We start from the raw sequence: 48,440 nt of genomic DNA on the forward strand, positions 1-48,440 counted from the left end.
CTTCAATATTCCAACCTCTTGATTTTCTGTAAGAAAATTCGGGGATCCCTCAGGGACAGACCACGTTTTCTGTGATGTATTTTTAGGGGCTGAAACAGTAGGAAATATAACGAGGTGATGTCTTTTCTTGGGGGGGCTAAGCTTTTGACTCGACTTGTATGAAAAGGACTCTCCCTATATGCCACGCAGAGCGCGCGTCTTGATACCGGGTGTACCCTTGCATCTAATTCAGCGAGGGAATAATCGATCGGTTTGTTTTTTTTCGGATGATGATTATCTTTTTTATATGGAGCTGCTCGCTGAGCAAGCCAGTAAAAGCGGATGTGATATTCATGCGTGGTGTTTAATGAGTAATCATGTCCATTTGTTGGTCAGTCCTCAAGAGCAAAGTAGTGCGGGCTCGCTTATGAAGGGCATAGGGCAGAGATATGTGCAGTACGTGAATCGTACATATGGACGCAGTGGGACCCTATGGGAGGGGCGCTTTCGCTCATGTCTTGTTCAAAGTGATAGCTATGTTTTGGCTTGTTATCGTTATATAGAAATGAATCCTGTCCGGGCAAAGATGGTAACGCATCCGGCGGAATATCGTTGGTCGAGTTATCGTGCTAACGCACAATCAGAATCTTCGTATTTTATTACCCCGCATGCTCAGTACCTGTCGCTTGGGGGGGCGAATATATCGACTGCAGAAGCTTACAGGGAGCTTTTTAGAAACGATTTGGGTGTAGGGCTGGTTGACCAAATTCGGGCCGCGACCAATGGTAACTATGTGCTTGGTGGCTCGCGATTTGCTACTGAAATTGAAGCGATGATCGGACGGCGAGCTCAGCGGGGCCGCCCGGGGCGTCCGGGAAGGCGCTCATTGCCTTAGTTAGAAAACGTGGTCTGTCCCCGTATTCCCTTCTTTAGCAGTGCCACCTATCCCGGCGATGTGAATCCGCTTCGCGATTACGGGACAGAGGCCGCTAAGGCTGCGTTGGAAATTGCGTTGCTGAAGGGGGCAGGGAAGTATCTGGATGGGACTGGGGCTTCGGTGCTAGTCTCGGGGGGGGGCAAAAGGTGTAGGAGCCGCAGGCCAAAAGCTGCCATCTGCTTTACCAGATAACTTGACTGGTTATGCGAACCCGAAAGATATCCGGTTCACGCAAGATAGTGTTTCGAATACCTTCAAGGATGGCCAAGCTCTCCAGTCAACAATTGACGGGCTGAAGTCAGGGAGAATTTCTCCAGATGACTTGCCTCCTATCCGGGTATTTGAGAAGGACGGAGCGGTTTACAGTTTGGATAATAGACGATTGCTTGCTGCGTCTGAGGCGGGCGTTCCAATTAAAGTTGTTCCGGCTACGCCAGCAGAGGTTGCCAAGGAAGGATGGAAAATGACTACGCCCAATAATGGTTCGATTATCTGTGTTCGAGGCGTTTGTAAGTGAGGGTCGTATGAGTTTTGAACGAGTTAGAGATATACAGACAAAAGAAGATCTTGCGGATTTTGTTGGAGAGTTCAGAGAAGGATTGGTACTTAATCCCAATGACTGGGAAAATCCGGACTTAGAGAGATTTTTAGCTGCAATGGAAGCCTGGATTAGGTCAATAGATATGTATGCAAAAAACTCTGGCGATAGTGATGTTGCTAGCCCTAGCTGGAGTACTTTTGCAAAGATATTGTGTGCATCGAAAGTTTATGAGTAGTTGTTCTGCATAGACTTCACTCAACACCGGCCCTGTGCCGGTGTTGTTTTATCTGCTTACTGCAGATAACGGGGGCAGACCACGTTTTCTGTGATGTAGAAACGTGGTCTGTCCCCGTATTACTAAAGAAGATCTTGCGGATTTTGTTGGAGAGTTCAGAGAAGGATTGGTACTTAATCCCAATGACTGGGAAAATCCGGACTTAGAGAGATTTTTAGCTGCAATGGAAGCCTGGATTAGGTCAATAGATATGTATGCAAAAAACTCTGGCGATAGTGATGTTGCTAGCCCTAGCTGGAGTACTTTTGCAAAGATATTGTGTGCATCGAAAGTTTATGAGTAGTTGTTCTGCATAGACTTCACTCAACACCGGCCCTGTGCCGGTGTTGTTTTATCTGCTTACTGCAGATAACGGGGACAGACCACGTTTTCTGTGATGTAGAAGCGTGGTCTGTCCCCGTATTACTATCAGTCGATTGATCCGTGAGGTGATACGAGCTCTGCCGGTGCCATCCTTGAGCTTTTTCAGCCAGGATCGGAATTTGCTAGATTCGATCTTCTTCATGAAATGTAGTCTGTAAAATACAGAAAAAGCAAGGCTGCATATTTAGGGTCAAGCGTGTGCCTTGTTATTCCATTAATTAGAAAGTGAAACGGGCGACCCAGAGGTCGCCCGTTTTCGTTACTCAGCAGCTTGCGCCCGCAACCGTCTCCCAATCACATCCAGCACATCACACCCATCACGCAACGCTATCGTCAGCATCTTGCAGAAGTCCGTAAGCACCACCGTATCGGAGCTGATATCCGACCGGAACGCGATGTTTTCAAGTAACTGGGTCACGGTGCGGATGCGGTAGTCGGCGGTTTCGAAGAGGACGTCCAGCGGGGCTTCGGTGTCGATGAGCAGGGTGGCCGGGGTGCAGTCGATTCCGGTGATGGGCATGTATCTGGTCATAATCAGAGTCTCGAAAGTTGATGAGTCTCTCTGTAGATCGGGTCGCCAAACCCGGTCGCCTTTTTGGGGGACGAGGGACTATAGGGCGACCCGCTCTTGAGCTACAAGACACCGCTTTCCGAGCTTCATGTAGGACCTTTGGCCTGGCAGTTGTCGGCTTTGGCTGAGGCAACGCAGGCGACTGCTGCGCAGTCGAGCGGGAGCAAGCTCCCTCGCCACAGGGTTCGCGCTCGACTTGCGCGGGTTGGCGTATCAGCCATGGCAGCAGCTATGAGGCTTCGCTTCCTCGTATTTATCGTGATGTCGCACCCAATCCATGATTTCGTCTTCGTTGCGGCCCTTGGGCGTGAGGTCGAGGTAGTTGTAGGTGCCGACCAGGATGTCGAGGCCGCGGGCATAGGTGGAGTAGGTGTGGAAGATGTCGCCGGCTTCGTTGCGATAGAAGACGCTCAGGCCGGGGAGTTCGCCTTCGGTGGTGTCGGTTTTTTCGTAGTTGTAGGTGGCTTTTTTGGCTGAGACGTCTTCGGGTTTGAAGCTGACGCCGAAGTCGTAGTTGAAGTCGCAGCCTTCTGACGAGACCCAGTCGAAGGTCCAGCCCATGCGACGTTTGAACGGCTGGAACTCGGCGAACGGCGCGCGGGAGACGGCGACCACGGCGACGTCGTGGTGGGCCAGGTGTTGGTTGGCGCCGTCGATGTGGTCGGACAGGAACGAGCAGCCCTGGCAGCCTTCTGTCCAGCCGGGGCCGAACATGAAGTGGTAGATGATCAGTTGGCTGCGGCCGCCGAACAGGTCGGCCAGGCTCAGTTCGCCGTGGGGGCCCTGGAAGCGGTAGGGTTTGTCGATTTTTACCCAGGGCAGGGCGCGGCGTTCGGCGCTGAGTTTGTCGCGTTCGCGGGTGAAGGCTTTTTCGTGGATCAGGTGCTGGCGACGGGCGGCGAGCCATTCTTCCCGCGAGACGACGGCATGATTTTCTACGTTCATGGTGAATTCTCCTGCGTGGCAGAGCCGCTGAGTCGGCACTTTCTGTAAGTGGTCGTCTGGCCCTGGATGAATTCGACAAGCCGTTGGTCGGCTTGTGAAATAGCCCATCGGTAAGCCCGGCTGAACGGCGGCGTAGCGCCTCGGTCACACCTTAAGTAGGCATCTCACTCTTTGGAGGATGGACCAGGATGACGACTTATAACTGGGACTTGATCGAACGGTTGTTGCACGAAGTGCAGAACGGCGCCGGCCACAGCTTTACCCCTCGGCCTTATGCGGAGCAGTACGCGGCCGAGAAAGCGGCTGCAGGCGAGGAGATCGAGAACCTCGATCATCTGAAAACGGTCGCCGGGGAGTACGAAAAGTTGCTGCTGGAGCGCGGCTATATCGAGCCTCGGCCAGAGGAAGACGGCGGTAACGGCGAGAACTTTGTGCTGACGGTGCGCGGCTCGCGGTTGTTGAGCCTGATCGACAGCAGCATCCCGGGCAATGATCATCCGCGCCAGGTGCTGGATGAGCAGGACGATGCGCTGGATGAATTTACCTTTGATGAGGTGGCTTCGAAGGCGCAAATTGCCTAGAGCCGGGCGCAGATATTGTGGGAGCGGGCTTGCTCGCGAAAGCGGTGTGTCAGTTAACAATTATGTCGACTGATACACCGCTTTCGCGAGCAAGCCCGCTCCCACATTGGATCTCAGTGGTTTTATGAACGGGTTGCTTTCAGGCACTTCAAGTCGCTGAAATCCTTTTTCACCCGGTCGATCTTCCTTAACAAGTGTTCGCGCTGCTGCGGGGTGCTGTCGGCCATCACGTCCACCAGCAGGCTGCGGGCCTGGGCTTCGGTTTTGTCGAAGGCCTGGCGGTAGGCGGGGGTCCATAGGCTTTCGCGGTTGACCAGCAGTTGCTCGATGCGTTTGGGGAAATCGGGGCGGTGGCGCTGGGCCACGGCTTCGCTGAACTGGTTCTGCCAGTGAGCGCGATTGGCGATCCATTGCTGGTTTTGATCGCCCAAGGCGCGGGACCAGGCTTGCACGCGTTGGCGCTGGGTTTCGCTGAGCGGGCCGAGCCAGTCGTTCAGGCGTTTCTCCATGCGTTCGCTGCGCTCCTGGATCTGCTGTTGCAACGTCGGCTTGAGGTATTGCTGCTGGCGTTTGCGTTGGTCTTTGACGAACGCGGCGTCCATGTCGGCGACCTGATCGTCGTTCAACCCCTGCAATAACTCGATGGCCGACGGCGTGATTTCCCGGGCGGTTTCGGCGATGGCGGCCCTGGCCTCCCTAGTACGCTGTTGCAGGGCCTGGTCGGTCACCTGGTGGGTTTGCACCATGTTCTTCAAGCGGTCCAGCCAGTCAAGGTAGCCGGGCAGTTGTGTGGTGCAATGCCAGTTCAGGTGTTCATTGAGACGGTCGTTGAACCAGTCCTTTTGCTCGCCATTGATGTCCAGATAGTCGTTGAGCGTCCAGGGGATGATCAGGTCGAGGTTGCGGTAGGCCAGACCCACGCGGCTGCAGGCGGTGACGGTGAGCAGCAGGGCCATGAGCAGGGCGATGCGAGTGAACCAGCGCGACATAGCGAGTCCTTGCGAAGGCATGGGTTGCGAAGGTGTAACTGTCTTGTTTGAGCATGGCAGGTGCGCGGCAGTTCAGCCGATCGAATAAGTAACGCTTGGTAAAAAGGGTCAGTAAAAAGGGTGTGCCATCTTGAGGGTCAGCAGGCCGTCGCATTCGCTGTTGTGGCCGGAGTACGCCGAGCAACTGCTGCCGCTCAGGCTTGAGTCGCTGTAGATCAGGTCCAGGTCGATGCCTCTCCAGGGGCGGGAAATTTTCAACGACCAGTCGCTGAAACTGCCTACGTAACCGTCCTCCACCGACACCGGTGAGTTGTACTGGTGGGTGGTGTACTTGGCGCTGATGCCAATGCCAAACGGCACGTTGCCGCCCAGGTCGGCAAACAGGGTGCTGTTCTGTTTGTCCGGGTCGTTGCTGAAGGCTGCGCCGAAACGGCTGCCCAGCATGGTCAGGCCACCGAAGAATTCCTGGCTGTCGAGCGTGTCAAGAGTGGGATAGCTGTAGTGGATCAGGCCGATTTCGTAACCCAGGGTCTGGTCGAAGGGCTGTTTAAAGCCCATGTAGGAATCGACTTCAAGATTGCTCGAGGGGCTCAGGCCAACGCTGGGCGACCACTGGCCTACGTACCAGCCGCTGTCGTGGCTCAGGTCCAGGCCGCCATGAAACGAGCCGGTGCTCGACGGCGTGACCAGGCCCTGGGCCATGCTGCGGCTGGGCGTGGTGCCGAGTTTGAGGTCGAAGTCGCCGAGCTCGTGCTGAAACACCTGCCCATGGGCGAAGGGGCACGCCAGCAGGCTGAGCGTCAGGGAGACAATGGGAAAGCGCACGCTTCACTCCATGGATAGCGAGGAGCAGGAACGGACATCAAGCTGAAACACTTGAGCTAGAGAGGTGCAAGCATACCGGCGAATGCTCGGCAGCGAAGGCCGTTCGTCGTTTTTTGCAGGATGAGGGTAAGCGGGGAGGTTCCAGTCCAAGCGCTTCGAAGCTCAAAGCGCTTTGGGACTAGGTGACGCGCGGGTTACTTCTTGCCCAGGCTGATCTGCTTGGACGGACCGAATGTCTGGCCGCTGACGCCCTTGGCAATTTGCTGGATTTCACCGCCGGACTTGAGGAATGCAGCGATCTGGTCGTTGATAGACTCGCTGGTTTCAACGGCTGGAGCGGGCTTTGCTTTGCTGTTGGATGCTTTTACGCGCATGACGGCCATTAACCTGTAAATAATTAATTGGGCCAGGCATCGTACAGGAAATACTTGACAATTGCTTGGCAAATATACCCCTCAATTATCACGCCGGGCGCTGGAATAAGGGGCGATTAATGCCGTCATTATTGCCCTAAGCCACTGTTTTAAATAGCAACCCTCTGGACTGTATAACTTAAAATCGGCTGGCCGAAACGGCCTAGTGGGCCATTGTCTGCCTGACGAATGGCTGCATACGCGAGGAAAACCCACGGAAATCAACGGCTGCACAAGGCCCTTCTGGCCGCCCGCGCCAGAGGCCACGAAACACGCCGCAAAACCGGGTAGAATGCCGCCCACGCAATGAGGGTATTGGAAATGGCTTTAGTCGGGCGCTACAACAGTTTGCAAGTGGTTAAGCACACTCACTTCGGTTTATATCTGGACGGCGGGGCGGACGGCGAAATTCTGCTGCCCAATCGTTATATTCCCAAGGATATTCCCAGCGAAGATGAAGACTGGCTCAATGTTTTTATTTATCTGGACAGCGACGACAAACTGATCGCTACCACGGAAAAACCCAAGGTTCAGGTCGGTGAGTTTGCCAGCCTGAAAGTGGTTGAAGTCAACAGCATCGGCGTGTTCCTGGACTGGGGTCTGCCCAAGGACTTGCTGCTGCCGTATTCCGAAGAAAAGCGCCAGATGACCGCCGGCGAATATTGCGTGGTGCACGTCTACCTCGACAAACACACCCGCCGCATCACCGCCACGGCGCGCCTGGACCGTTATCTGGACAAGACCCCGGCCAACTACACGCCGGGGCAGGAAGTCGATTTGCTGGTCGCCGAAGCCACCGACATGGGCTTCAAGGCGATCATCAATAACAAGCACTGGGGCCTGATTCACAAGAACGAAATCTTCAAGTTCATGCGCGCCGGCAAGCAGGAAAAAGGTTTCATCAAGGAAATTCGCCCGGACGGCAAGATCAGCTTGAGTTTGCAACCGGTGGGCCAGGAAGCGGCGACCAGCCTCAACGCCAAGATCCTCGCCAAGTTGCGCGAAAACAACGGCACGCTGCCGGTCAGCGACAAGAGCGACCCGGTGCTGATCAGCAGTTTGTTCGGCGTGAGTAAGGGCAACTTCAAGAAAGCCATTGGTGCGCTGTACAAGAATGGGCAAATTGTCATCCATGCTGATCGGATTGAGTTGAGTTGAGTTGAGTTGAGTTGAGTTGAGCTGACTGAACACAGAACCCTGTGGCGAGGGAGCTTGCTCCCGCTGGGCCGCGAAGCGGTCCTAAGAAGCTGTGTTCAATTCACCCTGACACTGCGCGTTCTCAGGTTTGGGATTGCTGCGCAATCCAGCGGGAGCAAGCTACCTCGCCACAGGGTGTGTATACAAAACCCTGCACCTTTAGCATGCACCTGCGCCCTGTTCGTGGGCGCACTCCTGCTCTTGACCGGCTTATCCCCCCGCCACACACCGCAGTTTGTCTCACATTCCCCACCTATGGCACGCATTCTGCGTAGCAACCCGTATACAAACCATGCCGGCTCCCGTGCGCAGTATGGTGAGCAGGGCGACGCGGGGGCACGGCGGTACTCAAAAGGAGCCCCGCAATGTCCGAGCAATTGCCCAACGGCTACAGCCCTCGTCTCTATAACGAAGACCTGGGTCCGCTGCCGCAGAAATGGAACTGGTACAACATTTTCGCCTTTTGGATGAGTGATGTGCACAGCGTCGGCGGTTATGTGTTCGCTGCCAGCCTGTTCGCGTTGGGGCTGGCGAGTTGGCAGGTGTTGATTGCGTTGCTCTGCGGCATCTGCATCGTGCAGTTGATCGCCAACCTGGTTGCCAAACCGAGCCAGCAAGCGGCGGTGCCGTATCCGGTGATCTGTCGGCTGGCGTTTGGGGTATTCGGCGCGAATATTCCTGCGGTGATCCGCGGTTTGATCGCTGTGGCGTGGTACGGCATTCAGACGTACCTGGCTTCCAGCGCGCTGATCATCGTGGTGCTGCGGTTTTTTCCTTCCATGGAAGTCTATGCCACGTCGCAATTTGCCGGTTTGTCCTACTTGGGCTGGTTCGGTTTCCTCAGCTTATGGTTCGTCCAGGCGCTGGTGTTCTGGGCCGGTATGGAGTCGATTCGCCGCTTTATCGATTGGGCCGGTCCGGTGGTGTATGCCGTGATGTTCCTGTTGGCTGGCTGGATCGTATGGAAAGCCGGCTGGAGCAATATCAATTTCACCCTGGCGGAGAAGTCCTTGTCCGGCTGGCAAGCGTTCGGTCAGGTGATTGTGGCGACGGCGTTGGTGGTGTCGTATTTCTCCGGCCCGACCCTCAATTTTGGCGATTTCAGTCGCTACTGCCGGAGCATGTCTGACGTGCGCCGGGGCAATTTCTGGGGGTTGCCGGTGAATTTCCTGGCGTTCTCCCTGGTGACCGTGGTGATTGTTTCCGGGACCTTGCCGGTGTTCGGTGAAATGCTCCATGACCCGATCGCCACTGTGGCGCGCATCGACAACAATGTGGCCGTCTTGCTGGGCGCCTTTGCTTTCGTGACCGCCACCATCGGCATCAACATTGTTGCCAACTTCGTCTCCCCGGCGTTCGACTTCGCCAACGTCGCCCCTAGCAAGATCAGCTGGCGTGCCGGCGGCATGATTGCAGCGGTGGCGTCGATTTTCATCACGCCGTGGAACCTGTTCAACAACCCTGAAGTGATCCACTACACCCTGGACGTGCTGGCAGCGTTCATTGGTCCGCTGTTCGGGATTCTGCTGGTGGATTACTACTTGATCAAAAAGCAGCAGATCGATGTGGACGCGTTGTTCAACGACGGGCCAAGCGGACGCTATTACTACAGTGGCGGCATCAACTGGACGGCGGTCAAGGCGCTGGTGCCGGCGACGTTGATGGGCGTGGCGATTACCTTCACACCGATGTTGCAACCGATGGCCAATTTCGCCTGGTTCACCGGTTGCTTCCTGGGTGGAGTGTTGTATTTCGCTCTGGCGCGACGCGAGCCGGCCGTGCAGTTGAACAAATCGCTCAGCCCGGCCGGCCAGGCCTGATCAACGCAGGGCGGTCTGGGTGCAGGGGGTTACTGCGCTGCGACTGGCGGGGCGTAGCAACAGTCCGCCGGCCAGCAGCAGACCGCTGCCGGCGACGATCAGCGCCGGTTGCAACCCGCCGCTGAAATGGCTGCTCAGCGCCGCCAGCAGCGGCCCGCTGAGTTGGCCCACGGCAAAACAGGCGGTCAACAGGCCGGCGTTGCGCTGGGTAGCGTGGGGCGCCAGTTCCCGCGAGCGCAACATCACCAGCTGCATGCAGGCCAGGAACGGCGTGCCACACAGGATCACCCCCAACGCCAGCCCCGGCCCGCTACCCAGCAGGCAGGCAAATACGCCGGCGGCTTGCAGCCAGAGCGTACCGATCAGCCAGCGGCCGGTGGTGTTCGGATTCGGCCGCCGCAGGCTGACCAGCAGCACGCCGGTGGCGGCGGCCAGGCCGAAGCAGGGCCAGAACAGATCGGCCTGCCATTGCCCATGGAACTGCGCCGAAGCCATCTGCGACAGGAACGTTGCCGGGATGATGTAGCCCAAGCCGTACAGGGCGTACACCACGCCAAGTCGTGCGATGCCACGGTTCGGCGAGGAAGTGACCGGCGCGGCGACGGTCGTGGTTGTGGCGGGTTGCGGCAGGATCGGCAGGATCACCAGCAGCATCGCCAACGCCACGCCGGCATACACCAGCCACAGGGTCGCGGAGGTCTGGCCCAACAGGTTCGAGCCCAGGGCGAGCAAACCTGTGAGGAAAATCCCCAACCCCGGGCCGGCAAACACCAGGGCGCCGAGCCGTGGTCGTCCCGCCGCCGCTGCCAAGGGTTGGCTCAGGGCGGTGATCATCACCACCACCCAAGCACTCGCCACGCCGGTACCAAAGCGCAATGCCAGGTGTGGCCAGAAACCCCAGGCCCAGAACGAGGCCAAGGTCAGCAACACGCATAGCCACAAGCCGCCGAGCAAACGCCGCCGCACCTGTTCCGGGCGGCGGGCGAACATGGCGTCCAGCGCACCGAGGAAATAACCCAGGTAGTTGGCCGCGGCAATCAGACCGGCGGAGGTCAAGTCGAGCTGGCCCTCGCCGATTAAGTGAGGTAACTGGGGCGTAAGAGCGAAGCGGCCAATGCCCATGGCCATCATCAGGGCGATCAAACTGCCGAGCAGACGAATAAGAGGTGACATGGTCGTTCTCCAGGGTGAGGCGAATGACCGTCAGGCTAGGACTGATTGACTTTCATTAAAAATGAATAATAGTGAGTAACTTGTTCATTTTTGGAGAATGTCGTGGAGTTCAGCCAATTGCGGATTTTCCAGGCCGTAGCCGAGGAAGGCTCCATTACCCGCGCTGCCGAGCGGCTGCATCGGGTGCCGTCGAACCTCTCGACCCGGCTCAAGCAGCTTGAGGAGCAACTGGGCGTGGATCTTTTCCTGCGCGAGCGTCAGCGTTTGCAGCTATCGCCGGCGGGAAAAGTCCTGCTGGACTATGCGATCAAGCTTTTTGCCTTGCACGACGAAGCCCATGCTGCCGTGCGGGGCGGGCAACCGGCCGGGGATTTTGTGTTGGGTACGATGTACAGCACGGCGGCGATTCATTTGCCGGACCTGCTGGCCGGTTATCACCGCACCTACCCGGCGGTGAACCTGCAGGTGCAGTCGGCGCCCAGTGGTGAGTTGCTCGAAGGCTTGCTCACCGGGCGCCTTGACGCGGCGCTGGTGGACGGCCCGCTGGAGCTGGCGGGGTTGGACGGGGTGCCGTTGTGCGACGAGCGGTTGGTGCTGATCACCGAAGCCGATCACCCGCCAGTGCGCAGTGCGCTGGATGTTCAGGGCCGGTCGGTATTCACCTTTCGTCAGGGCTGTTCCTACCGCATGCGCCTGGAAGCCTGGTTTGCCCATGACCATGCGGCCATGGGCCGGGCGATGGAGATTGAGTCTTATCAGGGGATGCTGGCCTGTGTGATTGCCGGCTCCGGGGTGGCGCTGATGTCCGAGTCGATGCTCGCCAGCCTGCCGGGCCGCGAGCGTGTGAGGATGCATCAGTTGGCCGAACCGTTTGCCCGTGCAACGACCTGGCTGATGTGGCGCAAAGGGATGGTTGGGGCCAACCTCAACGCTTGGATCGAACTGCAGCAACAGGCCTGGCCGCGCGTGCCTCTGATGGTGGAACGATCAGCTTGAGCGCCCGGCGTTGGATTTTGATGGATTCAGTAACAGATCATTGCAATGTGTGACGAGCATTGCTTAGCACTTCGGACTATTATCAGTGCGAAGGGGCCACAGAATTCTGCCGCTAGTACTACCCTGAAGGGGGCACCACGATGAAAGAGAAAATCCAGAACTGGCTTCATGACTTGGGTGTCGCGCTCGGCCTGATCGAGCCGCCTATGCAACCGATCCCTATCCGCACCGATGACGAGCAACGCCGCCGCCAGCCGCGCCGCCGGTAAAGACACCGCAGAATATCGGAGAGATCGCAGTCTCAGGCTGTTTCAGTTGAAACAGCCTGAGACTGCGATCTTTTTTTTTGTTTTGTAGCTAAACCTGTGGCGAGGGAGCTTGCTCCCGCTGGGCTCTGTAGGAGCTGGCGAAGCCTGCGATCTTTTGATCTTTCGCTTGAGATTCAAGTGTCAGGGGAAAGATCGCAGCCTCGTTGAGCTCGACAGCTCCTACACAACACAGCTACTACGGCGCAGTCGAGCGGGAGCAAGCTCCCTTGCCCCGGGGACAGTGTTTGGACTCGCGCTTCGGTAAAAAAGCAAAAAAAAGGTGTGGCCACCGACGCCACACCCTTCGAAGAAAACTGCTTTCAGACCGCCTTGGCCACCACCTTCGACCGGGGCGACAACAGGCTTACCACCACAAAACTCACCAGTGCCACGCTCAGGCTGTAGTAGATCGGCGTGTTGGCGTCCAGGCCGTCCTTGATCATGAAGAACAGCGCGGTCAGAAAGCCCAGCGACATGCTGGTGATCGCGCCGGCCGTGGTTGCGCGTTTCCAGTAGATGGCGCCGATCAGCGGAATCAGCATGCCGCCCACCAACAGGTTGTAGGCCAGGGTCAGGGCACTGATCACATCGCTCACCACCAGGGCGATGCCCAACACCACCACACCCAGCAGCAGGGTCGCGATGCGGTTCTCGTGAACGTCGCCATTGCCGCTTTCACGGCCCTGGCGCAGACGCGGCAGCAGGTCCTGGACCACGGTGGTGGAGGCTGCCAGCAGGCCGGCCGCGGCGGTGGACATCAAGGCTGCCAGGGCCGCGGCGATCACCAACCCGCGAATGCCGTTGGGCAGGGTGGTCTGGACGACGCTGGCAAAGGCGTTGTTGACGTTTTCCAGGTCCGGCAGCAATACCTTCGCCGCCATGCCGATCAATGCCCCGGCCAGGCCGTACAACACGCAGTACAGGCCAGCGGCGGTACCGGCCACTTTCGCCACGCCTTCGCTACGGGCGGTGAACACCCGCTGCCAGATGTCCTGGCCAATGAAGATGCCAAAGAAGTAGATCAGGAAGTAGGTGAGGATGGTGTCCCAGCCAATCGCGGTGAAGTCGAAGTAACTGGCCGGCAGGGCTGCCACCATCGCGTCCCAGCCACCCGCATCGCTGATGGACATCGGCATCAGCAGGAACACCAGGCCGACGGTCATGATCAAAAATTGCACGATGTCGGTGAGGGTCAGCGACCACATGCCGCCAATGGTGGAATACAGCACGACGACACCGCCGCCCACCAGGATCGACACCCAAAACGGCAGGCCGAACAACACCTGCATCACGGTGCCGATGGCGATGGTCGAGGTGGCGCCGATCATCAACGCATAAACCAGCATGATCAGCGCACTGGCGTGGCGCGCAGCCGGGTTGTAGCGGCGCTCCAGCACTTGGGTCACGGTGTAGATCTTGAGTTTGAGCAACGGTTTGGCGAGGAACAGGCTCAGGCCGACGATGCCCAGGCCGATGGCGCCGCACAGCCAGAAACCGGAAATACCATGGACGTAGCCCAGGCGCACGGTGCCGATGGTGGAGGCGCCGCCCAGGACGGTAGCCGCCATGGTACCCAGGTAAAAGCCCGGGCCGAGGTTGCGTCCGGCGACCAGGTAGTCGTCACGGGTCTTGGCGCGGCGCATGCCGTACCAGCCCAGAGCGATCATGCCGGTGGCATAGATGAGAACGACGATTAAATCCAAAGCCATGATGGCGTGTCTCCGATTGTCTTTTTTATAGTGAAGTCGGCTGGCACCGTCCCTGGCACCGCAACCTCTGTGTGAACGCGCTTTTGTGGCGAGGGAGCTTGCTCCCGCTGGGCTGCGAAGCGGCCCCTGATGGCGACTGCTGCGCAGTCGAGCGGGAGCAAGCTCCCTCGCCACGGGTATTTCGTTGATCTCGGGTCAGGCGGTCTGTCTGAGGGAGGGTTTATCGATTGGCACCGAAGAACCCTTGCTACGCGGATCATCCGGCCCATATACCTGCGCCGGCTCCGGAAACAACCCAAGCAGCACCAGGTAAATCACCGAGGCCAGGCCCAGGGTCACCGGCAGGCCGATGTCGATGCCGCCGGCCAGTTCGCCCAGCGGTCCGACGAACTGCCCGGGCAGGTTGACGAAGCACAGCCCCACCAGTGCGCTGGGAATCCAGGCTCCCAGGCCGCGCCAGTTCCAGCCGTGGGTGAACCAGTAGCGGCCGCCGGTTTCGCCACGGGTGAACACTTGCAGGTCATCCGGGCAGTAGAAGCCGCGGCGCACCAGCAGGCCGATGATCATGATCACCATCCATGGCGTGGTGCAGGTGATGATCAGCACAGCGAAGGTCGATACGCTTTGCACCAGGTTCGCGGCGAAGCGCCCGATGAAGATGAAGGCAATCGACAGCACGCCGATCAGCAGCGTGGCCTTGACCCGCGACAGCAGCCGTGGAAACACACTGGACATGTCCAGCCCGGTGCCATACAGCGCCGTGGTGCCGGTGGACATGCCGCCGATCACCGCGATCAGGCACACCGGCAGGAAGAACCAGGCCGGCGAGACTGCCAGCAGGCCGCCCACATAGTTGTTGGCGGCGATGTAGTCCGGTGCCTTGATCGCCACGATGGTGGCGGTGGCGAGGCCGAACAGGAACGGGATCAGCGTCGCCAGTTGAGCGGCGATTACCGCCAGCATGATGCGTCGCTTGGGCGTATTGCGCGGGATGTAGCGCGACCAGTCACCCAGGAACGCCCCGAAGGAAATCGGGTTGCTCATGGCTACCAGCGCCGCGCCGATGAACGCCGCCCAGAAGCCTGGCTGGCCGAGGCCGACGGTGCCGGCGAACTGGCTGTCGAAGGTCGGCGCGAAGGCGACGATGCCCAGCAGGAACAACAGGCTGGCGGCCCACACGGCGATGCGGTTGACCCACAACATGAAACGAAAGCCATAAATACACACCGTCAATACCAGCAGGGCGAACAGGCCGTAGGCCAGGCCCAGGCTCAGGTCGGTTTCCGGCACGCCGATCAAGCGCTTGGCGCCACCGATCAACGCATCTCCCGAACTCCACACCGACAGCGAGAAGAACGCGATGGCCGTCAGCAGCGACAGGAATGAGCCGACGATCCGCCCGTGTACGCCGAAATGCGCCCCGGAGGACACCGCGTTGTTGGTGCCGTTGAGCGGGCCGAACAGACCCATGGGCGCGAGGATGATCGAACCGAGCACCACCCCCAGCACAATCGCCCAGACCCCGGCCTGGAACGAGAGGCCGAACAGCACCGGGAAACTGCCGAGCACGGCGGTGGCAAAGGTGTTGGCGCCGCCGAAGATCAGTCGAAACAGATCCGTCGGGCCAGCGGTTCGTTCATGGTCCGGGATCTGTTCAACCCCGTTGGTTTCGATTCGCGTAAGGCTGTTGTCGTTATTGTTATGCATGATCTGCTCCGATCATAAAGGCGCGCTCATCGTGTGCGAGCGTCGTCTGTTTGGCTAAGGGGGTGGCAGCCCTTCCGGCATCGCGGACAAATGTTCATGGCAGGCCAGCCATAGGCCCTGTTGTTCTTGTGTGCGCCCTTCCTGCTTGCGGAACAGGATGGTTTCGCGTTCCTGGCTAAAGTGTCGCTCCCCTTGCATGCGCAACTCGGTGGCCACGTCATGGATGAAAATCGCCACGTCCCCTTGCAGGCTGACGAAGGCGTTGCTCGAGGTACACGACAGCACCTCGAAGCCATCCTCGGACCGCCAGCGGTCCCACAACGCCTGGTAGGCATTGCGAGACAACAGAGGCTGTTCGAGGGTGTAGAACACGAAACTCGCGTCGGGTGTGAATGCGCCGAAGTAGGCGTCACGGTCATTGCGGGCGAAGGCCGACACCAGTTCAGCGGCGGCCTTGAGTACTTGATCCTGATCGTTCATGACCGCGCCTCAGCGATGGACCACACCGGGCAGTACGCAGAGCATCTCGTACAGCAGGTTGGCGCCCAGCAGCGAGGTGTTACCGGTGGTGTCGTAAGGCGGCGAGACTTCTACCAGATCGCAACCGACCAGGTCCAGGCCCTGGCAGCCACGTACAATTTCGATGGCCTGGATGGTGGTCAGGCCACCGATTTCCGGGGTGCCGGTGCCGGGCGCCCAGGCCGGGTCGATGCCGTCGATGTCGAAGCTCAGGTACACCGGGCCGCCGCCGACCTTCTCGCGGACTTCGGCCATCAACGGTGCGAGGGATTTGTGCCAGCACTCTTCGGCCTGGACTACGCGGAAACCCTGGTTGCGGCTCCAGTTGAAATCCTCGGCGGTGTAGCCCTGGGCCCGCAGGCCGATCTGCACCACGCGGTCGCAATCGAGCAGGCCTTCTTCCACGGCGCGGCGGAAGGTGGTGCCGTGGGCGATTTTCTCACCGAACATGTGATCGTTCACATCGGCGTGGGCGTCGATGTGCACCAGCCCGACCTTGCCGTGTTTCTTGTGGATGGCCCGCAGGATCGGCAGGGTGATGGTGTGATCGCCGCCCAGGGTCAGGGGAATGACGTTGTGTTCCAGAATCTTGTGGTACGACTCTTCGATGATCCGCACGGCGTCCAGCAGGTTGAAGGTGTTGATCGGCACATCACCGATATCGGCCACCGACAGCGAGTCGAACGGCGCGGCACCGGTGGCCATGTTGTAGGGGCGGATCATCACCGATTCAGCGCGGATCTCGCGAGGCCCGAAGCGGGTGCCGGCGCGCAGGGAGGTGCCGATGTCCAGCGGCACGCCAACGAAAGCAGCATCCAGGCCGGCAGCGGTTTGCAAATGGGGGAGTCGCATCATGGTGGCGATGCCGCCGAAGCGCGGCATTTCGTTGCCGCCCAGTGGTTGGTGAAGAATCTTGTCCACGGGTAGGGCCTCATCGTTGTTTTATTTATCAGGGGTCGATTCTGCGAAAAGCTCGGGAGGGGAAGAATCGCTGAGGGCAAATACTTAGTTCAGATTTTTCTAAACTAATGCGGGATGGGGCGATAGACTCCGCTTCAGCGCAGTCCTGGGGGACATGATGCCCCCCTGTGGCGAGGGAGCTTGCTCCCGCTGGGTTGCGAAGCAGCCCCAAAATCATTCACCTCGGCGCATCAGTTAAATCGCGTCGACAGGTTTTGCGACGGCTGCGCCGTCGAGCGGGAGCAAGCTCCCTCGCCACAAGGGCACGGCAAGTTCTATGCATTGTGTAATCTGGAGTTCCCCATGGCCAACGCTTTACCCGACCTGAAACTGCTGCGCATTTTCGTCAGCGTGGTGCGGCACCAGGGGTTCGCCAATGCCCAGCACGAACTCAACCTCTCCACGTCGGCCATCAGCACCTACATGAGCCAGCTCGAAGCGGCCCTGGGCCTGGTGCTGTGTCATCGTGGGCGGGGTGGCTTCAGCCTGACCAGCAAGGGCGAGTTGTTCCACCAGGAAACCTTGCGCCTGTTGGGCGAGCTCGAAGGTTTCGAGCAATACGCCGCCGCGCTGAAGGGCGAGTTGCGCGGCACGTTGAATCTGGGGGTGATTGATTCCACCGTCAGCGACAAGGCCCTGCCGTTCGCCGAAGCCATCGGCGCCTACAGCCAGGAGCATCCGGCGGTCCACCTGCACCTGTCGGTCATGAGCCCTTACGAGCTGCAACTGGGCGTGCAGGACAACCGCCTGGACCTGGCCATCGGCGCGTTTTCCACGCGCATGAGTGGCCTGGTCTACATGCCGCTGTACCGTGAGCAGCACTGGTTGTATTGCAGCAACCGTCACCCGTTGTTTAACGAGCGGCGTATCCCCGAGCAACTCATCACCCAGCAGCGCATGGTCGGGCGCGGTTACTGGAGCCAGGCCGAACTGGCTCGCCATGGCTTCAAGCACAGCGCGGCGACGGTGGAGAGCATGGAGGCGCAGTTGATCCTGGTGCTGTCCGGCGCCTACGTCGGTTACCTGCCTGAACACTACGCCCAGGCCTGGGTCGACAAGGGCGATTTGCGGGTGTTGCTGCCGGCCACTTTCGGTTATCAGGCACCGTTTTCGATGATCGTGCGCCGTGGCCGCAGCCGTGAGCCGCTGATCCAGACTTTTCGCGACCTGCTCAAGGCGCAGCTCAACCAGGCCTGAGGTGCCGTCATGTCCAGAATTCATTGTCCGCGCTGCCACAGGCCGCAAAGCCATTGCCTGTGCCCGCTGATCCCCAGCCTCGACAGCCGCACCCGCGTCTTGCTGTTGCAGCATCCCAGCGAGGTTAACCACGCCTTGAACACCGCCCGCCTGGCGGCGTTGGGGCTGCGCAACGCCGAGTTGATCGTGGGCGAGGTGTTCGAGGATTTACCCCGGCTGCTCGATCAACCGGGTTATCAGACGCGATTGTTGTTTCCGGCTGACGATGCGCAGCCGCTGCAAGCCTACGGGCCGTCTGATGAGCCGCTGCTGTTGGTCGTTCCCGACGGCACCTGGCGCAAGGCGCGCAAGTTGCTGCACCTCAACCCTCTGTTGGCGGCGCTGCCGAGGGTGACGCTGGCCGAAGCCAGCGTGTCTCGCTACCGCTTGCGCAAGGCGCCTGGGCCTGGGGCGTTGTCGACGGTGGAGGCGGTTGTCCAGGCGCTGCAAACCCTTGAGGCACCGACCCGTTTTGAGCCGTTGCTGAGGCCGTTCGAGGCGTTGATCGAGGGGCAGATTGCGGCGATGGGGGAGGAGGTTTTTCGGCGTAACCATGCTGAGAAATGAGTGGTGCCTTTGCTGGCCTAATCGCGAGCAGGCTCGCTCCCACAGTTGATCTCCTGTGCATGCAAAAATCTGCTAACACCACAGATCCAATGTGGGAGCGAGCCTGCTCGCGATAGCGGTAGAACAATCAAATAAAGTCTCAGCTCAAGGCCTACCGCTCACGCATCGCCTCAGTCCGCGCCTTCAACACCGGCTTGAGCAAGTAATCCAGCACACTTTTCTCCCCGGTAATGATGTCCACCGTCGCCACCATCCCTGGAATGATCAGCAGCGGTTTGGCATCCCCGCCCAAGTGATTTTTATCTGTGCGCACTTGTATCAGGTAGAAGCTGTTGCCCTTGTCATCGGTAATGGTGTCGGCGCCGATCAGTTCGAGCCTGGCGCTCATCCCGCCGTAGATCGTGTAGTCATAGGCGCTGAACTTGACCATGGCTTTCTGGCCCGGATGCAGGAAGGCCACGTCCTGGGGGCGGACCTTGGCTTCGATCAGCAGGTTGTCTTCCAGCGGCACGATTTCTGCCATGTCACTGCCCGGCTGCACCACGCCGCCGATGGTGTTGACCTTGAGTTGCTTGATCACCCCGTACACCGGCGAGACCACGGTGGTGCGGGTCACGCGGTCGTCGATGGCAATGCTCGACGCAGTGATTTTTGACAGCTCCGTGCGTTTCTCGTTGAGTTCCTTGGCCGCCTCGGAACGGAAGGACTGTTCCGACTCGTCGATCTTGCTTTTGATTTCGTTGATTGCCGATTCGGCCCGAGGAATCGCCAGGGTCGTGGCGTTGAGCGAACCACGGATTTCCACCGCGCTGCGTTTGAGCCGCAGGATTTCCACCGGCGACACCGCTCCAGTGCGCACCAGCGGCGCCGACATGTTCATCTCCTCTTGCAGCAGGGCCAGGCTGGAACTGAACTGGCCCTGCTTGGAGCGAAACTCCGCCAGCTCCTGGGTTTTCTGGCGCAGTTGTTCGGTCAGCGTCCGCTGTTCGCTGGCCAGGCGCCGCTGCCGTTGTTCATACAGTGAGCGCTCATCTTCGGCCACCTGCGGGGCCTTGCTGATGACTTCTGCGGACAATTCGAAGGGCCGGCCCTCGGCTTCGGCCGACAAGCGTTCGACCTGGGCGGTCAGCGCATAGCGGTCGACCTCGCTCTCGCCCTTGTTTGACAGAAACCGCGTGTCGTCCAGGCGCAGCAGGGTGTCGCCCTTGTTCACCATCTGGCCTTCGCGCACGAAAATTTCGGTGACGATGCCGCCCTCCAGGTTCTGGATCACCTGAATCTTGCTCGAGGGAATGGCCTTGCCTTCACCGGTGGTGACTTCCTGCAACACCGCCAGTTTGGCCCACACCAGCGCGGTGATGATCAACCCGGTCGCCAGCCACACGGTGACCCGCGAGCGCCGCGGCGAATCCTGCAGCGCCGCGCCGGCGGTTTCCGGCATGAATTCGCTTTCGGCGCTTTTGCTGAAACTGCCGAAGTAGCTTCGGGCCGCTGAATCGGGTGTTTGAGCAGACATGGGCGATACCCGTCAGTTAGAAAAAACAAAGCCGAACACATACCTGTGGCTTGAGAGGGTTATCTGTGGGAGCAAGGCTTGCCCGCGATGAAGCTAATGCGGTCTCACTGGAACCGAGGCGCCTGTATCGCGGGCAAGCCTTGCTCCCACAGGTAGCGGTGTTGTTTCTATACCGCCGCGGACCCCACCCGTCCCTTGCGCAGCGCATCAATCACCGCTTCTTTCGGTCCGTCGGCCACGATCCGACCGTTATCCAGCACCACCAGCCGATCCACCAGGCTCAGCATCGACGTGCGATGGGTCACCAGCAGCACTGTCTTGCCCTGCACATGTGTATGAAGCTTTTGCCGCAACACATCTTCGCTGCTGTTGTCCATGGCGCTGGTGGGTTCGTCCAGCAGCAGGATCGGCGGGTCGAGCAATAGGGCCCGGGCCAGCAGCACGGCCTGGCGCTGCCCACCGGAGAGCAACTGCCCGCGCTCGCCCACCGGGCGGTCGAAGCCCTGGGGGTGCTGGCGGGCCAGTTCGGTGACGCCGGTCAGTTCCGCCACTTCCAGCATGCGTGCGTCGCTGATGTAGCGGGCGCCGAGGGTGAGGTTGTCCCGCAGGCTGCCGGCCAGCAGCGGCAGGTCATGGGCGACATAGCCGATCTGCTGGCGCAGGTCCGCCACGTCCAGTTGCCGAAGGTCCAGCCCATCGAGCAGCAACTGGCCTTCCTGCGGCTCATAAAACCCCATCACCAGACGCGCCAGGGTGCTTTTGCCCGAGCCACTGCGACCGATGATCCCGACCCGTTCGCCGGGCTTGAGGCTGAAACTCACATTCGCCAGCGCCGGGGCGTTCTGGCCGTCGTAATGGAAGGTCACGCCGCTGACGTCCAGTGCGCCCTGCAATTGGGTGCGATCCAGCGGCCGTTGTTTGGCATCGCGCTCCTGGGGCAGCGCCATCAGCGCATCGGTGCTGCGCATGGTGAGTTGGGCTTGCTGGTAGCGGGTGATCAGCCCGGCGATCTGCCCCAGCGGCGCCAACACCCGGCTGCCGAGCATGTAGGTCGCCACCAGCGCGCCGACGCTGAGGTTGCCGGCGATGATGCTGTAGACCCCGGCGACGATAGTCGCCATGCCGGCCAGTTGTTGCAGGAACAGCGTGCCGTTGGTGGCCAGTGCCGAGAGGCTGCGCGCGTGGCTGTCCAGGCGGGTGAGGGCGCCGTGGGTGCTTTCCCACTGATGCTGGCGCTCGCTTTCGGCGCTGCAGGCCTTGAGGGTTTCCAGGCCTCCGAGGGTTTCAATCAGCAACGCCTGACGCTGCGCGCCCAGGGCGAGGCTTTTTTGCACGGTGTCGCGCAGGCGTGTCTGGATGATCATCGCGAAAATAATGGTGAGCGGAAAAGCCACCACCGGAATCACCACCAGCCAGCCACCCAGCAACCCGATCACCACCAGCATCAGCACGGCGAAGGGCAGGTCGATCAAGCTGGTGAGGGTGACAGCGGTCAGAAATTCCCGCAGGCCCTGGAAGTCATGGATGCTCTGGGCGAACCCGCCGATGGTCACCGGTTTGGCCTTCATCGCCATGCCGGTGATGCGCTCGAACAGGGTCGCGGAGAGGATCACGTCGGTTTTCTTGCCGGCGGTGTCCAGCAGATGGGCGCGCACCACGCGCAAAACCAGTTCGAAACCGGTGCCGATCAACAGCCCCACGGCCAGCACCCACAAAGTCGACGTGGCCTGGTTTGGCACCACGCGGTCGTAGGTCTGCATGACGAACAGCGGCACCATCAGCCCCAGCAGGTTAATCAGGAAACTCGCCAGGATCGCGTCGCTGTACAGCCAGCGCGACAGTTTCAAGGTGTCACGAAACCACGCCTCGACCCGTGGCACCAAAGGTGCGCGCAGGTCTTCGAGCTCATGGCGCGGCCGGGCGAACAAGGCCTGGCCGCTGTAGACGGCATTCAGTTCGTCGCGGCTGACCCACTGCTCGCCGCCATCGGCTTCGCTGGGCAGGATCAGCGCCTGGCCGTCCTCGCCCCAGCGCCGCAACACGGCGCAGCGACCACCGGCCAGGATCAGCATCACCGGCAGGTTGAGCGGCGAAATGTCGGTCAGGTCACGGCGCAGCAAGCGCGCCTGCAAACTGGCCCGGGCCGCTGCGCGCGGCAGCAGGTCCAGGCTCAGACGTTGGTGCGCCATTGGAAGCCCGGCGCCAAGGCTGGCGCGGCTGACTGTCGCGCCATGGAGTTTGCAGAGGATCAACAGACCGTCCAGCAAAGGATCATCGAAATTCAGCCGCGGATCGGTGCTGGGCGTTGCGGGTTCCATGCTGGTCACATTGATCGCTCCCATTTTTTGGGGGGCCTACTTCAGCTCGGGCAGCCGCGCTTCGTTTTTGACTTCTGTTTGAGCGACCGCGTCGGCCGGCAGCACCACCCGCTGTTTGCTCAACAACTGGCCCATGTTCGCCAACACCCGATACATCGAGTATTCCTCGGTGTAGCGCACTTCGGTGTAGCGACGGTTGGCGTTGTACAGCTCGTTTTCGCTGTCGAGCACATCGAGCAGGGTCCGCTGGCCGAGGCCGAACTGGTCCTGATAGGCAGCGCGTACACGGGAGGTGGTTTCGGCGTATTCCCGGGCGGTGGGGGTCTGTTTGCGGGCGTTGAGCATCGCGTTCCAGGCCAGGCGGGTGTCTTCGTTGAGCTGGCGCAGGGCGTTGTTGCGGATGTCCATGGCCTGGTTGATCTGGTGGGCATTGGACGCCAACCGCGCCTTGTCGCTGCCGCCGCGGAACAGGTTGTAGTTCATCACCACGCCAACCCGCCAGTTGTTGTCGTGACCTTCTTCGCCACCGAGGTTGTTATTGGCGCCCACCGCCGCCTCGGCGTCGAAGCGTGGATAGAACGGCGACTTGGCCACTTCATACTGGCTTTCGGCGGACTGCACGTCGGCCTGGGCTGATTTCAGGTACGGGTTGTTATCCACCATGCTTTGCTGGGCTTGGAGCAGGTCAGCGGGCATCTCGCCTTTGGTCGAGGGCGGTGTTTCCAGCTCATCGGGCATGCGCCCGACCACGCTGTAGAAGTTTGCTTCGGCGTCGGCCAGGTCGACCTGGGCGGTGTCGAAGTTGTTTTCCGCCAGGGCCCGGCGAGCATTGGACTGATCGGAGTCGGCGGTACTGCCCACGCCACGCTCGGTGCGCAGGCCGATCTGGTCGTTGACGCGCAGGTGAGCCTGCAGATTGTTCTTGGCCAGCGTCACCAGCTCGCGGCGCTTGAGCACTTCCAGATAAACCTCGATGGTGCGCAGCGCCAGGTCCTGGGCAGTGCCTTGGGCGTAGTAGGCCCGGGAATTGACCACACCTTTGGTCCGCTCCACTTCATTGGCGGTGTTGAACCCGTCGAAAAGCATCTGCCGCAGGCGCAGCTCCGATTGGGTGTAAGTCAGGATATTGGTGTGGTGGTTGCCCAGCGCCCGGGTATTGGTGTTGTCGCTGTAGCCCCGGCCGTAGCCGGCATTCAAATCCACCGACGGGAAGAACCCCCCTCTGGCGACCTTGACGTCTTCGTTGGCCGACAGACGGCTATCGACCCGCTGTGCCAGTTCCGGGTGAGTAGCAATAGTGCTCTGGATCGCTTCGGTCAATGACATGGCCTGCGCTGAAGAAGAGCAGGCCATGGCCAGCAAAACCGCGCTGCAGAGGGGGGAAAGAACGCGCATGGGGTGCATCTCCTTAGGTCTGTTGTGCTTCGCTGTCGCCAAAATATTGACGTATTTAAGATCAAAACCGTTTCAAGCTTGTAACAACACAGCTAAGAACATCCTGCGCGAAACCTAAGAAGAATTTCTCATAAGACTTATGCCAAAAAAAACTTATGTGCTTGGAAAAAAGCGGCACATTGTTCAAAACGAAAGCCTTTGAATCTGCGGGTTCTGACGGATTTTAGGCGTCAATAAAAGTTCCGTATTCATTTTAAAGCGACGTGAAGAAGTGCTGGAAGGGCGAAATACGAGGCGGTTTAAAGCGACGGTTTTTTGTCATTGTGGCGAATAGCTAGCGCCTTTTTTACCCGCGAAGGCTGGCAGATTTTCCAAATTCCTAGCCGCCAACCGAGCACGAATTCTTCACCCAAACAGGTGCCGACCGCGGTTGGCAACGGAGGGAATGCACATGGCAGCGCTCATCGGTACCGTCAGCAAGGTGGTAGGGCAGGTTTTCGCAGAAGCGGTCGGTGGCCTGCGACGGCCTCTGGTTGAAGGCGATCGGCTGTATGCCGGTGAGCACCTGATCACCGGGGCCGAAGGGGCGGTGGCTGTTCAGTTGCAGAATGGCAAGGAGTTGACCCTGGGCCGCGGAAGTGACCTGACCCTGAGTCCGCAATTGCTCGCCAATCAGGCGTCTGCCGGCGATACGCCTGAGGCGCCGACCCCCAGCGATGCGCAGCTGACCGATGTGCAAAAACTGCAACAAGCCATCGCCGCCGGCGCCGACCCGACCCAGACCGGCGAGGCAACAGCCGCCGGCGCCGAGGGCGGTAATCCGGGGGGCGTGGGTGGTGGACACAGTTTTGTGTTGCTGGAAGAAGTCGGCGGGGAGGTTGACCCGCTGATCGGTTTCCCCACCGCCGGGTTCAACGGCATACCCGAGTTTCCAGAACTGCGTCTGGCCGGTGACCCGGATGACGGCGGCGACGATGCAATCGTGCCACCGGTAGACCCTGAAACCCCGGACAACCCCGTTACCCTTGATGGCCTGACCGTGGATGGCGGTGAGTTGACTGCCAATGAAGCGAACCTGTCTGACGGTTCGGCCAGCAATCCTGGCGCGCTGGTGCAAAGCGGCAGCTTCACCATTTCCGCGCCCGATGGGCTGAGCAGTCTGAGCATCGGTGGCATCAGCGTGATCACCGGCGGCGTACCCGCAGGTTTTCCCCAATCCATCACCTCGGCGCTGGGCAACACCTTGACCATCACCGGCTACAACCCCGCCACCGGTGTGGTCAGCTACAGCTATACCCTGACGGACAATGAAAGCCATCCCGCCGTTGGTGGGGCCAATAACATCAGCGAACAGTTCCCCGTCGTGGCCATTGATACCGATGGCGACACTGCCACCGGGACTCTGGACGTCAACATCACCGACGACGTCCCCCAGGCGATTGACGACAGCCACGCCAGCACCGCATCGGAAAGTCTGGTCACGCTCACCGGCAACGTCTTGCCCAACGATCACCAAGGCGCCGACCGCATCCCGACCGGCCCTGACAGCGGGCCGATCATTGGCGGCACGTTCACCGGCACCTACGGCACCCTGGTGCTGAACCCCAACGGCACGTACACCTACACCCTCAACACCAGCGACCCGCAATTCGTGGCGTTGCATGGCGGCGGAAGTGGCACTGAAACCTTCACCTACACCCTCACCGACGCCGACGGCGACACCAGCACTGCCAACCTGGTGTTGCAGGTGCACAACAACGACGACCCGGTGATCATCGAAGGCCTGGACACTGAAGGCGGCGAGCTGAACCTGCAGGAGAAAAACCTCAGCGACGGCACCAGCCCGGACGCTCCGGCACTGACTCAGAGCGGCACCTTCACCATCACCGCGCTGGACGGTGTGCAGACCCTGAGCGTGGGCGGCATCAACGTCGTCACGGGGGGTGTTGCAGCCGGTTTCCCACAATCCATCACCACGGCATTGGGCAACACGCTGACCATCACCGGCTTCAACGCCGCCACGGGCGTGGTGAGTTACAGCTACACCTTGCTGGACAACGAAGCCCACGCCAACGCCAACGGCGCCAACAGCCTCAGCGAACAATTTGCTGTCGTGGTCACCGACGACAACGGCACCACGGCCAACGGCAATCTGGACGTGAATATCGTTGATGATGTGCCTCAAGCCGTGGACGACAGCAACGCCGGCACTGCCTCGGAAACCAACCTGACTCTGACCGGCAGCGTGCTGACCAATGACACCGAAGGCGCTGATCGTGTGGCGTCCGGCCCGGTCACGCCCGGTACCTTCACCGGCACTTACGGCACCCTGGTTCTCAACGCTGATGGTTCCTACACCTACACGCTCAACACTGCCGACGCCGACTTCAAAGGCCTGCACGGCGGCGGCAACGGTAGCGAAACCTTCACCTACACCCTCACCGACGCCGACGGCGACACCAGCACTGCCAACCTGGTGTTGCAGGTGCACAACAACGACGACCCGGTGATCATCGAAGGCCTGGACACCGAAGGCGGCGAGCTGAACCTTCAGGAAAAAAACCTCAGCGACGGCACCAGCCCGGACGCTCCGGCACTGACTCAGAGCGGCACCTTCACCATCACCGCATTGGACGGTGTGCAGACCCTGAGCGTGGGCGGCATCAACGTCGTCACGGGCGGTGTCGCAGCCGGTTTTCCGCAATCCATCACCACGGCATTGGGCAACACGCTGACCATCACCGGCTTTAACGCCGCCACGGGCGTGGTGAGCTACAGCTACACCTTGCTGGACAACGAAGCCCACGCCAACGCCAACGGCGCCAACAACCTCAGCGAACAATTTGCTGTCGTGGTCACTGACGACAACGGCACCACGGCCAACGGCAATCTGGACGTGAACATCGTCGATGATTTGCCCACCGCCCATGCTGACTCCGGCTCGGTGGACGAAGGCGGGACGGTCAGCGGCAACGTCCTGAACAACGATGTGGGCGGTGCCGACGGACCCGCTGCAAGCGGTGCGGTGATCGGTGTTCGTGCTGGCAGCGACACCTCAACTTCGGCGGTTGGCGGACTCAACACCCAGATCAACGGCACCTATGGCTACCTGACCCTGGACGCCAACGGCAACGCCGTTTACCACAGCAACCCGAACAGCGTCAGTGCGCCGGGCGCTACCGATGTATTCACCTACACCGTGCGCGATGCCGACGGCGATGAAAGCACCACCACCATCACCATCGATGTCTACAACAGCGCCCTTGTCGCCGAAACCGACCAAGACATTACTGTCTACGAAAAAGCCCTGGACCTGAATCAGGATGGCCAGGACCTGGCCCCTGGCACCGTCACCGGCAGCGCGCCGAACGCTACCAGCGAAACCGCCAGTGGTAGCCTCGTCGGCTCGGTCACAGGTGCCATCGGCGCTGTGACTTTCGCCCTGGTGGGCAACGCCACCGGTACCTACGGTCAGTTGCTGCTCAACCCCGATGGTTCGTACACCTACACCCTGACCTCGCCAGCCACCACGGCACCTTCGGCCAACGATGGTCCGAATGTCCTGAGTGAAAGCTTTACCTATCAAGCCACCGATTCCCTGGGTAATACCGTCACCAGCACCATCGTCATCAACGTCGTTGACGACGTGCCCACCGCTCATGCCGATTTGGCTTCGGTGGTGGAGGGCGGCACGGTCAACGGCAACGTGCTGGACAACGATGTGCTCGGCGCCGACGGTGGCGCAGTGATCGGCGTACGCGCCGGCAATGACACTTCAAACCCTGCGTTGGGTGGCCTCAACACCCAGATCAACGGCGCCTACGGCTATCTCACGCTGGACGCCAATGGCAACGCCGTTTACCACAGCAACCCGAACAGCGTCAGCGCGCCGGGCGCGACCGATGTATTCACCTACACCGTGCGCGATGCCGACGGCGATGAAAGCACCACCACCATCACCATCGATGTCTACAACAGCTGCCTCGTTGCTGAAACCGACCAGGACATCACCGTCTACGAAAAAGCCCTGGACCTGAATCAGGACGGCCAGGACCTGGCCCCCGGCACCGTCACCGGCAGCGCGCCGAACGCTACCAGCGAAACGGCCACCGGTAGCCTGGTCGGCTCGGTCACAGGTGCCATCGGCGCCGTGACTTTCGCCCTGGTGGGCACCGCCACCGGTGCTTACGGTCAGTTGCTGCTCAACCCCGATGGTTCCTACACCTACACGCTGACCTCGCCAACCACGACCGCACCGGCCGCCAACGACGGCCCGAACGTGTTGAGCGAGAGCTTCACTTATCAGGCTACGGACTCCCTGGGCAATACCGTCACCAGCACCATCGTCATCAACATCGTCGACGACGTAGCCACTGCTCATTGTGATACTGCCTCGGTGGTGGAGGGCGGCACGGTCAGCGGCAATGTGCTGGACAACGACGTGCTCGGCGCCGACGGTGGCGCGGTGATCGGCGTCCGCGCCGGCAGCGATACTTCGACCTCGGCGACAGGTGGTCTCAATACGCAAATCAACGGCACTTACGGCTATCTCACGCTGGACGCCAATGGCAACGCCGTTTACCACAGCAATCCGAACAGCGTCGGCGCGCCGGGAGCCACCGATGTATTCACCTACACCGTGCGCGATGCCGACGGCGATGAAAGCACCACCACCATCACCATCGATGTCTACAACAGCTGCCTCGTTGCTGAAACCGATCAGGACATTACCGTCTACGAAAAGGCCCTGGACCTGAACCAGGACGGCCAGGACCTGGCCCCCGGTACCGTCACCGGCAGCGACCCGAGCGCCACCAGCGAAACTTCCAGCGGTAGTCTTGTCGGTTCGGTGAGCGGTGCCAGCGGTGCGCTGACGTTCAGTCTGGTGGGCAATGCCACCGGCGCCTACGGCCAGTTGTTGCTCAACCCCGATGGCTCGTACACCTACACGCTGACTTCGCCAGCCACGACGGCACCCAGCGCCAACGACGGCCCGAATGTACTGAGCGAAAGCTTCACCTATCAGGCCACGGACGCCTTGGGCAACAGTGTCACTGGCAATCTGGTGGTGAGCATCGTTGACGACGTGCCCACAGCCGTCGCGTCCGAACGTTCGGTGACGGCGGTGGAGATCGACTCGAACCTGCTGATCGTGCTCGATGTGTCCGGGAGCATGGCCGACCCCTCTGGTGTGCCGGGGCTCTCGCGGCTGGACCTGGCGAAACAGGCGATCAGCGCCTTGCTCGATAAATACGATGACCTGGGGGATGTGAAAGTCCAGCTCGTGACCTTCAGCAGCAGCGCCACCGACCAGACCTCCGTCTGGGTGGACGTGGCGACCGCCAAGTCGCTCCTCACCGGCCTGTCGGCGGGCGGCGGGACCAACTACGACGCGGCGGTGGCGGCGGCCAAGACCGCGTTTGCCACCTCGGGGCAACTGACCGGGGCGCAGAACATTGGCTACTTCTTCTCCGACGGCAAACCCACTACGGGCCAGGGAACCGGTGCGGCGGACGAAGCGGCGTGGAAAGCTTTCCTCGACGCCAACGGCATCAAGAACTACGCCATCGGCCTGGGCGGCGGGGTCAGTGACACTCACCTCGACCCGCTGGCATACGACGGCAGCACCCACACCGACACCGACGCGGTGCTGGTCACCGACCTGAACCAGCTCAACTCGGTGCTCTCCGGCACCGTGCAAGGTGTGCCGGTCACTGGCAACCTGCTGGGCGAGGGCGGCTCGTTCGGCGCCGATGGCGGGTTTGTCAAAAGCCTGGTGGTCGACGGCACCACCTACAGCTACGATCCGGCCGCCAACGCCGGACAGGGTGCGCTGACCGCCAGCGGCGGGGCCAACCATGGCACCTTCAATACCGCCAACAACACGCTGAGTATCGCCACCGACCACGACGGCACGCTGCTGGTGAATCTCGACACCGGCGAGTACAGCTACACGTCCCAGACGGCCACCAGCACATTGATCACCGAAACCATCGGCTACACCGTCAGCGACAACGACGGCGACCTGGCCAGTTCCAGCCTGGTGGTCAAGGTTCTGCCCAACAGCCCGCCCGTGGCGGTCGACGACAACATCATTACCAACGTTCTGTCGGGCAACATCGTGATCCCGGGGGAAATGCTGCTGGGTAACGACAGCGACGCCAACGGCGATCCGCTCACCGCGTCACCCACCAGTTTCAATACCGGATGGGTCGCCAAAGGTGCGGACTTCACCGGCAGTACCGGCACGGTCAGCTTCGCCGGTAACAACGTGCAGTCGATCAACCTCAACCGCGGCGCTTTTGTCGCCAATGCCGCGACCATGACCGCGGTGCTGGTGGTCAGCGGCGCACTGGGGATGGTGTCCAACCACAACGCCAACGATGAAGACCGGCTCAATATCAGCCTCAAGCAGGGCGAAACCCTCACCCTGGACCACAACCTGGCGGCCGGCCGCATTGCCCTGGAATACTCCCTAAATGGCGGGCCTTTCATCGCGATCACCGACGGCGCCTCGTTCACCGCGGCGGCGGATGGCAACTACCAGATCCACGTCACCAACATCGCCAATGGCAGTGGCGGCAACCCCAAAGGTGCGGAAAACTACCAACTGACCTTGACCGTCAACTACGCCGGCGCCCAGGACAGCACGCCGGATTACCACGGCAGCTACACCGCCAGCGACAATCACGGTGGCAGCGACAGCGCGGCGGTCGGCATCAGCTATCAGGCAGGCCACACCCTGACGGGCACCACCGGAGACGACGTGCTGATGGCCGGCGAGGGTGACAACATCCTCAACGCGGGCGACGGCGACGACATCCTCAGCGCCGGTTCGGGCAACAACACTTTGCATGGCGAGGCGGGCAACGACTTGCTTTATAGCGGCGCCGGCAACGACCTGCTCGACGGTGGCACCGGCAACGACACCGCCAGCTACGCCCACGCCAGTGCCGGGGTTACGGTGAACCTGGGCCTGTTGGCAGCGCAAGACACCTTGGGCGCCGGCATCGACACCCTGGCGGGCATCGAAAACCTGCTCGGCTCGAACTTCAACGATACCCTCACGGGAGATAGCGCCAGCAACCGCCTCAACGGCGGCCTGGGCGACGACGTGCTCAATGGCGGTGGCGGCGATGACGTGTTGATCGGCGGCCTGGGCAACAACACCCTGACCGGCGGCAGCGGCGCCGATACCTTCCAATGGCAAGTGGGCAACAGCGGCCATGACCTGGTCACGGACTTCACCCCAGGCCTCGACAAACTCGACCTGTCGCAACTGTTGCTGGGGGAAAACGGCAGCAGCGCGTCCCTGGACGACTACCTGCACTTCAGCATCACCGGCAGCGGCGCCTCGGTCATCACCAGCATCGACGTCAGCTCCACGGCCGGCGCCGCGCCGAACCAGACCATCGACCTGGCCGGCGTCAACCTCGCCAGCTACTACGGCGTCACACCGGGCGTGGACGGCATGATCGCGGGGGCGGATACGGCGACGATCATCAACGGGATGTTGAATGATCATTCGTTGAAGGTGGACACGGTGTGAGGTGAGCTGAAACAACAAACCCCGCCATGTCCAGTTTGGATGTGGCGGGGTTTGTTCATTTTGGCGAAGACAAATGTGTGGCCAGACCCACAGCTTTCTGAAGGCACACAGACCCTTGTGGCGGCTAACGTGGATCGACGTTAGCCAGCACCCGGTTTGCCAACAGTCCCCGAGTTGATGCAAACGATCGGTATGACGGCCCTCACTTCTTTTGACTTGCATTTAAGGCAGACCTGGCACCTGCTTTGACAACAGCGCTGTATAGCTCTGTCGTGTCGTCGGCTGCCAGCGTGCCGGCTACCAGCGTGTCGGCTGCCAGCTGAGGCGCATAGCGAGGGCGGAAGCCCCATCCCGCTGCCACACGGACCTGCGAGGCACGCCGCGTGGTTATACCGATTGAGCCATCGGAGTTATAAAAGTGCAGCGCTATTTCGCCGTCACCAGGCGGCCAATCGCCGTGCCCACTCACCCGGCCGTAGGCTATGACCGCCAGATCAGGGTCCCACATAGGATGAAAGTATTGCGCTGGATTTGGCAGCCTGCGGATGATCGCCTCCCGTAACCCCGAAATAAATGAAGGTCTGTATTCCACGGCGTGCACTTGTCCTACTGACCAACCCCATAGCGTTTGACCACTGGCGTATTCGCTCCGTGCCTCAATGTCCCATTTGTTGGAGACATACACCTGATAGGAGGCCACCTGGTTATTCGCATCGATCACGGAGATTAAGGTTTGTCCGTTGCGCTGGCCGATCACATCGCCATCGGTACTTCCTACAGTCGCTATCTGAGCGTTCGCCGACACATAGCGATACGGTGGAGTGCCGTCAGTCGGGGTGCGGGTGCGTCTGTTCCCGGGACCGTGAAAATTGGTTTGCGTCCACTGATACTCCGCCGGGGCGAAGACTTCCGTCCCATCAAGCACCATTATGCTGGGGTCAAGGATGATGGGCTTGACCACATTAAGGGTGCGCACGTTCGAGTAGACATTGCCGGTGTGGTAGAGCGACTTTGCATACAGGCGGCGAAAACCTGGCCCTACCGTTATCTCGAGCTTCCAAATGCCGGTCACGTTATCAGCGGTCGCCTCGCCCTTGGACACAGGGTTGGGGTCATTGCCTTCGAAAATTTCGACTTTCTGGCCTTTGCTGGCTTGGCCCGACAGTTTCAGGGTGGTGCTGGTGGTGCTGGTGGCTTCCGGAATCTCAACATCGTCGGCGTCCTTGACGCTGTCGAGGGTCGGAGGCATCAGCGCAGGGTCAAGATGAATATCCAAATGCTTAATGGGCGACTGGTTGGAGTTGCCCAATTGGTCCGTCACCCGGTACTGAATCAACGTGTTGGGATTATTACCCGCCTGTTGGAAGGTGTCGGTGAACAGGGTCTTCACTACCGGTATCGAGGCGTCGGCTACCTCAAACGGAACGGTTACATCCCCCACTAGAAAGCTAATGCGGTCGTAGTTTCGCGGGTTGGCATAGGCAAACCGGAACTCCACCCCTTGCGCCGCCCGCTCGACGCTGACGCCATCGTTGATGACGTCGGACGGGATCACTAGATCCAAGCCCTCCGGCGCCGGGTCACCTGGGGCGCGCAGGTGATACAGGACACGCAAGTCACTGGAGGGCGCGGTGTTTTCACTGGGACGGGTCACTTTGTAATGCAGTCTGTTGACCCCGTGAATCAACTGCCCATGGGGGATGTACAAGCGTATGCGATCCCGCTCCTCCCCCACTGCTATGGTCTTGCCGGCCACGGGGGTTGGATCGTCGTTGAGGTACAGTCCGACGCGATCATCCGCCGCCATTGTCCAGGACTGGCGCTGGAGCTCTGTCCAAGGCTCAATCAGACATTCGAGCCCCAGGGGCTGACCGTCGTAAAGACTTTTGGGGATGCCGCAATCGGCGAGGCCGTCCGGCTTCACTGGCTTGATCCAACCCGGAATGATGACGGGGTAGAGTTCGAACAAAGCGTCCAAGGTAGAAGATTGGATATCCATCGGGTTCTCCTGGCAGGTGACGGGGCGTGAGCCTCTTGGGCACGGTTATCACACGCCAAACCGAGGCAACTGCCTACTGTCAGAACTTACAGGGGAGGGCTGGTTTATGACGAGCGGTGGGGGTGGGGTTGGCTGATGCTCCCCGGAGCTGCCCGCAGTACAGGCTCCTGTGGCGAGGGGATTTATCCCCGTCCGGCTGCGAAGCAGTCGCCAACCGGCTGGCAGGGTTTACCTGTTGCACTGCGGCGCCTGGTTTTGGGGCTGCTGCGCCACCCAGCGGGAGCAAGCTCCCTCGCCACAAAGAGAAGTGGTGAATAGGCTAACGCGCATCGACGTTATCCAGTGCCCGGTTCGCCAGCAATCCGCTCATGGCATTGGCCGAGGCCGGGGAGTGGACTTCATGCCTCCACGGCCATCAGTGCACTTGCATGATCGGATTCTTCCACCGAGATCTGTTCGTTGAATTTGTCAGGTATCACGGCCCACCGCCGCCCGGCATCGGCAATATCCGCAGACCATGCGCGATCACCGCCAAAACCTGGGTTGCCGTTATATGACAGCAAAAGCATGCCCCACACCGATAAGGTAGGAATGGTTCCCCCTTGGGAGTGCGCGTAGTTCCAGCTATCCCAGAACGCTCCTCGTGTTGGATTGACTCTACTGACCATCCAGACATTGGCGACGATGACGCGATAGGAGGCGCTTTGGCCGGATGAGTCGCGCACCGTTATCGTAGCGGTGCCCCGTCCCTTCGATATGACCCGCGGATGCGCCTCTGAAACCACTTCGGCAAGGGCTGGGTTGCTAGATGTGTAGAAGTAGGGCTCTAGACCTCCTGACGGTACTCGATCCACGTACGCGTTCGTGGGTGGATTCGGTGGTATGGCTGCTGTTCTAACATGCAGCCCATTGAGATAGCTGTCAGAGGTGTCGATGGTCAGACGCTCCACCACCGTAAATCTCCAAGGCGGCGACACGGGATTATTATCCCGGTAGATCGCCCGGGCGGTGAAGCTGTGACTCCCTAGGTCGAGCCCGCTCAGGGTGTCATGCCACAAGCCGCGGGCATCGACCTCGACTGTTTTTTTGTAGTCATCGTTGTCGAAAATTTCGACCTTCGTGTTGGGCGTTGCTTCGCCAGTCAGCTTCACGGTGGTCGCGAAGGTGTAGCCGCCATCGGAGATGGGTGTGTCGCTGGCGTCCTTGACCGACGTGATGAGCGGTGTATCAAGCACCACGGCCTTGATCGAGTATGTGCGCAGGGGAAAGGCAACGGCCGTGGCGACCTCAGGGGACTTGTCGAAGGTCACCTCCAGCACGAGGGTCAGGTCGGAACGATCGCGCAAAAGTTGTAGCTGGCCTCGCGGAACCGACTTGAACAGCCCCGCCCCCACTTCACTCGCAGTCACGCCCAAGGCAGTTTGCAAGGTGATCGTATGCTCCGTGCCGTCGCTCTTGGTACCCTCGCAGCGCAGCCATACTTTCTGGTCGAGGGCAATGAGCGGCCAGGGATCAACCATCAAACTGGCGTCACCGGTAAAACTGGCCAGATCAAGTTCGAGGCCTGTGCCAGCACCGACCGCTTCGAGGATCAGCGGTGTCGGCAGATCGCCCTCGGCGATGTGGTGCACGTTGAGCAGGAACGGGTCGGAGGTCGTGGCGGTGGCGCGCTTAGTCCGCGTGACGGTATAGGTCACCGTCACCTGCTTGCCAAGGTTGAAGGCCAGGACCTCGACCGGCATCGGTACCTCTTTGTCACCCACGATGCCGACTTCCTCGGCAGGGGTGGTATGGGAACCAGCACCAGGCGTCCCTGTCCAGGTCACGCTCAGCAGGTCGCTTCCCGACATGCCGTCATATTGCTCCACCACCACGGTCAGCTTGTCTTTTGCATCCACCGGGTCGAGGATGTTGCCATTCGCTTCCTTGACGCTGGGCGGAGGCAGATCCAGTCCCCCTTCCCCGATGACGGTGGCCCGGGCGATTTTCGAGGAGCCCACCAGTACCGTGTTTCTGAGCAACCGGTAGGACGCCTGCACCGTACTGCCCGGGATGACCTTGTCGTTGGGGATCGTCAGGACGCAGGCCTTTTTCTGCCCGAGTTCATCGGTTTCAACCGTCCCCGTCGCGGGGACTACGACATCCGGCTGACCAGCGACCTTCGTGACATAGGTCGCCTCCACCGTGTCCCCAGGCAGGAAACGCGAGTCGCCGGTCAAGACGATCAACAACAACGGGTTGGCACCTAGCTTTTCGAGATCGATGGTTGCCGGGTCGTCAGCAGCGTCACTGGCGATTTCCCTTGGAATCGGCTCCGGCAATCGTTGGCCGGCCTGGTCCACGTCCACGGTGTGCACGGCTGACCAGGGGGCGTCGGGGTCCGGGGCGTTGTTGAGCTGGTCGTTGACGGTGAAGGAAAACCTGAATTCGGCATCGTCCCGCAGGTCGGCGCTGGTGACATCGAAACACACCGTGGTCGGTGCCGCCGAGCCATGGGCCGGCGGCGCGGGAGCTTCGGTGGCAGTGACGGTGTGATACACGTCATGACCGTTGCAATTGAGCCGGATGCGATCATAGGCCCGGCAATACGGGTAAGCCACGCACACCGTCGCTCGGGTGAAACCGGGGCCCACGCCGTTCTTGATTTCGTCTGGCAGCAGTAACACCAACTCGGAATGCGCATTGTCGCCGGGCGTCGTGTCCTCGATGCCGGGGCGGATACTGTTGTAGAGAATCTCCAGGGGGGGCTCCGATGTCCCCAGATTCTCACTGCCGCGCATCACGGTATAAGTCAGCCGATTGACCATGCCCGCTAACAATTTGGCGTGCGGGATGTACAGCGTGACCGTGTCATCAATGCCTTGAGTCTGGCGGTTGTCCAGCGCCAGTTCGCCATTCAAGTTGATCGAGACTGTATCGCCTGCGTCCTGCCCCAGATAAGGACCAACGTCCACCGCACACCCCATGGGTTCCAGGTCATAAATATGCTTGGGGACGCCGTAATCGGCGCCTTGCACGGGGGTTGTGGCGCGGGGCAGCCTGGGCGGGTACAGCACCAATACGGTTTGATCGGCGGTGGTCGATGGGTCGGTCATGATGCGCCCCTCTTCATTGGAATGTGATGGACTTCAGGTCGCTATCACACCTTGGGCGCCGGGGCTTGGCTACTGTCAGAACTTACAGGTGAGGGCTGGTTTAAGACGAATGGTAGGGCGACTGATTGAATGCAAAAACCTGGCTGGAAACGGTGTTCTGCCGCAGACACAGCGGGGCAGGTTTCAGGGCTTGCGCAGTGTCTTCTGCCTGAGGATATAAACCGTCACCAGCACCGCACTGGTCAGCATGAACGCCCGTGCCCACGGCAGGGGTACCAGGTAGCAGGACAAGAGGATGCTCGCCCACATCAGCCCGATGGCATACACCTTGCCCTTGAGCGGGATGCCGTTGCCGCTGAGGTAATCAGCGATCCAGGGACCGAGTCGCGGATGGCCCACCAGCCAGCGATAGAAGCGTGGCGAGCTGCGGGCGAAGCAGGCCGCGGCCAGCAGCAGGAAAGGGGTAGTGGGCAATACGGGAATGAAGATACCGATGACCCCCAGTACCACGCTCAACCAGCCAATGGCCAGCAGGGCGTAGCGCAGGATCAGCGGGCGGTTGCCGATGGGCGCAGGCACCCGGTGGCTCAGTGGTGGCGCGGCTTGAGGATCGCCGGTTTCTCGTCCGGGGCGTTGCACAGCAGATACAGGGCGGTGAGGGCTTCAGGGATCTGCACGATCATGTCGTCCATCAGGTTGGCGTCGGCGGCGATGTCGGAAAACTCCGGTTGCTCGTCGAACAGACCGGAACCGACCATGATCGGCAGCAGCATTTCGCTGACTTCTTCTTCGGCGGTTTCGAACCAGGCGGCTTCGCGCAGGAACACGCCCTCCATGAAACCGATGCACCAGCCACGCAGTTCCGAATCGTCCGGGTCATCGCCCAGGTCCAGCTCGCATGGCAATTCGAATTCTTCGTCGGAAGCCAACTGACGGGCGATGTGGGCCTTGAGCAACACCAGCGTGGTTTCGATTACCTCGCGCTCGGCTTCGTTTGCGTAATGCGGCTCTTCGGCGAACAGCGCGTCGATCCACTCACGCTCTGGCACCTGTTCGGAACAGATGGACAGGGCGGTCAGGTAGCCGTGAGCGGCCACGTAATCCAGCGCCTCTTCATGCAGCTCATCGGCGTCGAGGAAGACTTGCAGGCGGGTCAGTTGCTCAGCGAAGGACATTACAGGCTACCTTGGGGAATAAACAATGCGGGAATTCTAGGCCTTCTTGAGCGCCCAGGCCAGCCGCGTGGCGTATTTGCCTCGACTTGGGCCCATGGGCGGGCCGCGATACCTGTAGGAGCTGCCGAAGGCTGCGATCTTTTGATCTTGATCTGTTGGTCGTTCGCTTTAGATGCAATTGGCTGGGGAAAGATCGCAGCCTCGTTGCACTCGGCAGCTCCTACAGGGCGCATGGCGTGCAATCGCCTGATTGCTCACCTCTTGTCAGCATCACCCTTCACAACGAAGCCCTCGGGTATACTGCCGCGTTTTGTGATGCCCTGCGGCGTCCCGCCGGTTCGAAACGCGCACTTACGATATACCGGTGCAGCGTTTTTGATTCTGAACCAGCCTTGCAGGGATGTTTCGGTGATTTTTGGAGTTTTTATGCTCGAACAGGCTCAACGCGTCCTCAAGGACATCTTCGGCTACGACAGTTTTCGTGGCCGCCAGGGTGCCATTATTGAGCGCGTGGCCAGCGGTGGCGATGCCCTGGTACTGATGCCCACCGGCGGCGGCAAATCCTTGTGCTTCCAGGTGCCGGCGCTGTTGCGTAATGGCCTGGCGGTGGTGGTTTCGCCGCTGATCGCTTTGATGGACGACCAGGTTGCGACCCTTGAAGAGCTGGGGGTTGCAGCCGCTTCGCTGAACTCGACCCTGAGCGCCGAGCAGCAGCGGGACCTGGCGGCGCGCATCAAGCGCGGTGAAATAAAAATGCTCTACCTGGCTCCGGAACGCTTGGTGCAGCCGCGCATGCTGGCGTTCCTGCAGAGCCTGGAAATCGCCCTGTTCGCCATCGACGAAGCCCACTGTGTATCCCAATGGGGCCACGACTTCCGGCGCGAGTACCTGCAACTGGGGCAACTGGCCGAACTGTTTCCCGATGTGCCACGCATCGCCCTGACCGCCACCGCGGACAAACGCACCCGCGAAGAAATCGTCGAACGCCTGCACTTGCAGGACGCCGAGCGCTTCCTCTCCAGCTTCGACCGACCCAATATTTTCTACCGCATCGTGCCCAAGGAGCAGCCGCGTAAGCAGTTGCTGGCGTTTATTGCCGAGCGGCGCAGCGATGCCGGGATCGTTTATTGCCTGTCACGCAAAAAGGTCGATGAAGTGGCGGCGTTTCTCTGCGAGCAAGGTTTTCCGGCGTTGCCGTATCACGCCGGCCTGCCCAATGACCTGCGGGCCTACCATCAGAAGCGCTTTCTCAATGAAGAAGGCCTGATCATGGTGGCCACCGTGGCGTTCGGCATGGGCATCGACAAGCCCAACGTGCGTTTCGTCGCACACCTGGACCTGCCCAAATCCCTCGAGGCGTATTACCAGGAAACCGGGCGTGCCGGTCGTGATGGCTTGCCGGCCGACGCGTGGATGGCCTACGGCCTGCAAGACGTCGTAATGCTCAAGCAGATGCTGCAGAACTCCGAAGGTGACGAGCGCCACAAGCGTCTGGAGCAGCACAAGCTCGACGCCATGCTTTCGCTGTGCGAAGAAACCCGTTGCCGGCGCCAGACCTTGCTGGCCTATTTCGACGAAGACATGCCCCAGCCTTGCGGACATTGCGACAACTGCGTCGACGGCGTGGAAACCTGGGACGCCACCGAACCGGCCCGCCAGGCGTTGTCGGCGATTTATCGCACCGGCCAGCGCTATGGCGTGGGGCATCTGGTGGACGTGTTGCTGGGCAAGGACAACGAAAAGGTTCGCAGTTTCGGCCACCAGCATCTTTCGGTGTTTGGGGTGGGCAAGGCGCGCTCGGAGAGTGAATGGCGTTCATTGTTCCGCCAGCTCGTGGCCCGCGGTCTGGCCGATATCGACCTGGAAGGCTACGGCGGCCTGCGCCTGAGTGCGAGCTGCCGACCGTTGCTCAAAGGCGAGGTCTCCCTTGAACTGCGCCGTGATCTCAAGCCGGCAACGGCGATCAAGAACAGCAAGAGCCAGGCCAGCCAATTGGTGCGCGGCGAAGAGCGGGACCAGTGGGAAGCCTTGCGCGCCTTGCGTCGCAAGCTGGCCGAAGAGCATGGCGTGCCGCCGTATGTCATCTTCCCTGACTCGACTCTGCTGGAAATGCTCCGCAGCCAACCCACCTCCCTGGCGGAAATGGCCCGGGTCAGTGGCGTGGGCGCGCGCAAGCTGGAGCGTTACGGCGAAGCCTTCCTCCAAGTGCTGGGCGGCGAGGCCGAGGCGCCGAAAGTGGTGGCCGATGTTCGTCACGAATTGATCACCCTGGCCCGCGCCGGCATGACCCCGTTGCAGATCGCCGGGCAACTGCAATGCTCGGAAAAGAACGTGTATACGATGCTGGCCGAGGCCATCGGCAAGCAGCAGTTGTCTTTGGAGCAGGCATTGGACTTGCCCGAGGAACTGATGGGCGAGGTGCAGGACGCGTTTCTGGACGGCGAGGGCGAGTTGCCACCGGTGTCCGAGGTCGCCGCACTGTTTGTCGGTCGGGTTCCGGAAGGTGTCCTCTATTGCGTCAGGGCTGCGTTGCAGTCGGAATTTGAAGTCTGATCAGTGAGTTAGTGCCTTTAACGATTCGCTACAGGGTAAACCTTGCCTGAATCCGAAGCTCATGCTTAGCTGACTAATAATTAGTTTTTCTCTATTTCAGATCTGATGAGTTTTTTTATGCCGTTAACCGATCAACACCGTTTTGGCATGCAGTTGGCGCAAATGTCTCGAGGCTGGCGTGCCGAGCTGGATCGTCGCTTGGCCGGGCTGGGTCTGTCCCAGGCGCGCTGGCTGGTGCTGTTGCACTTGGCCCGTTTCGAACAGGCACCGACCCAGCGCGAACTGGCCCAGAGTGTTGCTGTCGAAGGCCCGACCCTGGCCCGGTTGCTCGACAGCCTGGAAGCCCAGGGGCTGGTGCAGCGCCAGGCCGTGGCCGAGGATCGTCGTGCCAAGAAAATCGTGCTCTGCGCCCCGGCGCTGCCGCTGATCGAACAGATCGAAACCATTGCCACGCAACTGCGGCGGGAGCTGTTCGAGGGGGTCGATGAAGCCGACATGCGCGTGTGCATGCGGGTCCATGGCACGATTCTGGCCAATCTGGAAAAATCCTGAGGCATATCCCTGGCGTCAGACTTTTGAGATTCGGCGGTTCGCGAACTATAACCAGTACTTAGGCGCTCAGTCTGGTAATCAAAAGGGATGCCCATGCTTGTAAGTTTGCAGTTCACGTTGCGCAGTTGGGTCAACGTGTTGGTAGTCGTGGCAGCCATGGGATATTCGGCGTTGGCATCGGCGCTGGGGCTTGGGGAGATCACCCTCCATTCCGCTCTGAATCAGCCGTTGCGGGCCGATATCGCCCTGGTCGATGTGGCCGGGGTAAGTGAAGGGGATTTGTCGGCCAGCCTGGCGAGCCCGGACGATTTCAGCCGTGCCGGCGTGGAGCGGGTGTTTTATCTCAATAACCTGCGCTTCACGCCCGTGCTGCGCGGCGAGCGCAGTTACATTCGGGTCACCTCCAGCAAACCGGTGGAGGAACCCTTCCTCAATTTCCTGGTGCAGCTCAATCAGCCCAACGGGCGTTTGCTGCGCGAATACACCGTGCTGATCGACCTGCCGGGCACGCCGGGTATCGTGCCGGCTCGTGACGAATCTTCCGCCGCAGCCCAGGCAACACCTGCGGTCAAGCCGCCTGCCGCTACTCAAGGCAAGCGCTACACCGTCGTGCAAGGGGACAACCCGTGGGCCATCGCCAAGCGCCTGCATGACGCCGGCAGCAACGCTTCGGTCAATGAGCTGATGCAGGGCATCCAGGCCCTGAACCCCGGTAGCGATCGGCTTTCCGTGGGCCAGCGTTTATTGCTGCCCGATTCGGCGATGCTGCCATCATCGGCAGAATCGGCTGCCGCCCCGGCCCCCGCCGTGTCCGACGAGCAACTGGCCGCCAACGTGCTGCAAAACGAGCAGCAACAAAAAACCATCGAGCAACTGCAGGCGCTGCTTCAATCCCAGGACCAAGAAATCGCGAGTCAGCGCAAGCAGGTCAGCGAGTTGCAGACACAACTGGCCGAGGTCACCCCAGCCCCTGTGGCATCTGCACAGCCGGAATCAATGCCTGCCGCACCCGCACCGGCGGATGACGTACAACCGGTTACAGAACCAGTCCCGGAGCCAGAAGAGGGCATTAACTGGCTGTGGGTGACGGGGCTTGCCGGGCTGTTAGGATTGCTTGTGCTGTTGCTGTTGCTTCGTCGTCGCCAGCAAGAACAGGCCGAAATGGAGCCAATGCTCGAGCGTCCTGAACCGGTGCTGGATGACGACACCCAAACCTATGCTTCGAGCGCCGACACGGAACAGCCCGAGGCCGCCACGTCGTTCAGTAACGGCGATGCACCTTTGGGGGACGTGCTGGAAGGGGTCGGGATTTACCTGACCTACGGTCGTTTCACCGAAGCGGCGGGATTGCTGCGCGCCGCGTTACTGACAGAGCCCGCGCGCACCGACCTGGGCCTCAAGTTGCTGGAAGTGTTGGGCAAGCAGGGCGATACCATCGGTTTCCAGGCCCAGGAACATCATTTGTTGGCGCAGGGCATCGACGTCAGGACACTTGAGGAGATCCGCGGGCGTTATCCGAAGGTCGCTGCGATGGCCGCACCGGTGGCGACAGAACTTCAGGCGCCGGCCCCTCTGCCTGAAGCAACCCGTGTGTCCAGTGATGAATTCGAGCTCGATCTGGATGCGCTGTCCATGGAAACCAGTTGGGACCTTGCCGAGCCCCAGGACAGCGCCACTGAAAAAACACCTGTTGCACCCGAAGGCTTTGGGGACTTGTCGCTTTCGAGTTTCGACGCCCCGGACCTGCAGTGGAGCGCGCCATCGGAAACCGAATCGTTGGACGATGCGTTTCTCGACGGGTTTGCCGATGAAGAACAGTCGCTGGAACTGCAGCCGATGACCCTCGAACCTGCCCCCCAAGAGCCTCAGACACCGGAGTACTCCGACAAGCTGGAGCAGGCGCAGAACTGCATCGACGACGGTGATTTGAAAACTGCCGTCGCACTGCTTGAGCAGTTGCTCGAAGAGGGTAATGAGCCTCTCAAGCAAACCGCGCGGGTGCTGCTGGCGGGGATTCGCTGAAGTCCTTTATTGATGTGAGCCTACCGGCCCCTTCGCGAGCAAGCCCGCTCCCACAGGGGGGTACGGTGAACGCCAATGCTGCGCCCGACACGAAACCAATGTGGGAGCGAGCTTGCTCGCGATAGCGGCGGCACAGTCGACATCATTGCAACTGAACCACCGCGATCGCGAGCAGGCTCGCTCCCACACAGTAGCTGTTGCGGATACAGGGGTGTGTCTACGCCACCCCTTGGTTTGTTGCATGGCCATCAAAACGTCTGCCCCAGATTCAGATACACCGCCTGCTCATCATCATCGTTAAACCCATAGCTGAAATTCAGTGGCCCCAGCGGCGTATCAAATCCCAGGAAAATACTGGCGGCATTGATGTAGCCGCTGTCGAACTCATTGTCGTTGTTCCACGCCCGGCCCCGTTCCAGCGAACCGCCGATGTACAGCGGAAAGTCCAGCGGCAGGTAGGCTCGCGGTGTGAGCCTTCGGTAATACACGGCGCGCATCAGGCTCATGTTCTGCCCGGATATGCCGTCTTCACGAAAGCCTGACAGCTGCCGCGCGCCGCCGAGTACAAAGCTTGAGGTCACCACTTCGGCGGTGTCCAGGGTGCGGCCGTAACGCCCGCCGAGGATGAAGGTGTCCGGGCCGCGGCTCAGCGCCTTGTCCAGATTGAGTTCCCATTGGCGATAACGCTGGTCGGAACCCAATCCCGGCTCATACTGGCGCCAGGTCAGGCCGATGTCTTCGCCTTCATGGGGGAAGTACACATTGTCGAAGGAGTCGAATGAGTATTTCAGGTCGTAGAAGCCTTCATTGAAGCTTTCGCTGGGCTGGTCGTGATCGCCAATGCGTACATCTGCCTCGCCCCAAGCCTGGCCGACACCGAAACGGATTTCGCCGCTGTTGCCGATCTGCCGGCCCAGGTTCAGGCCAAAACCATAGCGTTCGACGCGGTACTGGGCCACCGGGTCGTTGTCCTGGATGGATTCAACGTTCCGGGATTCAAACTGCCCATAGGGTGCGATGAAATAGCGCGAGCCGACATCCAGTGGTTGATAGAACTCGCTGTACAGCTCTTGCTTGTCGCCGATCTGTGCCCGGGTCAGCCACTCCGCACCCAGGCGATTGATGCCATTGACCCGATAGCTGGCGCCGAGGTTGAAAGCACTGTCACCACGCATGTCGTCCGACAGGCTCAGCCCCAGCCGCAGGTAATCGGTGCCGGTGCGTTTGCCCCGGGCACTGATGACCAGCGTGTGGTCCGGGGCCTTGTGCACGACGCGGTACTGCACCTGCTCGAAGTAGTCCAGGCCGTACAACGTACCCATATCGGTTTGCAAGCGACCCAGGTCCAGCGGCTCGCCGATTTGCTGGCGAACGTAATAGCGAATCACGTCGTCACCGACTTTTGAGTCGTTCTCCACGCGAATGGCGGTGATGACCGGTGTGCGCTCGCTCGGGGTTCGCGCCGCCATGAGCTCGGGGTCGTCCGGCTCCGTGGGGCGCAAGTGCGCCAGGCGGGCCTCGAGTATTTGGGTGGCCCGGTAGCCGGCGTCGATCATTTCCTGGGCGCGGCCGAAGTCTGTGGCGCCGAAACTCGCCAGGGCCGGCTGGATCAGCACATCGTCTTTTTTCAATGTTGCCAATTGTTCTTCGGAGTTGCGTCGGGTCATCAACGTCGTCGACTGGTTCAGGACGTCGATCACCGTGACCAATTGCTTGCGGGTGCTCAGCGGCGTACCGATGTCCACCACGATGGCCATGTCGACACCCATTTCCCGGGCCACATCCAACGGGATGTTGTCGGTCATGCCGCCATCCACCAACAACCGGCCGTCCAGTTCCACCGGCGCGAACACCGCCGGGATCGACATGCTGGCGCGGATGACCTTGGGCAAGTGGCCCTTGCGAAACACCACTTTCTCACCGCTGGCGATGTCGGTCGCCACGGCGCGGAAAGGGATTGGCAGTTTGTCGAAGTCCCGTGTGTCGCTGGCATGGGCCAGCAGGCTTTCGAGCAGCAGGGCCAGGTTTTGGCCCTGGATGACGCCCAAGGGCAGGCCGAGGCTGCCGTCATCACGAAAGCTCAGTTTCTGTTTCACCAAAAAGTCCCGGTCATCCTGCTTGCGCCGGAACGGCACATCCTTGCGCGGCGGGGCGTCGGACAGGGCCTGTTGCCAATCGATGCCCAGGGCGAGTTTTTCCAGCTCGTCGATTTTGTAACCCGAGGCATACAACCCACCGATCACTGCGCCCATGCTGGTGCCGGCGATGGCGTCGATCTGGATGCCTTGTTCTTCCAGGGCCTTGAGTACACCGATGTGGGCCAGGCCCCGGGCGGCGCCGCCGGACAGTACCAGGCCGATTTTCGGACGCGGCGCCTCGACGGCGGGCTCGGTGGCATGGCCGAGCAGGGGCAGCAGTAACAGAAGCAGGCAAGGCAGCAGGCGGCGCATCGTCAATCTCGGGGCGGGCGATCAAAGGCAGGTATTATAGCGATGCCTTTGCCCCCAGGAGTTCACCCGCAATGACCGAGCACAAACCGGAAGTCGTCATCACCTATTGCACGCAATGCCAGTGGCTGCTTCGCGCCGCCTGGCTGGCTCAGGAGTTGCTCAGCACCTTTGGCGACGATTTGGGCAAAGTGTCGTTGGTGCCAGGCACCGGTGGAGTGTTTCACATCAGTTGCGACGGCACGCAGATCTGGGAGCGCAAGGCTGATGGTGGTTTTCCCGAGGCCAAGGTCCTCAAGCAGCGGGTCCGCGACCGGATCGACCCGGAGCGGGACCTGGGCCACAACGACCGGGTTCAGTGAGACGCGGCTTGGGCGCCTACCCCCGGTTTCTTGCTGCCGCCACTCAGTTGGCTCGACACCACGATCGCGACGATGATCAGCGCGCCACCCAACAACATGCGCAGGGTCGGGTTTTCATCGAACAGCAACCAGGCCATGGTGATGCCATAGACCGGCTCCATGGCAAACACCACCGCTGCGGTACGAGCCTTGATGACTGCCAGGCTGGCGACGAACAGGCTGTGGGCCAGGCCGGTGCAAAACACCCCCAGCAGGGCGATCCACAGCCAGTCGACAGGGCGCACGTCAATCAGTTGCGGAGCTGCCATGGGCAACAGGCAAAACCCGACCACCAGGTTCTGGCACAAAGCGGCCTGTACCGGCGGCACCCGTGCGGAGCCGGCGCGGTTGACCAGTGAAAGCAGGGAGAACAGCAAGCCCGAAAGCACGGCCCACAGCAGGCCGGTGGTGGCACCGCTGGCCAGGTCGAAGTGCGGCGTGACCAGCACCAGACCGATGCTCACCAACACCACCAGCAGAATTTCATTGGCGCGGATCCGCTCGCGGAAAATCAACCCTTCGAGCAGCACCGTGAAGGCCGGGAAACTGGCAAAGCCCAACGTGGCGATCGCCACGCCGGCGACTTTGACCGATATGAAGAAGCTCACCCAGTGTCCGGCGAGCAATAGGCCGCCCAGCAGCAAGCGTCGAACGTCTTGTACGTGGAGCTTGTGCCAGCGGGCGCTGCTGGCAAAACGGGCAAAAACCGCCAGGGCCAGCACAGCGAATACGGCACGACCGAACACAATGACCGCTGGCGAGGCGGCGGCGAGCTTGCCGAACACACCGGTCAGGCCGAACATGAGTGCGCCAATGTGCAGGGCGCCGAGGGCGGTACGGGGAGTCATTGCAGTCCTTGTTCAACGGTTGAGCGTCAGGGTATTGAACCCGTTGCCGGCCGTTCTTGTCTGTCGCGATCCTAGCGGTTTTTAGCGCGAAGCTAGCGCTGGCGCCGCAGCTTGCCCGGTGAAGCGCCGAATTCGCGCAGCACGGCGGCGGCAAAGGCACTTTGCGAGCTATAGCCGACCCGATGGGCGATTTCGCCGATGGGCAGTTGTGAATCACGCAGCAGTTCCACGGCCTTGTGCAAACGGCGACTGCGGATGTAATCCATCGGGGTTTGCCCGCATTCGGCGACGAAGCGTGCATGCAGGCGGGCGCTGGAGAGCCCCGCGACCTGGGCCAGGTCCGCCACTTGCAGCGGGTAGGCGGCATACTGGTCGATGTGAGCGTTGAGCGCCGCATAGGGCAGGCGCCGGCCACCGACGGTGTCCTGGCCAGTGCCATTGAGGCTGGCCAGGAGCAGCACCGCCCCTTGTTGGGCGATCACCGGGTCGTCCACCGGACTGCCCGCCAGCCAACTGACCAACTGGCTTTGCCCCGCATCCAACGGCTTGCGTGCGGTGTTGTCGAGCAATCGGCGACTGGCGTCGGCGTGATCACCCAAGGCTTGCCCGATCCAGTCGTCGCCCGGTACATCCAGCACCAGGCAACGGCTGCCGCGGGGGCTGCCGCAGGCGTGATGGGCGCCGGCGGGTATCACCACGAAGCTCTGCTGAACGACCTGGCTGCCACAACCTTCGACCTCGAAATCCAATAGACCGGACAACCCGAACACCAGTTGGGCGTGGTCGTGGCTGTGGACAATCAGGTCGTGGCTGTACTGGCGTAGCGTGAGGATCGGTCTCATCGCGGTCTCCCGGGGCAGGCCGTCAGCATACACCGAGGCCACGGTGCTTCGCGCTGTCATGTAACCGACTTGTGTTTGTCATGGGGTATTAACCGCAGGGAGGCAAAGTGGCTAAAACGATCAGAGGGTTGCCCATGACCAGCGCCGAGCTCGCCAGACCCAGCCGCAAACAGCGTGTTCGCACCCTATGGATTTCCGATGTGCACCTGGGCACCCGGGATTGCCAGGCCGAGCATTTGTCGCAGTTTCTCAAGGGCTATCACGCCGACAAGATCTATCTGGTGGGTGACATCATCGACGGCTGGAAGCTGCGCGGCGGCATATACTGGCCACAGGCTCACACCAACGTCATACGTCGCTTGCTGACCATGAGCAAGCGCGGCACCGAGGTGATCTACGTCACCGGCAACCACGACGAATTCCTGCGGCGTTATTCCAAGCTGATCCTGGGCAATATCCAACTGGTGGACGAAGCGGTGCACGTCACTGCGGACGGCCGGCATTTGCTGGTGATCCATGGCGATCAGTTCGATGTCATCACCCGGTACCACCGTTGGCTGGCATTCCTTGGCGATTCGGCCTACGAGTTCACCCTCACGCTGAACCGCTGGCTCAACCATTGGCGGGCCCGTTATGGCTACGGTTATTGGTCGTTGTCGGCGTACCTCAAGCACAAGGTCAAGACGGCGGTCAGCTTCATCAGTGATTTTGAAGAAGCCATCGCCCATGAATGTGTGAAGCGTGAGCTGCACGGCGTGGTGTGCGGGCATATTCACCATGCCGAGATCCGCAGGGTAGGCGAGGTGGAGTATCTCAATTGTGGCGATTGGGTTGAATCGTGCACGGCGCTGATCGAACACTGGGACGGGTCGATCGAGTTGTATCGGTTGGCCGATGCCCAGGCGCGGGAGGCGTTGATCCAGGCTGAGTTGAAAGTCACGGAGCCGGCGTAAGCCGATCTGGCGCCATCGCGGGCAAGCCTTGCTCCCACAGGTATTCACAGCCTGTGAGAGCAAACACAGCCTGTGGAAGCAAGCACTATCTGTGAGAGCAAGCACAGCCTGTGGAAGCAAGCACTACCTGTGAGAGCAAGCACA

35 protein-coding genes are annotated in these 48,440 nt (G+C 60.6%); 15 read left to right on the forward strand and 20 right to left on the reverse strand.

The window, feature by feature from the left end; translation table 11 throughout:
* The first annotated feature begins 217 nt into the window (after nucleotides 1-217).
* Nucleotides 218-874, forward strand: a complete 657-nt coding sequence (locus MA884_RS20160; protein ID WP_256232132.1) for a transposase — start codon at nucleotides 218-220, stop codon at nucleotides 872-874.
* A gap of 566 nt (nucleotides 875-1,440) precedes the next feature.
* Nucleotides 1,441-1,692: a hypothetical protein gene (locus MA884_RS20165; RefSeq protein WP_256232133.1), complete on the forward strand. Its 252-nt coding sequence runs from the start codon at nucleotides 1,441-1,443 to the stop codon at nucleotides 1,690-1,692.
* Between the two features lie 682 nt (nucleotides 1,693-2,374).
* Here the strand turns inward: MA884_RS20165 and MA884_RS20170 are convergent.
* Together MA884_RS20170 and MA884_RS20175 are read right to left on the reverse strand one after the other, a co-directional pair.
* Nucleotides 2,375-2,647 (reverse strand): hypothetical protein, encoded by a 273-nt coding sequence (locus tag MA884_RS20170; protein WP_256232134.1) that lies wholly within the window; start codon nucleotides 2,645-2,647, stop codon nucleotides 2,375-2,377.
* Nucleotides 2,648-2,899: 252 nt separating this feature from the next.
* Entirely contained in the window at nucleotides 2,900-3,631 is a 732-nt protein-coding gene (locus MA884_RS20175; protein WP_256232137.1) for a thioredoxin family protein, read from the reverse strand.
* Between the two features lie 188 nt (nucleotides 3,632-3,819).
* Between MA884_RS20175 and MA884_RS20180 the strand changes: the two genes are divergently transcribed.
* On the forward strand, nucleotides 3,820-4,212 hold the full coding sequence (locus tag MA884_RS20180) for a transcriptional regulator (RefSeq protein WP_256232138.1): 393 nt from the start codon (nucleotides 3,820-3,822) through the stop codon (nucleotides 4,210-4,212).
* 122 nt (nucleotides 4,213-4,334) lie between these two features.
* On the opposite strand, the gene MA884_RS20185 is transcribed toward MA884_RS20180, so the two are convergent.
* From MA884_RS20185 to MA884_RS20195, 3 genes are all read right to left on the reverse strand, one after another.
* A complete protein-coding gene (locus tag MA884_RS20185) occupies nucleotides 4,335-5,201 on the reverse strand; it encodes a DUF6279 family lipoprotein (protein WP_256232140.1) in 867 nt (288 codons plus the stop codon).
* Between the two features lie 108 nt (nucleotides 5,202-5,309).
* A complete protein-coding gene (locus tag MA884_RS20190) occupies nucleotides 5,310-6,026 on the reverse strand; it encodes a TorF family putative porin (RefSeq protein ID WP_256232142.1) in 717 nt (238 codons plus the stop codon).
* A 194-nt stretch (nucleotides 6,027-6,220) separates the two neighbouring features.
* Nucleotides 6,221-6,409, reverse strand: coding sequence for a hypothetical protein (locus tag MA884_RS20195; protein WP_018607615.1), 189 nt, complete (start codon nucleotides 6,407-6,409; stop codon nucleotides 6,221-6,223).
* 351 nt (nucleotides 6,410-6,760) lie between these two features.
* Here MA884_RS20195 and MA884_RS20200 point away from each other — a divergent pair, with 351 nt between their 5' ends.
* The gene (locus tag MA884_RS20200) at nucleotides 6,761-7,597 is read left to right on the forward strand and encodes a S1 RNA-binding domain-containing protein (protein ID WP_047227905.1); all 837 of its coding nucleotides are present in this window, start codon (nucleotides 6,761-6,763) and stop codon (nucleotides 7,595-7,597) included.
* A 404-nt stretch (nucleotides 7,598-8,001) separates the two neighbouring features.
* A complete protein-coding gene (locus MA884_RS20205) occupies nucleotides 8,002-9,456 on the forward strand; it encodes an NCS1 family nucleobase:cation symporter-1 (RefSeq protein ID WP_256232143.1) in 1,455 nt (484 codons plus the stop codon).
* On the opposite strand, the gene MA884_RS20210 is transcribed toward MA884_RS20205, so the two are convergent.
* On the reverse strand, nucleotides 9,457-10,629 hold the full coding sequence (locus MA884_RS20210) for an MFS transporter (RefSeq protein WP_256232145.1): 1,173 nt from the start codon (nucleotides 10,627-10,629) through the stop codon (nucleotides 9,457-9,459).
* Nucleotides 10,630-10,731: 102 nt separating this feature from the next.
* Between MA884_RS20210 and MA884_RS20215 the strand changes: the two genes are divergently transcribed.
* Both MA884_RS20215 and MA884_RS20220 read left to right on the forward strand, forming a co-directional pair.
* Nucleotides 10,732-11,625 (forward strand): LysR family transcriptional regulator, encoded by an 894-nt coding sequence (locus MA884_RS20215; RefSeq protein WP_256232146.1) that lies wholly within the window; start codon nucleotides 10,732-10,734, stop codon nucleotides 11,623-11,625.
* A 140-nt stretch (nucleotides 11,626-11,765) separates the two neighbouring features.
* Nucleotides 11,766-11,894, forward strand: coding sequence for a PA1414 family protein (locus tag MA884_RS20220; RefSeq protein WP_256222727.1), 129 nt, complete (start codon nucleotides 11,766-11,768; stop codon nucleotides 11,892-11,894).
* Nucleotides 11,895-12,253: 359 nt separating this feature from the next.
* Here the strand turns inward: MA884_RS20220 and MA884_RS20225 are convergent, their stop codons facing one another.
* From MA884_RS20225 to speB, 4 genes are all read right to left on the reverse strand, one after another.
* Nucleotides 12,254-13,642, reverse strand: a complete 1,389-nt coding sequence (locus MA884_RS20225) for a sodium:solute symporter (protein WP_256232148.1) — start codon at nucleotides 13,640-13,642, stop codon at nucleotides 12,254-12,256.
* A gap of 195 nt (nucleotides 13,643-13,837) precedes the next feature.
* Nucleotides 13,838-15,352, reverse strand: a complete 1,515-nt coding sequence (locus MA884_RS20230; protein WP_256232230.1) for a cytosine permease — start codon at nucleotides 15,350-15,352, stop codon at nucleotides 13,838-13,840.
* A 51-nt stretch (nucleotides 15,353-15,403) separates the two neighbouring features.
* On the reverse strand, nucleotides 15,404-15,829 hold the full coding sequence (locus tag MA884_RS20235) for a nuclear transport factor 2 family protein (protein WP_256232150.1): 426 nt from the start codon (nucleotides 15,827-15,829) through the stop codon (nucleotides 15,404-15,406).
* Between the two features lie 9 nt (nucleotides 15,830-15,838).
* Nucleotides 15,839-16,789 carry an agmatinase gene (gene speB / locus MA884_RS20240; RefSeq protein ID WP_116642951.1) on the reverse strand — a complete coding sequence of 317 codons (951 nt, stop codon included), beginning with the start codon at nucleotides 16,787-16,789 and terminating at the stop codon, nucleotides 15,839-15,841.
* 342 nt (nucleotides 16,790-17,131) lie between these two features.
* On the opposite strand from speB, the gene MA884_RS20245 reads away from it, so the two are divergent.
* Complete coding sequence (locus tag MA884_RS20245) at nucleotides 17,132-18,025, forward strand: LysR family transcriptional regulator (RefSeq protein WP_256232151.1); 894 nt, start codon at nucleotides 17,132-17,134, stop codon at nucleotides 18,023-18,025.
* A 9-nt stretch (nucleotides 18,026-18,034) separates the two neighbouring features.
* Nucleotides 18,035-18,631 (forward strand): tRNA-uridine aminocarboxypropyltransferase, encoded by a 597-nt coding sequence (locus tag MA884_RS20250; RefSeq protein WP_256232152.1) that lies wholly within the window; start codon nucleotides 18,035-18,037, stop codon nucleotides 18,629-18,631.
* Between the two features lie 151 nt (nucleotides 18,632-18,782).
* On the opposite strand, the gene MA884_RS20255 is transcribed toward MA884_RS20250, so the two are convergent.
* From MA884_RS20255 to MA884_RS20265, 3 genes are all read right to left on the reverse strand, one after another.
* Nucleotides 18,783-20,147 carry an HlyD family type I secretion periplasmic adaptor subunit gene (locus MA884_RS20255; protein WP_256232153.1) on the reverse strand — a complete coding sequence of 455 codons (1,365 nt, stop codon included), beginning with the start codon at nucleotides 20,145-20,147 and terminating at the stop codon, nucleotides 18,783-18,785.
* Between the two features lie 167 nt (nucleotides 20,148-20,314).
* Nucleotides 20,315-22,474: a type I secretion system permease/ATPase gene (locus MA884_RS20260; RefSeq protein WP_256232154.1), complete on the reverse strand. Its 2,160-nt coding sequence runs from the start codon at nucleotides 22,472-22,474 to the stop codon at nucleotides 20,315-20,317.
* A gap of 27 nt (nucleotides 22,475-22,501) precedes the next feature.
* Nucleotides 22,502-23,860: a TolC family outer membrane protein gene (locus tag MA884_RS20265; RefSeq protein ID WP_256232155.1), complete on the reverse strand. Its 1,359-nt coding sequence runs from the start codon at nucleotides 23,858-23,860 to the stop codon at nucleotides 22,502-22,504.
* Between the two features lie 451 nt (nucleotides 23,861-24,311).
* Between MA884_RS20265 and MA884_RS20270 the strand changes: the two genes are divergently transcribed.
* Complete coding sequence (locus MA884_RS20270; RefSeq protein ID WP_256232156.1) at nucleotides 24,312-31,409, forward strand: retention module-containing protein; 7,098 nt, start codon at nucleotides 24,312-24,314, stop codon at nucleotides 31,407-31,409.
* Nucleotides 31,410-31,611: 202 nt separating this feature from the next.
* On the opposite strand, the gene MA884_RS20275 is transcribed toward MA884_RS20270, so the two are convergent.
* The 4 genes from MA884_RS20275 to MA884_RS20290 all read right to left on the reverse strand — a co-directional run bounded on the left by MA884_RS20275 (nucleotide 31,612) and on the right by MA884_RS20290 (nucleotide 37,678).
* Entirely contained in the window at nucleotides 31,612-33,408 is a 1,797-nt protein-coding gene (locus MA884_RS20275) for a hypothetical protein (protein ID WP_256232157.1), read from the reverse strand.
* Nucleotides 33,409-33,806: 398 nt separating this feature from the next.
* Nucleotides 33,807-36,503 (reverse strand): hypothetical protein, encoded by a 2,697-nt coding sequence (locus MA884_RS20280; RefSeq protein WP_256232158.1) that lies wholly within the window; start codon nucleotides 36,501-36,503, stop codon nucleotides 33,807-33,809.
* Nucleotides 36,504-36,686: 183 nt separating this feature from the next.
* Entirely contained in the window at nucleotides 36,687-37,082 is a 396-nt protein-coding gene (locus MA884_RS20285; RefSeq protein ID WP_256232160.1) for a YbaN family protein, read from the reverse strand.
* A gap of 8 nt (nucleotides 37,083-37,090) precedes the next feature.
* Nucleotides 37,091-37,678 carry a YecA family protein gene (locus tag MA884_RS20290; RefSeq protein WP_256232162.1) on the reverse strand — a complete coding sequence of 196 codons (588 nt, stop codon included), beginning with the start codon at nucleotides 37,676-37,678 and terminating at the stop codon, nucleotides 37,091-37,093.
* Nucleotides 37,679-38,104: 426 nt separating this feature from the next.
* Here MA884_RS20290 and recQ point away from each other — a divergent pair, with 426 nt between their 5' ends.
* The 3 genes from recQ (at nucleotide 38,105) to MA884_RS20305 (ending at nucleotide 42,805) form a co-directional block, all read left to right on the forward strand.
* Nucleotides 38,105-40,231 (forward strand): DNA helicase RecQ, encoded by a 2,127-nt coding sequence (gene recQ, locus MA884_RS20295; protein ID WP_256232164.1) that lies wholly within the window; start codon nucleotides 38,105-38,107, stop codon nucleotides 40,229-40,231.
* Nucleotides 40,232-40,348: 117 nt separating this feature from the next.
* Nucleotides 40,349-40,783, forward strand: a complete 435-nt coding sequence (locus MA884_RS20300) for a MarR family transcriptional regulator (RefSeq protein ID WP_047226202.1) — start codon at nucleotides 40,349-40,351, stop codon at nucleotides 40,781-40,783.
* 93 nt (nucleotides 40,784-40,876) lie between these two features.
* Entirely contained in the window at nucleotides 40,877-42,805 is a 1,929-nt protein-coding gene (locus tag MA884_RS20305; RefSeq protein WP_256232165.1) for a FimV/HubP family polar landmark protein, read from the forward strand.
* Nucleotides 42,806-43,053: 248 nt separating this feature from the next.
* Here the strand turns inward: MA884_RS20305 and MA884_RS20310 are convergent, their stop codons facing one another.
* Nucleotides 43,054-45,255 carry a patatin-like phospholipase family protein gene (locus tag MA884_RS20310; protein WP_256232166.1) on the reverse strand — a complete coding sequence of 734 codons (2,202 nt, stop codon included), beginning with the start codon at nucleotides 45,253-45,255 and terminating at the stop codon, nucleotides 43,054-43,056.
* A gap of 71 nt (nucleotides 45,256-45,326) precedes the next feature.
* Here MA884_RS20310 and MA884_RS20315 point away from each other — a divergent pair, with 71 nt between their 5' ends.
* Nucleotides 45,327-45,614: a SelT/SelW/SelH family protein gene (locus MA884_RS20315; protein WP_003199006.1), complete on the forward strand. Its 288-nt coding sequence runs from the start codon at nucleotides 45,327-45,329 to the stop codon at nucleotides 45,612-45,614.
* On the opposite strand, the gene MA884_RS20320 is transcribed toward MA884_RS20315, so the two are convergent.
* Complete coding sequence (locus MA884_RS20320; protein ID WP_256232168.1) at nucleotides 45,608-46,501, reverse strand: DMT family transporter; 894 nt, start codon at nucleotides 46,499-46,501, stop codon at nucleotides 45,608-45,610. The genes MA884_RS20315 and MA884_RS20320 overlap by 7 nt on opposite strands.
* A gap of 92 nt (nucleotides 46,502-46,593) precedes the next feature.
* Nucleotides 46,594-47,343 (reverse strand): AraC family transcriptional regulator, encoded by a 750-nt coding sequence (locus MA884_RS20325; protein ID WP_256232170.1) that lies wholly within the window; start codon nucleotides 47,341-47,343, stop codon nucleotides 46,594-46,596.
* Between the two features lie 134 nt (nucleotides 47,344-47,477).
* On the opposite strand from MA884_RS20325, the gene MA884_RS20330 reads away from it, so the two are divergent.
* On the forward strand, nucleotides 47,478-48,296 hold the full coding sequence (locus tag MA884_RS20330) for a UDP-2,3-diacylglucosamine diphosphatase (protein WP_256232231.1): 819 nt from the start codon (nucleotides 47,478-47,480) through the stop codon (nucleotides 48,294-48,296).
* Nucleotides 48,297-48,440 lie beyond the last annotated feature (144 nt).

The sequence above is a fragment of the Pseudomonas sp. Q11 genome, assembly GCF_024494355.1.
In the GTDB taxonomy this organism is placed as follows: Bacteria; Pseudomonadota; Gammaproteobacteria; order Pseudomonadales; family Pseudomonadaceae; genus Aquipseudomonas; species Aquipseudomonas hefeiensis.

Bases quoted from the DNA above. Each gene is read 5' to 3' on its own strand.
- MA884_RS20165 (WP_256232133.1), top strand. From the start codon at position 1,441: ATGAGTTTTGAACGAGTTAGAGATATACAGACAAAAGAAGATCTTGCG.
- MA884_RS20170 (WP_256232134.1), bottom strand. From the start codon at position 2,647: ATGACCAGATACATGCCCATCACCGGAATCGACTGCACCCCGGCCACC.
- MA884_RS20175 (WP_256232137.1), bottom strand. From the start codon at position 3,631: ATGAACGTAGAAAATCATGCCGTCGTCTCGCGGGAAGAATGGCTCGCC.
- MA884_RS20180 (WP_256232138.1), top strand. From the start codon at position 3,820: ATGACGACTTATAACTGGGACTTGATCGAACGGTTGTTGCACGAAGTG.
- MA884_RS20185 (WP_256232140.1), bottom strand. From the start codon at position 5,201: ATGTCGCGCTGGTTCACTCGCATCGCCCTGCTCATGGCCCTGCTGCTC.
- MA884_RS20195 (WP_018607615.1), bottom strand. From the start codon at position 6,409: ATGGCCGTCATGCGCGTAAAAGCATCCAACAGCAAAGCAAAGCCCGCT.
- MA884_RS20200 (WP_047227905.1), top strand. From the start codon at position 6,761: ATGGCTTTAGTCGGGCGCTACAACAGTTTGCAAGTGGTTAAGCACACT.
- MA884_RS20205 (WP_256232143.1), top strand. From the start codon at position 8,002: ATGTCCGAGCAATTGCCCAACGGCTACAGCCCTCGTCTCTATAACGAA.
- MA884_RS20210 (WP_256232145.1), bottom strand. From the start codon at position 10,629: ATGTCACCTCTTATTCGTCTGCTCGGCAGTTTGATCGCCCTGATGATG.
- MA884_RS20220 (WP_256222727.1), top strand. From the start codon at position 11,766: ATGAAAGAGAAAATCCAGAACTGGCTTCATGACTTGGGTGTCGCGCTC.
- MA884_RS20225 (WP_256232148.1), bottom strand. From the start codon at position 13,642: ATGGCTTTGGATTTAATCGTCGTTCTCATCTATGCCACCGGCATGATC.
- MA884_RS20235 (WP_256232150.1), bottom strand. From the start codon at position 15,829: ATGAACGATCAGGATCAAGTACTCAAGGCCGCCGCTGAACTGGTGTCG.
- MA884_RS20245 (WP_256232151.1), top strand. From the start codon at position 17,132: ATGGCCAACGCTTTACCCGACCTGAAACTGCTGCGCATTTTCGTCAGC.
- MA884_RS20250 (WP_256232152.1), top strand. From the start codon at position 18,035: ATGTCCAGAATTCATTGTCCGCGCTGCCACAGGCCGCAAAGCCATTGC.
- MA884_RS20255 (WP_256232153.1), bottom strand. From the start codon at position 20,147: ATGTCTGCTCAAACACCCGATTCAGCGGCCCGAAGCTACTTCGGCAGT.
- MA884_RS20265 (WP_256232155.1), bottom strand. From the start codon at position 23,860: ATGCGCGTTCTTTCCCCCCTCTGCAGCGCGGTTTTGCTGGCCATGGCC.
- MA884_RS20270 (WP_256232156.1), top strand. From the start codon at position 24,312: ATGGCAGCGCTCATCGGTACCGTCAGCAAGGTGGTAGGGCAGGTTTTC.
- MA884_RS20275 (WP_256232157.1), bottom strand. From the start codon at position 33,408: ATGGATATCCAATCTTCTACCTTGGACGCTTTGTTCGAACTCTACCCC.
- MA884_RS20280 (WP_256232158.1), bottom strand. From the start codon at position 36,503: ATGACCGACCCATCGACCACCGCCGATCAAACCGTATTGGTGCTGTAC.
- MA884_RS20290 (WP_256232162.1), bottom strand. From the start codon at position 37,678: ATGTCCTTCGCTGAGCAACTGACCCGCCTGCAAGTCTTCCTCGACGCC.
- recQ (WP_256232164.1), top strand. From the start codon at position 38,105: ATGCTCGAACAGGCTCAACGCGTCCTCAAGGACATCTTCGGCTACGAC.
- MA884_RS20300 (WP_047226202.1), top strand. From the start codon at position 40,349: ATGCCGTTAACCGATCAACACCGTTTTGGCATGCAGTTGGCGCAAATG.
- MA884_RS20305 (WP_256232165.1), top strand. From the start codon at position 40,877: ATGCTTGTAAGTTTGCAGTTCACGTTGCGCAGTTGGGTCAACGTGTTG.
- MA884_RS20310 (WP_256232166.1), bottom strand. From the start codon at position 45,255: ATGCGCCGCCTGCTGCCTTGCCTGCTTCTGTTACTGCTGCCCCTGCTC.
- MA884_RS20315 (WP_003199006.1), top strand. From the start codon at position 45,327: ATGACCGAGCACAAACCGGAAGTCGTCATCACCTATTGCACGCAATGC.
- MA884_RS20320 (WP_256232168.1), bottom strand. From the start codon at position 46,501: ATGACTCCCCGTACCGCCCTCGGCGCCCTGCACATTGGCGCACTCATG.
- MA884_RS20325 (WP_256232170.1), bottom strand. From the start codon at position 47,343: ATGAGACCGATCCTCACGCTACGCCAGTACAGCCACGACCTGATTGTC.
- MA884_RS20330 (WP_256232231.1), top strand. From the start codon at position 47,478: ATGACCAGCGCCGAGCTCGCCAGACCCAGCCGCAAACAGCGTGTTCGC.